General features: G+C 45.4%; 48 protein-coding genes, 5 tRNA genes and 1 pseudogene (1 of these 54 running past the window's edge). 21 read left to right on the top strand and 33 right to left on the bottom strand.

The window, feature by feature from the left end; translation table 11 throughout:
- A protein-coding gene (locus JC606_RS06025) for a class I SAM-dependent methyltransferase (RefSeq protein WP_032498331.1) crosses the window boundary here: on the bottom strand, positions 1–308 show its start. Its footprint begins 331 nt before the window's first position; the window shows 308 of its 639 coding nt (coding positions 1–308); the start codon lies at positions 306–308; the stop codon falls past the left edge of the window.
- A gap of 570 nt (positions 309–878) precedes the next feature.
- Positions 879–1,496 (bottom strand): c-type cytochrome, encoded by a 618-nt coding sequence (locus JC606_RS06020; RefSeq protein ID WP_102423523.1) that lies wholly within the window; start codon positions 1,494–1,496, stop codon positions 879–881.
- 148 nt (positions 1,497–1,644) lie between these two features.
- Between JC606_RS06020 and yihA the strand changes: the two genes are divergently transcribed.
- Positions 1,645–2,304, top strand: a complete 660-nt coding sequence (gene yihA, locus JC606_RS06015; RefSeq protein WP_032498332.1) for a ribosome biogenesis GTP-binding protein YihA/YsxC — start codon at positions 1,645–1,647, stop codon at positions 2,302–2,304.
- 224 nt (positions 2,305–2,528) lie between these two features.
- Positions 2,529–3,128, top strand: a complete 600-nt coding sequence (locus tag JC606_RS06010; RefSeq protein ID WP_137406372.1) for a GTP-binding protein — start codon at positions 2,529–2,531, stop codon at positions 3,126–3,128.
- 266 nt (positions 3,129–3,394) lie between these two features.
- On the opposite strand, the gene JC606_RS23645 is transcribed toward JC606_RS06010, so the two are convergent.
- The 4 genes from JC606_RS23645 to hemB all read right to left on the bottom strand — a co-directional run bounded on the left by JC606_RS23645 (position 3,395) and on the right by hemB (position 8,691).
- On the bottom strand, positions 3,395–3,442 hold the full coding sequence (locus JC606_RS23645; RefSeq protein ID WP_438356636.1) for a hypothetical protein: 48 nt from the start codon (positions 3,440–3,442) through the stop codon (positions 3,395–3,397).
- Positions 3,443–3,635: 193 nt separating this feature from the next.
- Entirely contained in the window at positions 3,636–6,434 is a 2,799-nt protein-coding gene (gene polA / locus JC606_RS06005; protein ID WP_105057726.1) for a DNA polymerase I, read from the bottom strand.
- 695 nt (positions 6,435–7,129) lie between these two features.
- Positions 7,130–7,570, bottom strand: coding sequence for a GNAT family N-acetyltransferase (locus tag JC606_RS06000; protein WP_198778220.1), 441 nt, complete (start codon positions 7,568–7,570; stop codon positions 7,130–7,132).
- 77 nt (positions 7,571–7,647) lie between these two features.
- Positions 7,648–8,691, bottom strand: a complete 1,044-nt coding sequence (hemB, locus tag JC606_RS05995; protein WP_198778219.1) for a porphobilinogen synthase — start codon at positions 8,689–8,691, stop codon at positions 7,648–7,650.
- A 208-nt stretch (positions 8,692–8,899) separates the two neighbouring features.
- Here hemB and JC606_RS05990 point away from each other — a divergent pair, with 208 nt between their 5' ends.
- Positions 8,900–9,661: a TatD family hydrolase gene (locus tag JC606_RS05990; RefSeq protein WP_008218500.1), complete on the top strand. Its 762-nt coding sequence runs from the start codon at positions 8,900–8,902 to the stop codon at positions 9,659–9,661.
- 288 nt (positions 9,662–9,949) lie between these two features.
- On the opposite strand, the gene tatC is transcribed toward JC606_RS05990, so the two are convergent.
- From tatC to rmuC, 7 genes are all read right to left on the bottom strand, one after another.
- Positions 9,950–10,702, bottom strand: a complete 753-nt coding sequence (gene tatC / locus JC606_RS05985; protein ID WP_102425553.1) for a twin-arginine translocase subunit TatC — start codon at positions 10,700–10,702, stop codon at positions 9,950–9,952.
- A 66-nt stretch (positions 10,703–10,768) separates the two neighbouring features.
- On the bottom strand, positions 10,769–11,176 hold the full coding sequence (gene tatB / locus JC606_RS05980; RefSeq protein WP_198778218.1) for a Sec-independent protein translocase protein TatB: 408 nt from the start codon (positions 11,174–11,176) through the stop codon (positions 10,769–10,771).
- Positions 11,177–11,179: 3 nt separating this feature from the next.
- Positions 11,180–11,422 (bottom strand): Sec-independent protein translocase subunit TatA, encoded by a 243-nt coding sequence (gene tatA / locus JC606_RS05975; RefSeq protein WP_008218506.1) that lies wholly within the window; start codon positions 11,420–11,422, stop codon positions 11,180–11,182.
- 53 nt (positions 11,423–11,475) lie between these two features.
- On the bottom strand, positions 11,476–13,110 hold the full coding sequence (gene ubiB, locus JC606_RS05970) for a ubiquinone biosynthesis regulatory protein kinase UbiB (protein WP_137406375.1): 1,635 nt from the start codon (positions 13,108–13,110) through the stop codon (positions 11,476–11,478).
- A complete protein-coding gene (locus JC606_RS05965; protein ID WP_004740977.1) occupies positions 13,107–13,712 on the bottom strand; it encodes a ubiquinone biosynthesis accessory factor UbiJ in 606 nt (201 codons plus the stop codon). The genes ubiB and JC606_RS05965 overlap by 4 nt, the downstream gene beginning before the upstream one ends.
- 102 nt (positions 13,713–13,814) lie before the next feature.
- Positions 13,815–14,594, bottom strand: a complete 780-nt coding sequence (gene ubiE, locus JC606_RS05960) for a bifunctional demethylmenaquinone methyltransferase/2-methoxy-6-polyprenyl-1,4-benzoquinol methylase UbiE (RefSeq protein WP_032554326.1) — start codon at positions 14,592–14,594, stop codon at positions 13,815–13,817.
- Positions 14,595–14,659: 65 nt separating this feature from the next.
- On the bottom strand, positions 14,660–16,192 hold the full coding sequence (gene rmuC / locus JC606_RS05955) for a DNA recombination protein RmuC (protein ID WP_137406377.1): 1,533 nt from the start codon (positions 16,190–16,192) through the stop codon (positions 14,660–14,662).
- A gap of 138 nt (positions 16,193–16,330) precedes the next feature.
- Between rmuC and JC606_RS05950 the strand changes: the two genes are divergently transcribed.
- From JC606_RS05950 to JC606_RS05930, 5 genes are all read left to right on the top strand, one after another.
- Entirely contained in the window at positions 16,331–17,212 is an 882-nt protein-coding gene (locus JC606_RS05950; protein ID WP_137406378.1) for a DMT family transporter, read from the top strand.
- Positions 17,213–17,470: 258 nt separating this feature from the next.
- Positions 17,471–18,268: a substrate-binding domain-containing protein gene (locus JC606_RS05945; protein ID WP_198778217.1), complete on the top strand. Its 798-nt coding sequence runs from the start codon at positions 17,471–17,473 to the stop codon at positions 18,266–18,268.
- A 14-nt stretch (positions 18,269–18,282) separates the two neighbouring features.
- The gene (locus JC606_RS05940; RefSeq protein ID WP_198778216.1) at positions 18,283–18,990 is read left to right on the top strand and encodes a hypothetical protein; all 708 of its coding nucleotides are present in this window, start codon (positions 18,283–18,285) and stop codon (positions 18,988–18,990) included.
- A 10-nt stretch (positions 18,991–19,000) separates the two neighbouring features.
- Positions 19,001–19,522 (top strand): RNA polymerase sigma factor, encoded by a 522-nt coding sequence (locus tag JC606_RS05935; RefSeq protein WP_198778215.1) that lies wholly within the window; start codon positions 19,001–19,003, stop codon positions 19,520–19,522.
- The gene (locus JC606_RS05930; RefSeq protein WP_198778214.1) at positions 19,507–20,268 is read left to right on the top strand and encodes a hypothetical protein; all 762 of its coding nucleotides are present in this window, start codon (positions 19,507–19,509) and stop codon (positions 20,266–20,268) included. The genes JC606_RS05935 and JC606_RS05930 overlap by 16 nt, the downstream gene beginning before the upstream one ends.
- A 90-nt stretch (positions 20,269–20,358) precedes the next feature.
- Here the strand turns inward: JC606_RS05930 and JC606_RS05925 are convergent, their stop codons facing one another.
- The 3 genes from JC606_RS05925 to ftnA all read right to left on the bottom strand — a co-directional run bounded on the left by JC606_RS05925 (position 20,359) and on the right by ftnA (position 22,700).
- Positions 20,359–21,552, bottom strand: coding sequence for an NAD(P)/FAD-dependent oxidoreductase (locus JC606_RS05925; RefSeq protein WP_198778213.1), 1,194 nt, complete (start codon positions 21,550–21,552; stop codon positions 20,359–20,361).
- 228 nt (positions 21,553–21,780) lie between these two features.
- Complete coding sequence (gene uspB / locus JC606_RS05920) at positions 21,781–22,104, bottom strand: universal stress protein UspB (RefSeq protein WP_198778212.1); 324 nt, start codon at positions 22,102–22,104, stop codon at positions 21,781–21,783.
- 68 nt (positions 22,105–22,172) lie between these two features.
- A complete protein-coding gene (gene ftnA / locus JC606_RS05915; RefSeq protein WP_004740959.1) occupies positions 22,173–22,700 on the bottom strand; it encodes a non-heme ferritin in 528 nt (175 codons plus the stop codon).
- A gap of 189 nt (positions 22,701–22,889) precedes the next feature.
- Here ftnA and uspA point away from each other — a divergent pair, with 189 nt between their 5' ends.
- Together uspA and JC606_RS05905 are read left to right on the top strand one after the other, a co-directional pair.
- On the top strand, positions 22,890–23,324 hold the full coding sequence (gene uspA / locus JC606_RS05910; protein WP_004740958.1) for a universal stress protein UspA: 435 nt from the start codon (positions 22,890–22,892) through the stop codon (positions 23,322–23,324).
- Between the two features lie 52 nt (positions 23,325–23,376).
- A complete protein-coding gene (locus JC606_RS05905) occupies positions 23,377–24,255 on the top strand; it encodes a carboxylate/amino acid/amine transporter (protein ID WP_102425213.1) in 879 nt (292 codons plus the stop codon).
- 117 nt (positions 24,256–24,372) lie between these two features.
- On the opposite strand, the gene JC606_RS05900 is transcribed toward JC606_RS05905, so the two are convergent.
- The 3 genes from JC606_RS05900 to JC606_RS05890 all read right to left on the bottom strand — a co-directional run bounded on the left by JC606_RS05900 (position 24,373) and on the right by JC606_RS05890 (position 29,102).
- On the bottom strand, positions 24,373–24,939 hold the full coding sequence (locus tag JC606_RS05900; RefSeq protein WP_198778211.1) for a hypothetical protein: 567 nt from the start codon (positions 24,937–24,939) through the stop codon (positions 24,373–24,375).
- A gap of 121 nt (positions 24,940–25,060) precedes the next feature.
- Positions 25,061–25,840: a class I SAM-dependent methyltransferase gene (locus JC606_RS05895; RefSeq protein ID WP_198778210.1), complete on the bottom strand. Its 780-nt coding sequence runs from the start codon at positions 25,838–25,840 to the stop codon at positions 25,061–25,063.
- Between the two features lie 139 nt (positions 25,841–25,979).
- Positions 25,980–29,102 (bottom strand): EAL domain-containing protein, encoded by a 3,123-nt coding sequence (locus JC606_RS05890; RefSeq protein ID WP_198778237.1) that lies wholly within the window; start codon positions 29,100–29,102, stop codon positions 25,980–25,982.
- A gap of 125 nt (positions 29,103–29,227) precedes the next feature.
- Between JC606_RS05890 and asnC the strand changes: the two genes are divergently transcribed.
- On the top strand, positions 29,228–29,692 hold the full coding sequence (gene asnC, locus JC606_RS05885; RefSeq protein ID WP_008218581.1) for a transcriptional regulator AsnC: 465 nt from the start codon (positions 29,228–29,230) through the stop codon (positions 29,690–29,692).
- Positions 29,693–29,760: 68 nt separating this feature from the next.
- On the opposite strand, the gene prlC is transcribed toward asnC, so the two are convergent.
- Positions 29,761–31,803 (bottom strand): oligopeptidase A, encoded by a 2,043-nt coding sequence (gene prlC / locus JC606_RS05880; protein ID WP_198778209.1) that lies wholly within the window; start codon positions 31,801–31,803, stop codon positions 29,761–29,763.
- A gap of 278 nt (positions 31,804–32,081) precedes the next feature.
- On the opposite strand from prlC, the gene JC606_RS05875 reads away from it, so the two are divergent.
- From JC606_RS05875 to JC606_RS05860, 4 genes and pseudogenes are all read left to right on the top strand, one after another.
- Entirely contained in the window at positions 32,082–32,921 is an 840-nt protein-coding gene (locus tag JC606_RS05875) for a 23S rRNA (adenine(2030)-N(6))-methyltransferase RlmJ (RefSeq protein WP_004740945.1), read from the top strand.
- A 187-nt stretch (positions 32,922–33,108) separates the two neighbouring features.
- A complete protein-coding gene (gene gorA / locus JC606_RS05870) occupies positions 33,109–34,464 on the top strand; it encodes a glutathione-disulfide reductase (protein WP_004740943.1) in 1,356 nt (451 codons plus the stop codon).
- Positions 34,465–34,664: 200 nt separating this feature from the next.
- Positions 34,665–36,389 carry a hypothetical protein gene (locus JC606_RS05865; RefSeq protein WP_198778208.1) on the top strand — a complete coding sequence of 575 codons (1,725 nt, stop codon included), beginning with the start codon at positions 34,665–34,667 and terminating at the stop codon, positions 36,387–36,389.
- Positions 36,390–36,504: 115 nt separating this feature from the next.
- Positions 36,505–36,783: pseudogene (locus JC606_RS05860) on the top strand (DUF6482 family protein); the annotation flags it as partial.
- Between the two features lie 65 nt (positions 36,784–36,848).
- Here the strand turns inward: JC606_RS05860 and JC606_RS05855 are convergent.
- The 11 genes from JC606_RS05855 to JC606_RS05805 all read right to left on the bottom strand — a co-directional run bounded on the left by JC606_RS05855 (position 36,849) and on the right by JC606_RS05805 (position 46,523).
- Positions 36,849–38,090: an NADH:ubiquinone reductase (Na(+)-transporting) subunit B gene (locus tag JC606_RS05855; RefSeq protein WP_105057717.1), complete on the bottom strand. Its 1,242-nt coding sequence runs from the start codon at positions 38,088–38,090 to the stop codon at positions 36,849–36,851.
- Between the two features lie 218 nt (positions 38,091–38,308).
- Positions 38,309–39,280, bottom strand: coding sequence for an SPOR domain-containing protein (locus tag JC606_RS05850; RefSeq protein WP_198778207.1), 972 nt, complete (start codon positions 39,278–39,280; stop codon positions 38,309–38,311).
- A gap of 187 nt (positions 39,281–39,467) precedes the next feature.
- Positions 39,468–40,406, bottom strand: coding sequence for an ABC transporter permease (locus JC606_RS05845; RefSeq protein WP_008218598.1), 939 nt, complete (start codon positions 40,404–40,406; stop codon positions 39,468–39,470).
- A 2-nt stretch (positions 40,407–40,408) separates the two neighbouring features.
- Positions 40,409–41,386, bottom strand: coding sequence for an ABC transporter permease (locus tag JC606_RS05840; protein WP_061033080.1), 978 nt, complete (start codon positions 41,384–41,386; stop codon positions 40,409–40,411).
- A gap of 178 nt (positions 41,387–41,564) precedes the next feature.
- Entirely contained in the window at positions 41,565–43,118 is a 1,554-nt protein-coding gene (locus JC606_RS05835; protein WP_198778206.1) for an ABC transporter substrate-binding protein, read from the bottom strand.
- A gap of 94 nt (positions 43,119–43,212) precedes the next feature.
- Positions 43,213–44,940: a dipeptide ABC transporter ATP-binding protein gene (locus JC606_RS05830; RefSeq protein WP_004740930.1), complete on the bottom strand. Its 1,728-nt coding sequence runs from the start codon at positions 44,938–44,940 to the stop codon at positions 43,213–43,215.
- Positions 44,941–45,958: 1,018 nt separating this feature from the next.
- Positions 45,959–46,035: transfer RNA gene (locus JC606_RS05825), tRNA-Pro, on the bottom strand.
- A gap of 10 nt (positions 46,036–46,045) precedes the next feature.
- Positions 46,046–46,121 (bottom strand) — tRNA-His (locus tag JC606_RS05820).
- Positions 46,122–46,167: 46 nt separating this feature from the next.
- Positions 46,168–46,244, bottom strand: a tRNA-Pro gene (locus JC606_RS05815).
- Positions 46,245–46,320: 76 nt separating this feature from the next.
- A tRNA-His gene (locus JC606_RS05810) sits at positions 46,321–46,396 on the bottom strand.
- A gap of 50 nt (positions 46,397–46,446) precedes the next feature.
- Positions 46,447–46,523: transfer RNA gene (locus JC606_RS05805), tRNA-Arg, on the bottom strand.
- A 299-nt stretch (positions 46,524–46,822) separates the two neighbouring features.
- Between JC606_RS05805 and JC606_RS05800 the strand changes: the two genes are divergently transcribed.
- The gene (locus JC606_RS05800) at positions 46,823–47,236 is read left to right on the top strand and encodes a c-type cytochrome (RefSeq protein WP_137408741.1); all 414 of its coding nucleotides are present in this window, start codon (positions 46,823–46,825) and stop codon (positions 47,234–47,236) included.
- Between the two features lie 97 nt (positions 47,237–47,333).
- Here the strand turns inward: JC606_RS05800 and rep are convergent, their stop codons facing one another.
- Positions 47,334–49,352: a DNA helicase Rep gene (gene rep, locus JC606_RS05795; protein WP_186171417.1), complete on the bottom strand. Its 2,019-nt coding sequence runs from the start codon at positions 49,350–49,352 to the stop codon at positions 47,334–47,336.
- A gap of 181 nt (positions 49,353–49,533) precedes the next feature.
- Between rep and JC606_RS05790 the strand changes: the two genes are divergently transcribed.
- The 4 genes from JC606_RS05790 (at position 49,534) to ubiK (ending at position 54,745) form a co-directional block, all read left to right on the top strand.
- Entirely contained in the window at positions 49,534–50,115 is a 582-nt protein-coding gene (locus JC606_RS05790) for a TetR/AcrR family transcriptional regulator (protein WP_004740926.1), read from the top strand.
- An 18-nt stretch (positions 50,116–50,133) separates the two neighbouring features.
- Positions 50,134–51,240, top strand: coding sequence for an efflux RND transporter periplasmic adaptor subunit (locus JC606_RS05785; RefSeq protein WP_137408739.1), 1,107 nt, complete (start codon positions 50,134–50,136; stop codon positions 51,238–51,240).
- A gap of 11 nt (positions 51,241–51,251) precedes the next feature.
- Complete coding sequence (locus JC606_RS05780) at positions 51,252–54,374, top strand: multidrug efflux RND transporter permease subunit (RefSeq protein ID WP_137408738.1); 3,123 nt, start codon at positions 51,252–51,254, stop codon at positions 54,372–54,374.
- 119 nt (positions 54,375–54,493) lie between these two features.
- Positions 54,494–54,745, top strand: coding sequence for a ubiquinone biosynthesis accessory factor UbiK (gene ubiK / locus JC606_RS05775; RefSeq protein WP_137408737.1), 252 nt, complete (start codon positions 54,494–54,496; stop codon positions 54,743–54,745).
- Positions 54,746–54,980: 235 nt separating this feature from the next.
- Here ubiK and ilvC read toward each other — a convergent pair whose 3' ends face one another.
- Positions 54,981–56,465, bottom strand: coding sequence for a ketol-acid reductoisomerase (gene ilvC / locus JC606_RS05770; RefSeq protein ID WP_008224071.1), 1,485 nt, complete (start codon positions 56,463–56,465; stop codon positions 54,981–54,983).
- Positions 56,466–56,610: 145 nt separating this feature from the next.
- Between ilvC and ilvY the strand changes: the two genes are divergently transcribed.
- Entirely contained in the window at positions 56,611–57,501 is an 891-nt protein-coding gene (gene ilvY, locus JC606_RS05765; protein WP_137408736.1) for an HTH-type transcriptional activator IlvY, read from the top strand.
- Positions 57,502–57,671: the final 170 nt, after the last annotated feature.

The raw sequence follows: 57,671 nt of genomic DNA, 5'->3' as shown, positions 1-57,671 counted from the left end.
GTGTGTCCGGCTTCTTCTAACATAATAGATAGCGTAGGGCCCGGGCCACAACCAAAATCCAACCCGTGTGAGTTAGATGAAATTTTGTCTGTTAATGGATCCGCGATGCGAGATAAAAAGCGGCGATAGCCGGCATCACTAGGATCATTCTCATGGAGATCATAGTGCGCTTTCTCTTCGTTTGCTTCTAACCTTTGATCTGGTTTTACAAATACCAGCTCACATTGCTGACACTGCAGATAGGCTCTGCGTTTGTCTTCAAAATAGTGATTCACGCCATGGTGATGACATAAGGGACAAGTATACATAGCACATCCTTAAACAGGGATGCGAAACATACCAGAAACTGCGTTTATAGTGGAGAGGTATTGGGTGTTTTTTCATCAAATCAATAAAAAAAGCGATAGGAAAACCTATCGCTCTCTAAATCTGCCTATATCGGCCAAAATTTGCATACTCAACTTGGTACACAAATCTCCATTTGTTATTGGTGCTTTCCATGCCAAATTTGTTTGTTGTTCATCGTCCTGATGAGTTTTGGCTATCCTTTTCTAACACCTTGTTGCTGGGCTGTCCTAGCCTGATCCGTTTCTGTCTATACCGTTAGACTAGATGATCATCCATATCTAAGTCAGCTCCTAGCTGATGGCGGTTACTTTACCGTGTTACAAAAAGACTACAATAGTGCGACTTCACACTTTCGCACACAAATTGATCACACATAGATAAATTAGACATAAAAATACAAAGCATCACCAATATCTATTAAATGGCACTTAAAAAAGAAAACGCCCCAATCATTTCTGATCAGGGCGTCTTCTTCAATCTCGCTCGAACGTACATTTCTTCACTCTGGCTAAGAGCGAGAAACCGACAAATTAGTGTAGACCACCAACGTACTTCGATAAGGTATCAATTTCTGCGTCTGTTAACTTTTTAGCTACATCACGCATCATCGCATTCATGTCGTTATTACGGCTACCATCGCGGAATTTTTCAAGTTGAGCCTTGATATATTCTGCGTGTTGGCCTGAAATTTTAGGGAAACCTGACAGCTCGGTGCCGTTACCACGAGGGCCGTGACAAGCGATACACGCTGTTAGGCCGCGCTCTGCGTTGCCCGCTGTGTATAGGATCTTACCTTCTTCAACTACGTTCTCAGGAGTAGAGTTATTAGAGATTGGCAGAGATGCGTAGTATGCCGCTAGGTCAGCCATGTCTTGTTCAGACAGAGGCATCGCCATTGCACCCATTACAGGTTCATTACGACCTTGCTTACCACCACTTGTCATACCTAGCTTAAGCTCTTTTAACTGCTTCTCTAGGTACTTCTCATGTTGACCAGCCAACTTAGGGTACTGAGTGATCAGACTGTTGCCGTCAGCACCGTGGCAGGCAACACATGTTTGTGATTTGGCTTTACCAGCTTCAATACTACCTTGAGCCCATACTGAGCAGCTGGCTAAAAGACTCAAAATTAGCGCTAATTTCTTCATGACATTCCATTATAATTATCAAGCTTCCAGTACCACTCTATGTTGCCACTCATGGTACAATAGGCGACCTTATGCCGAGCACGGTTATTTTACACAAATTCACAAAAAAGTAATCAATCGACTACACAAAGTCGAGATGGAGTTAACAGTGAGCGTAAAAATTCATTATCAAAACACGCATTTCATTACCAGTGCACCTGATATTCGTCACTTACCAGAAGACGAAGGGATCGAAATTGCGTTTGCAGGACGCTCCAATGCTGGTAAATCTAGCGCGCTAAATCGCGTTACCAACCAAAAAAGCTTAGCGAAAACCAGTAAAACACCTGGTCGAACTCAGCTTATTAACCTATTTAAGGTAACCGACGGTTGTCATATCGTCGATTTACCTGGATACGGTTTTGCTCAAGTACCGCTTGAGATGAAGAAAAAGTGGCAGAAGTCGCTAGGTGAATACCTACAAAAACGTGAATCGTTAAAAGGTTTGGTGGTATTGATGGACATTCGCCACCCGATGAAAGACCTAGACCAACAAATGATTTTCTGGGCCATTGATAGCCGTATTCCAGTACAAGTACTGCTAACTAAGGCCGACAAGCTGAAACAAGGCGCGCGTAAAGCACAGCTGCTGAAGATTCGCAAAGATGCAGAGTCTTTCGGTGGTGATGTCGCTGTTGACGTATTCTCTTCATTGAAAGGCATTGGTGTTGACCAACTGCGTAACAAGATGGATGAATGGTTTGCTCCAGCGCTTGCTGAACAACTCATCGACGAGCTAGAAAACGAAGAGCACAACGATTCAGAGTAACCTCTATATATAGAGGGAACACATAGCGAATCGATCGCGACTTCAACAGATCTCACCTTATCAATACCCTGCCTTATATAGGTGGGGTATTTTTTTGTCTATAAATTAGCGGTTTAAACTCAAAAACCAAGAATAAAAAGCAAGATAAACCCGCTACAAACAACAGAAGTGAACCATACTAAAAGACAAACTTTTATAAACAGTACAATGAGAAAAGAACACTCATGTGGAAAATACCCCTAGTCACAATGGCACTGATAATGGTTTCATTTTCAGGGTTCGCCTCTGAAGCAGACACAACAGAAACTCCGCTGATCAACGTTGATATGACCTTAGACTTAGATGGTATGGAGAAATACGCTCAAGATGCGAGTGAGTCTCTTGAGGTAATATCACAATCGCTGCAGGCCATCGTTAATAACCCTAACCTTAGCGACGAGCAACAACTGGCGCTTAATCAAACGGTTGAAAGCATTAACAAACTCGCCGACACCACCAAAACCTCGCTCAAGCAACTGCCACAAGCCTTAGACCAATCACGCGCCGCCTTTAAGCAAACAAGCCAAACGCTGATCGATGATATCCAAACCAAAATCATCATCGCGTTGGTTGCCGTTGTGGGTGTGATTATTATCGCCCTAACCGCGATTTATCTACTGATCTTGAAGCCTATGCAGCAAACCTTGGTAAAGGCGACCAACAATATCTCCTCAATGGCGCAGTCCATACAGATCACCGCCGAAGCCCTCAAGTACAGCACAGAAAAACAACAGCAAATCATGGACTACATTGAGCATTCACCCACTCAATGCACTGATAAATAGGGCGCGAGCGATCAATCCTTTATCGGCAACTTGTAAAATAAAAGTTATTTCAAATGATAAAACAATCATTTTATGTGTGGATTTAAATTACCAATTGCTGATTGAATTCCAAATTCACCACGAATGAAAGAGAGAAAGAATACACGTAAAAAGCGTAATAAAAGCACTAGAAATGAGGCGTTTTTCAGGGGGAGCTGTGGGGTGGAAATATTTTTCTTTCGCACAAGAAAAAACGCCCCAGTCAAATACTGACTGGGGCGGCTGAATCAGCCTAATCCAATAACGTGAAACAAAAGGTCTGAAAGATAGAACATCTTACCTCTGTACCCTACGAGATTTAATGTACAACAATTGCTCAGAAATGAAAACAATTTTTGTAGTTTTTTTTCATGAATGTTTTATTAAAACACCCAAACTCTTTTCCCAACCCAACTTTATTTGAGACAAAAAAAAGCCAGTGTTTGTGCACTGGCTCATACTAATTTGCTCAATAAGGTCAAAAACTGATTAGTGGGCTTGATCCCAGTTGTCACCGTGGCCAGCTTCCGCCACCAACGGTACTTCTAGCTCAGCAGCAGATTCCATCAATTCTTGTACTTTACTTTCAATTTCGGCTAAAGATGACTCTTCCACTTCAAATACCAATTCATCGTGTACTTGCATCAGTAGCTTAACTCGGCCATCACCTTCCGCTTGAATCCATTCATCAACCAGCAGCATCGCTTTCTTAATGATGTCTGCGGCTGTACCTTGCATTGGCGCGTTGATCGCTGCACGCTCAGCTGCCTTACGACGCATGCCATTACGAGATTGAATTTCAGGTAGGTGCAGACGACGACCGTAAATGGTTTCAACGAAGCCCTGCTCTGAAGCTGCGCTGCGTGTGTCTTCCATGTACTGCATCACACCAGGGTAACGCTCGAAGTAAGTATCCATGTAGTGCTGTGCTTCACCACGAGGAATACCTAGCTGCTTAGCCAAGCCAAAGGCACTCATGCCGTAGATAAGACCGAAGTTAACCGCTTTAGCACGACGACGTTGCTCTGAAGTCACATCCTCAATATTAACGCCAATGATCTCAGCTGCGGTTGCCGCGTGGATATCTTTGCCTTGTTGGAAAGCTTCCAGAAGCGCTTTATCGCCCGATAGGTGCGCCATGATACGCAATTCAATTTGAGAGTAATCGACCGCTAGAATCTTCCAACCATGCTGTGCAACGAATGCTTGGCGGATACGACGACCTTCTTCATTACGAATTGGGATGTTCTGCAGGTTTGGATCCGTCGAAGACAAACGACCTGTCGCCGTTACCGCTTGATGATACGAGGTGTGAACACGACCCGTTTCCGCGTTGATCATCTTCGGTAGTTTGTCAGTGTAAGTAGACTTCAGCTTCGCAAGACCACGATACTCAATGATCAACTTAGGTAGCGGGTAATCTAGCGCCAGTTCCTGTAATACTTCTTCATTGGTTGAAGGCGAGCCAGATGGCGTTTTCTTGATAACAGGCAGACCCATTTTCTCAAACAGAATCGCTTGCAGCTGTTTCGGCGAGTTCATGTTGAACTCTTGCTCGGCAATCTCGTAAGCTTTCTGCTCTAACTCATCAAGACGAACCGCAATCTCTTGTGACTGTGCACCTAGCAACATGTCATCGACGAATACACCGGTACGTTCAATGCGAGACATGACTGGAATCAGAGGTACTTCGATCTCTTCATAAATCGCTTTTAGCTTTTCATCTTGCTCGATATTTTCCATCAAGCGGTTATGCAGACGCAGTGTTACGTCAGCATCTTCAGCCGCATATGGAGACGCTTCACCCAACTCAATCTGGTTGAACGTCAGTTGTTTCTTACCTTTGCCCGCAATCTGCTCAAACGAGATGCAGCTGTGTTGTAAGAATCGTAGCGCTAAGCTGTCCATGTCATGTTTACCGCCAACGCTATTAAAAACGTAAGACGCTAGCATGGTGTCATGCTTAATGCCTTTCATCTCGATACCGTAGCGCGCTAAAACGCTCATATCGTACTTGAGGTTTTGACCCACTTTAGCCTGTGCATCATCTTCAAGAATCGGTTTCAGCTGTTCTAGTACCCAATCACGATCCAGTTGCTGTGGTGCGTCTAGGTAGTCATGAGCAACCGGTACGTAAGCGGCAACGCCTTCTTCGGTTGCGAATGATAAGCCAACCAGGTTAGCCACCATGTAATCTAGGCTGTCTGTCTCAGTATCAAAAGCAAACACCTCTGCCGCTTTCAACTTCTCTAGCCAAGCGTTGAAACTCTCTTCATCAAGAATGGTCTCGTACTTGCTACGATCAATCGTCACTGCTGAAGTGTTCATTTCAACGGTTGAGGTTGCCGATGCACCACTGCTACGTACAGCGCCAGATTTCTCATCGGCTTCAACTACGCCAGTACCGCCCTCAAGAAGCTCATTCAGCCAAGATTTGAAGACCAGTTGACCATATAGCTTAATTAGCTCATCGGTGTTTGGTTGGGTTTTTACGAGTGACTCTGGTGTCTCTTCAAGTTCAACATCCAGTTTAATCGTCGCCAGTTGGTAAGACATTTCAGCGTTGTCTTTATTATCGATAAGCTTCTTAGCCATCGTCTTAGAACCACGGAAACCAAGCGCTGCAATATCATCTAGGTTTTGGTACAACTTCTCGATGCTACCAATGCCTTGTAGTAAAGCAGTTGCTGTTTTGTCACCAACACCTGGAACGCCGGGAATGTTATCCACTTTATCGCCCATCAGTGCAAGGTAGTCGATAATCAGCTCAGGTGGGATGCCAAACTTCTCTATCACGCCTTCGCGATCCATCACCACGTTGGTCATGGTGTTGATCAAAGTAACGTTGTCATCAACCAGTTGGGCCATATCTTTATCGCCAGTACTGATCAAAACCGGCATGCCCGCTTTAGATGCTTGAGAAGCCAGCGTACCAATCACATCATCCGCTTCAACGCCTGGGATCGAGATAAGTGGTAGACCCATTGCGCGAATCACGTTGTGCAAAGGTTCGATCTGACAACGTAGATCATCCGGCATAGGTGGACGATTAGCCTTGTACTCTGGGTACATGTCATCACGGAACGTCTTTCCTTTTGCATCAAAAATAACCGCAATACGATCAGAAGCAAATTGACGCATCATGCTGCGCAGCATGTTAACTACACCGTAAACCGCGTTAGTCGGGATATCACCATTGCTCATGGTGCCAGGGTAAGCATGAAACGCGCGATATAAGTAAGAAGAGCCATCGATCAGAATCAATGGATTATCAGGAATACGAGCCATAATGTTTGTGTATCCAGTAAGTACAGAAATTATCTGTTAAGAATGCCACGTCTGTTGGTTGGATTCCACGTTGTCGATCCGTATCCGTTCACTCGGTTGTGTTCGATATAATCAATTTGTTGTTATTTTTTGTTCTTAGATATAGGCGTTCTGTGGATAACTCTGTTTATATTATTTACCCACCCTGTTGAGAACTAAGGCAAACAACGCAAAAAACACAAACAAACCATTGAAAATAAAGTAAAAATTTACAGATCGAACAGATGATCAACGATCTTTTTAAGATCTTGCGTTGTGGAAAAGAATGCTGATGGCGTTTTATTCATAAAAATACGTGCCACTAAATATGCATCTTGTTGAAATGGTAGGCATAAAAAAAGCGACACCCGAAGATGTCGCCTAGCAAAAACCGGTAAAGCCATTCAAATTGAATACCACAGCTGTACCTAAAAGCTATAAATTACACTGGAAGCAATGTGAGCAATGTCGTGTCAAAAAGAACTTAGTACAAGTTCGCGAGAATTCTGTTGGGTAACCAAGTTGATACTCGATTACTTAACATCCTTGTGAACATTTCCTCATTCCCTAAGACAGGTTTAATAATAATGATTCTCATTTAATAGTCAACCACTAAATGATAATAAATCTCATTTAATTTCATTTGACTGATTAATGCCACGAATTCGAGAAGTTACTTATGCCGATAGTTGCTTCACGAAATGAATACGATGCTCTCGAATATCCTCTTTTTCTTCCAGTTTTTCGATTTGGTAACCATTCCTCAGTAATAGGCGCAGCATAGCAGGAAACTGATTACGCGATTTCACTTTGAGTTGTTGGTAGCCTTGTTGTTTCACCCACTGCTCTTGCACATCTAATTGAGCCTGTGCGACTCCTTTGTTTCTCGCGAGCGGCGATACACCACCAAACCAACTGTAAAAAGTGTTCGGTTCCAATTCATAGCCGATCTTAAACCCCAGTAGCACACCCTCTTCTTCCGCGACCAAAATCAAACTCTTCTTGTCTGATAAGCGTTGTGAAAGAGAAGCCACACTCTCTTTTTGAGCAAACTCGTTAATCTGCTCAACAACCGCAACCACTTCTTCCAGCGAGCCTTCACGTACGATGACTGACATACTTTCCCCCCTCATAAACGAAAGGGTTGGCACGACGGCCAACCCTTTAAATACTCTTTTAGCTTAACCTAAAGTCGTTACTTTTCTCTTAGGTGCTCTGCGGCCTTTGCATTGTCTTCAGCTAGCCACTCAGCGACATCTTTAGCAAAGTAAGTTAGGATGCCATCCGCACCAGCACGCTTAAAGCACAGTAGTGATTCCATAACTGTATCGCGCTCTTTCAGCCAGCCGTTTTGAATCGCCGCTTTGTGCATCGCGTATTCGCCAGACACTTGGTATGCATACGTCGGAGCTTGCAGCTCATGCTTCACGCGGCGCACGATATCTAGGTAAGGCATGCCCGGTTTAACCATCACCATGTCCGCACCTTCGTTAAGGTCCATAGCGACTTCGTGAATGGCTTCATCACTGTTTGCAGGATCCATCTGGTAGTTCTTCTTGTTACCACCTTTCAGGTTAGATGCACTGCCGACAGCATCACGGAATGGGCCGTAGTAGCACGACGCGTATTTCGCAGAGTACGCCATGATTTGGGTGTGAATGTGACCCGCTTCTTCTAACGCTTCACGAATCTTACCGATACGGCCATCCATCATATCCGATGGGGCAACCACATCAGCACCCGCTTCAGCGTGAGACAGCGCCTGTTTGATCAGCACTTCTGTTGTCTCATCATTCATCACGTAGCCATCTTCATCGATGATGCCATCTTGGCCATGTGTGGTGAACGGGTCTAACGCGACATCTGTGATAACACCAATGTTCGGCACATGTTCTTTTAGTGAACGTACAGCACGCTGAACCAAACCTTCAGAGTTATGGGCTTCAGCCGCGCATAAGCTTTTAGCATCTTGGTTCACGACTGGGAATAGAGCAATCGCAGGAACACCCAATTTAGAAAGGTAATCCGCTTCCTCAAGCATAAGGTCGATCGACAGGCGTTCAACACCCGGCATAGACTCTACAGGCTCGCGGCGGTCTTTACCCATTAGGATAAACATTGGGTAGATTAGATCATCCACAGACAATTGATTTTCTGCCATTAGGCGACGGCTAAAGTCGTGCTTACGCATACGGCGCATACGGCGACCTGGGTATTGACCTTGAATTGAAACAGACACTAGATTCTCCTTGCCTAGTCTAAGTACCGAAATACTCAGATATGAAAAGTGCTAAATACAGGCAAAAGCATATCACTGATGGCTCAGGACGCTAGCAGTAAAATATAAAACCCACTCAAAAACAGGGAGAAATGGCAAAAAATGACCTTCTCCTCACACTGCCGTATACTCATGGCAACTCAGTAAAGACCGCATTCAGGACAAAACAATGATCGACACTCATGCTCATATTTACGCTAGCGAATTCGATGAAGACCGCGAACAGGTAGTGCAGCGCGCACTGGCTCAAGGTATTGATACGATTCTACTACCAAACATCGACCTAGAATCTATCGAGCCAATGCTAGCAACGGAAGCTCAATTTCCGGAAGTATGTCGTTCAATGATGGGCTTACACCCTTGTTATGTGGATGGAAATATTGAAGAAACGCTAAAGACCATTCGCGCTTGGTTCGATAAACGCGACTTTATCGCAGTGGGTGAAATCGGTATCGACCTCTACTGGGATAAAACCTTTAAAGCCGAACAAGAGATGGCTTTCGTTACCCAACTGCAGTGGGCAAAAGAGCTCGACCTGCCGGTGGTGATCCACACTCGCGATTCAATAGAAGAGACCCTGACTCTGCTAAAACAAGAACAAGACGGCAGCTTACGTGGTGTATTTCACTGCTTTGGCAGTAGCCTAGAAGAAGCTCAAGCGATCAATGCGCTCGGCTTCCACCTTGGTTTAGGGGGGGTGTCGACCTTTAAGAATTCAGGTATGGATAAGGTGATTCCACACCTTGATATGGACTTCGTTATCTTAGAAACAGACTGCCCTTACTTAGCGCCAGCGCCAAACCGTGGTAAACGCAATGAACCTGCGTACACAGAGTTAGTCGCAAAGCGCATTGCAGAGCTAAGAGGCATCACTCTAGAAGAGGTTGAAAAAATCACAACAGCCAACGCTAAATCATTGTTTAATTTATAAATAATATAGATAACCAATTTCTATTGTTTTCAATAAAATTCATTTGTTAAAACAGGGTGACATGTATATTATCAACCGCCAGCATATAGAGGTAGTTAATAATGTGTGACCACTCACAATACTTACAACGTCAGCATCGAACTCTATGGCATAAAGTCTTGGGCATTAAAGAGCTCTATGTATGTCAGAACTGTGGCTATCAGTTGAAAATTCGATAACGAAGAAGAATAAAAAAAGCGGCCTAGGGCCGCTTTTTTTATTCTTTGATTTTTGCTGCAGAGCTCTGACTTACGATTCCGCTTCTTCTTCATCAGCATCAGGCTTACGCACATAAAAGCGAGCGAAGAACAGACCGATCTCAAACAGGATACACATTGGAATCGCCAACAGTGTTTGAGAAATCATATCTGGTGGTGTCAGCATCATACCGATAATAAAAGCACCCACGACAATGTAAGGGCGCTTCTCGGCTAGCGCTTTAGGTGTCGTTGCACCCGTCCAACACAACAAGATAATCGCCACTGGTACTTCAAAGGCAATACCAAAAGCAAAGAACAGTGCGAGTACAAAATCAAGATAACTCGATATGTCCGTCGCAAACTCTACCTGCCCTAACGAGATAGCCGTAAAGAAGCTGAATACCAATGGGAATACCACGAAGTAAGCAAACGCCACACCACAGTAAAACAACAGAGAACTTGAAGCCAAAAGTGGCATGATCAAGCGCTTCTCATGCTTGTATAAACCCGGAGCCACAAAAGCCCACACCTGATACAAAATAAACGGCACCGCAACAAACACAGCAGCAATTAACGTTAGTTTTAAAGGTGTGAAAAATGGCGATGCAACATCGGTTGCGATCATCGTCGCCCCTTCAGGTAGACGATCTACCAAAGGTGCTGATACGAATTCATAAATATCATTAGCAAAATAAATTAGCCCGATAAACACCACTAAAACGGCAAGAATCGAACGTAGTAGTCGATTGCGGAGTTCTAGAAGGTGACTAATTAAAGGCTGTGTCTGCTCAGTCGAAGACATTTCAAACCTCTTAAACAGGAAGATCGAAAAGGAGCCGCATGTACCTGGCGCCCCCTCCTTGCGAGACTATTCGGCTTTCTTATCTGACGGTGCTGAAGCTTCACTGTTCACCTGAATGGTTTCAGATTCCCCAGTTTCCGTGACACTAGGTTTAGTCTCACTTGGCTTATCAGACTCAGGCTTAGCGTATGGACGTTGAACTTCAGCAGCGGCCTGCTTAAGTTCATCGACTGACGCTTTAAGGTCTGGAGATAAATCTTCCATACCCATTTGTTCCGCCTTGCGTAGGTTTTCTTGTAGCTCTTGCACCTTAAGCTCGTGAGAAAGTTCATCTTTCACACTGTTTGCCATACTTTTCGCCGCACCCACAAACTTGGATACACTGCGAATTGCCACAGGCAAACGCTCAGGCCCTAGAACCACTAACCCAACGACAGATATTAATACCAGTTCCCAAAAACCGATATCAAACACGATTTACGCCTGCTCTTTGTCTTTCTTTGTTTCAGCAGTCGCTTCTGTCTTCTGCTGTTCAATATTCTTTGGTTCGAAGTCTGCGTCTTTCTTATCTGCAGGCTTTTCATCATCGCTCATTGCTTTCTTGAAGCCTTTAACCGCTGAACCTAAGTCACCACCCATACCGCGCAGTTTCTTCGTTCCGAATAGCAAAATTACAATTACAGCAATGATTAGAAGTTGCCAAATACTGATACCACCCATTGTCATTGTCCTCGGGTCTGTCTACACAAAAAGATATAAAGAGAGTCTACTGTCTAACGACGGTAAGCTCGCCAACTAAGCAGCCAAAATGTGACACCTGCGATGCCACAGCCCATAGATAGCTGCTCATAAGGGCTTGAAACTAATATTGCGGAGCATACGACTAAAGTGGCTCCAACGCCAAACAAAAACTTTCCAGTTGCTTGCTGACGCTTACTCTCTCGGTAACCTTGATAAAGCTGATCCATTCTATGGTTCATCGCTTTACCTTGGCGCAAGCTGTCATAAAGTAACTCTGGCAGCTCTGGCAGTTTTTCTGCCCAGAATGGCGCGCGCTCTTTGACTGCGTTAATCACAGCTTGCGGCCCCACCTGATTCATCATCCAAGTTTCAAGGAAAGGCTTTGCGGTTTCCCACAAATCGAGTTGTGGATACAACTGACGACCTAACCCTTCAACATACAACAAGGTCTTTTCTAGCAGTACCAACTGAGGCTGAACCTCCATGTTGAAACGCCTTGCTGTATTAAATAAGTTTAGCAACACATGACCAAATGAGATCTCACCGAGTGGCTTGGCAAAAATCGGCTCACACACCATGCGGATCGCGAACTCGAAGTCATTAACGTTGGTATCATGAGGTACCCAGCCCGAATCAACGTGCAGCTCTGCAACTTTACGATAATCTCGGTTGAAGAAAGCCAGCAGGTTTTCCGCTAAATAACGTTTATCTTCGCTGCTTAACGTGCCGACAATGCCACAATCGAGACCAATCCATTGAGGATTATCTGGGTTATCTGGGTTAACGAATACGTTGCCCGGGTGCATGTCTGCATGGAAAAAACTGTCTCGGAATACCTGGGTGAAGAATACCGTCACACCACGTTCCGACAGCAATTTCATATTGGTGCCGTTGGCTTTCAAAGTCTCGACATCCGACACTTGAATACCATAAATACGCTCTGACACCATCAAGGTTTCGCTGCTTAAATCAGGAATCACCTCAGGAACGTATAACTCTTCACTGCCTTCAAAATTACGACGCAGTTGAATGGCATTTGCAGCCTCTCGGCGTAGGTCCAATTCATCAATTAAGGTTTTTTCGTACTCATGAACCACCTCAACCGGTCTTAAACGACGTGCTTCAGGAAGTGACTTAGCGACTATACTCGCCATTCGATGCATCAGTTTTAGATCTGCATCAATCACCGGGCGAATATCTGGTCGAATTACCTTCAGAACCACCTCTCGGCCGTTCTCTTTTAACTTCGCAGTATGCACCTGAGCGATGGACGCTGAAGCAAGTGGTTCAATATCAAAGTCGGTAAACCAGTTATCTAAACTGCCACCCAGAGCCTTCTCCATATCTTGCTTAGCCGATTCACCATCAAACGGCGCCACTTGGTCTTGTAAAAGTGCCAACTGATCAGCGATATGAGGGGGGAACAGATCACGACGTGTCGACATCATCTGTCCAAACTTAATCCACACTGGCCCTAGCTCTTGCAAAGCCAAGCGTAGACGATGCCCTAACTCTTTATCTTTGTGCTTGTTCTTAATCCAAAACAGTGACTTTCTCGCCAACAAAGGCGCTTTGGTCAATTGGTGCTCTGGCATCAGTTCATCAAGGCCATATTCCAACTGTACCTTGATAATATGATAAAGACGTTTCAGTTCTGTTGGGGTCATGCTTTCTCCAACAGAGCGTTCAACTTAGCTTCAAGGCGTGCAGCTGAGCTTTTTACGTCATCAACCTGATCGCAAAAATGTGCCACCTCTAATGGCGCAGGAGCAATTTTCCACTCTTCAGTCAGAACCTGAGCGAAGTGATTCTGATGTTTTGTTGCCTGCTTTGCCACAAGGCCACCAACGTTCTTAACGCCTTGCACCAAGGTATGAGCTACCACATCACCTGTCACGCGAGACAACCACTCTTCCAAGTCGGGTTTGCAGTCTGTCATCAGCTGAGAAAACTTCTGTGCCAACTGAATATCACCTTCCAAAATCAGCTTATCTTGCTTGATAAGCTTAGTAATATTCGATTGTTCACGGAGTTCTGGCAATACAGATAGATTCAAAGATAAGTAGCAATCAGGTTGCCCTTCGTATTCTGACAACACATCAATTTGTTGGCTAAAAACGAACGTAAGTGTTTTATTCAACTCTTTCAAATTGACTTGAATGATCTGCCCTTTTAAACGAGACAAACGACGAACCAGTGCTGGATCGTCGTTTACTAGCGTATTCAAAGAGGTTTCAATAACCGCGGTTACCAATGGATCAAATGGCATGACTGTCCTTACCTTTGAAAACGGATAAGCCTTAACCTATCCGTTCTATCTTTATTCTTATTTTCTATCTAACACGCTCAAAGCGCTTGCTACCAAGTTCAACTAGAACTTGTAACCTCGGTGCAGCGCTACAATGCCGCCCGTTAGGTTGTAGTATTTCGTATTCTCAAAGCCCGCTTCTTGCATCATGCCTTCCAACGTTTCTTGGTCTGGGTGCATGCGGATAGATTCAGCAAGGTAACGGTAGCTGTCTGCATCGTTAGCAATCAACTCACCCATTTTTGGCAATAGGTGGAATGAGTACGCATCATATACTTTTGAAAGTGGCTCAAGTACTGGCTTAGAAAATTCTAGAACCAATAGGCGACCACCCGGCTTAAGCACACGGTACATAGAGCGCAGTGCTTTGTCTTTATCGGTTACGTTACGCAGACAGAAACTGATAGTAATGCAATCGAAGTAGTTGTCTGGGAAAGGCAACTCTTCAGCATTCGCTTGTACGTAATGTACGTTGCCAACAATACCGCTATCACGCAGTTTATCGCGGCCAACATTCAGCATTGAATTGTTGATATCAGCAAGAACTACGTGGCCTTTTTCACCAACGATGCGCGAGAATTTCGCCGTCAGGTCACCAGTACCACCACCAAGGTCTAGAATACGCTGACCAGGGCGAACGCCACTGCAATCAATCGTGAATCGTTTCCACAAACGGTGAACACCACCCGACATTAAGTCATTCATGATGTCGTATTTAGCGGCTACAGAGTGAAATACCTCTGCTACTTTCGCGACTTTTTCGTCTTTCGCGACTGTTTCGAAACCAAAGTGTGTGGTTTCTGACTCTACTGCTGAATTTGTCTGCACGCTTGTGTCCATAATGCTGTTATCTACCATGGTAAGTTCTCATCGACAGCACACTCTGTGTTTAGAGGCGCTGCGGCCGATTAGTTTACTTTATCCTCAGCGGGTTGTCTTTCTACTAAGGAGGCATTTTCTGAAAAAGCCTCATTTTGCGCCATTTCTGCCAAGCCAATAGAGATAGGTTTCTTCACCTCAACGCCCAATTGCTTGAAACTTTCAGCCTGACGAATCACGTTACCGCGACCTGTTGCTAGCTTGTTCATGGCGCCTTGATAGCTTTGATTGGCTCTATCTAGCGAGCTACCAAGACCTTCCATGTCATCGACAAACAGGCGCAGTTTGTCGTAAAGCTTGCTTGCGCGCTCGGCAATCACCTGCGCGTTCTGGTTCTGTCTTTCATTGCGCCACAAGTTATCAATGGTGCGCAGTGCCACCAGCAAAGTAGTAGGGCTGACTAAGATGATGTTTTGCTCCATCGCGTCTTTCACCAAGCTAGGGTCAGCTTGAATCGCCACTTGGAATGCAGGTTCAACTGGGATAAACATCAATACGTAATCCAAACTTTGGATGCCTTTAAGCTGGTGATAATCCTTCTGGCTCAGACCTTTGATGTGCGCTCTCAGTGAGACCAAGTGATCACGCAATGCGACATCACGCTGCTGATCAGTTTCAGCATTGAAGTAGCGCTCAAACGCGACCAATGCCATTTTAGAATCCACCACCACTTGCTTATCTTGTGGCAAATGGACTATCACATCGGGCTGATAGCGCTTACCTGCATCATTCTGTAGGTTCACTTGCGTTTGGTACTCGTGCCCTTCTCGCAGGCCTGACTCCGCAAGCACACGAGCCAGCACCACTTCCCCCCAGTTACCTTGCTGTTTGTTGTCACCCTTGAGCGCCTGAGTCAGGTTAACCGCTTCGCGAGTCATACTTTCATTAAGGCGCTGCAGGTTTTTCAATTCATGTACTAAGGTATGACGCTCTTTGGCTTCTTGGCTAAAGCTATCGTTAACCTGCTTCTTAAAGCCTTCTAGTTGCTCTCTCAGCGGTGAGAGTAACCCTTCTAAACTCTGCTTGTTTTGTTGATCGACCTTAGCAGTTTTGGTTTCAAACAGCTGATTGGCAAGATGCTCGAACTGCTGCTTTAGGCGTGATTCAGCCTGCTCTAAGAGCTGCAGCTTTTCACTGTTAGCAAGGTTCTCTTGATCGTGCCTTGCTTCTTGCTCACGGAGTTCAGCCTCCAACTCCGACTTATGGTCTTTCAGTACGTTAATCTCATCGGCATACTGCTGTCGTTCTTGTTTGACCGCTTCGAAGTAGCGAAGCTTTTCCATCGCCGCCATCACCTTACCGTGTGCTTGTTTAAGCTCAAATGCGGCTTTGTCTCGCTCGTCATCCATTTCATCGAGCTCTTGCTGTGCCTCTGCCAAGGAGGATTTGAGCTGTGACTGCTGAGATTCATGCAACAAACGATCAGACTCAAGTTGCTGCTCGAGCAATCGCTGCTGAAAAGAGAGTTTCTGTTTAACCCACCAACCCACGACGCCGCCACTGACGAGTGCGCCAGAAATTGCAGCAATAAGCGTTGCCTGATGTTCGATAATCCATTGCATGATAATGATTTAGCCTAATTGGAAATAACTCATTAAATGGTATTTTGATACTGGATAAATGTCCAGTTTGCCGTATTAAAATTCGACAGATAGACTAAGCGCTCCGTGTTCAGTCCCACCCAATTAGAATGAGTTACCATGAATGAACGTCGTGCCTTGGGCTTTGGCCTTTCCGCAGTGCTGCTGTGGTCAACGGTCGCTACTGCTTTTAAGCTGACCCTTGCTGAGTTTTCACCTATTCAAATGCTGACCATTGCCAGCATTGTGTCGTCGACTGCGCTAATCGCGGTCTGCGCCTTTCAAGGTAAGCTTTCTCAGCTAAGCACAACATTCCTATCAAACCCTTGGTACTACCTACTGCTTGGTTTGGTTAACCCGCTGGCCTACTACCTGATTCTCTTCAAAGCATACGACCTGCTGCCAGCTTCTCAAGCTCAGGCCATCAACTACAGCTGGGCTATCACGCTAACGCTGATGGCAGCGGTTTTTCTGGGACAAAGGGTTCGCAAGCAAGATTGGGTGGCTTGTACCTTCAGTTATGCGGGTGTGGTTGTAATTGCTACCAAAGGCGATGTACTAGGTATGCAGTTCGATAGCCCACTTGGTGTTGCGCTAGCACTGCTTTCAACCCTACTGTGGGCGGGCTACTGGATCCTTAACACCAAAAACAAGGCTGATCCTGTGGTTGGTGTACTACTTGGATTCTTAGTGGCGTTACCCTTCGCGATTGGTTTAACCATTTTCGAGGGCGAAAGCTTTAGCCAAATCACGGCGAAAGGTTGGATGGCGGTGACTTACGTTGGCTTGTTTGAGATGGGAATTACCTTTGTGTTGTGGCTATCGGCATTGAAGTTAACCAACAACACGGCACGCATCAGCAACCTGATTTTCGCCTCACCTTTTATCTCTTTGATGCTACTTTCCACCATTATCGGCGAAGAAATTCACCCATCAACCCTGTTTGGTTTAGTGCTGATTATTGCTGGTTTGGTGATTCAACAAATCAAAGTAAGTAAATAGATCAGGCTCATTATAAAACATCGCTTGCTAACCTCTTCTCTTGGTAAACATTGTTAGGTGCCTACCCTCTCAAGGCTGGCACCTAAAATCGCAAACTATCCACTTCTTTGCCCCTCAACTACACCCTCTATCTCATTGAGAAAAAATAAAATCACGACCTAAATAACAAGGCTGAACAAAAAAATTTACCTTTACTGCATCCAATCGGTGAGCTCTTGCGTCTCTTGTAAGCATTTTGAGTTTAGATTAGGAGAAAAGATGCAACTTAAACTAACTACTGTAGGCCTAAGCATACTGCTTGCGAACACTTCAGCACTCGCTTCACCCCAACTTGATTCAGACATCACCCATCAACCTCAAGATGGAGAAATCAATATCTATGGCCCAGGAGGCCCCGACACCGCGCTTCGTCATGCCGCAGAAGCTTTCAGTAAAAAAAGTAAGGTGACGGTAAACGTGATCGCTGGGCCTGAATCAAAGTGGACGAAAGACGCACAGCAAAATGCTGACCTAATCTTTGGATCCTCGGAACAATCCATGAGTGCTTTTGTTGAAACCTACCCCTTTATTACCGATCAAGATGTAGAGCCAGTGTACTTGCGCCGTGCAGTGATTGCGGTCCCAAAGGGGAACCCAAAAAATATCAATGGGATTAAAGATCTACTCGAAAAACCAGCACGAATAGTCGTGACTGAAGGTCTAGGGGTTTACAACACTTCCGGTACAGGCGTTTGGGAAGACGTAGCAGGACGCATAGGCTCACTGGCTGACGTACAGAACTTTCGCAAAAAAATCATTGCTTACGCTAAAGGCAGCGGAGCAAGTTTCAAAGCTTTTCAACAACAAAAGGCTGATGCGTGGATCACTTGGATTCACTGGCCGCTCAACCATGCCGATAAAGTCGACTATGTAGAAATTGAGCCAGAAAGACGCATCTACCGAGATCTCACCCTAGCAAAGGCAAAAGGTGCAGATCCACAAACTCAAGCTTTCATTGATTTCGTTAACAGCAGTGAGGGAGAAACCTTTTTCACTCGCGAAGGTTGGACTCGTTAATAAGGAAAACGACTGTGAAAAAACTATTATTTTCGGCATTACTGATCACCCCAACTAGTTTTGCTGCGCCAACAACAACTACGTCAGTTGGAGAGGTGTACACTGATGCCTCAGGCAAGTCACTTTATACCTTTAGCAAAGATCCAGTTGGGAAATCTGTATGTACTGACCAATGTGAAAAGTTATGGCCGCCCGTTCTCGAAACCGCACAATCCAGCGAGCACTTCGACATGCTGGCAGACTTCAGCCAAATCACAAGAGAAGACGGCAACAAACAATGGGCTTTGAACGGAAAACCACTTTATCGCTGGCATCAGGACTCCCAGAAAGGAGATATCACAGGTGCAGGCATCAAAGGCGTTTGGCCGCTAGCCCGTGCGGATGATGTCACCATCAGACTATTCAATGATGGTAAGCAACGTTATCTAGTCGATAGCCACAATCAGACCCTTTATACCTTTGATAAAGATAAGCCAAACCAATCCGTTTGCTACGATGATTGCGCTTCTAAGTGGCCACCTGCTCTTGTGAATACAGAGATAACTCAAAAGGGGATAGAAAATCTAAAGCTGACGGGAGGATTTGGTGTGACTCAGCGCAACGACGACTCATATCAATGGACATACCACAACAAACCGCTTTATCGTTGGATTAAAGACCAAAAGCCCGGCGACACTAGCGGGAATGGCGTAAAACAAGTCTGGCACATTGTAGAACAATAATGAGGAAAGCGTGAACACCGATAAACATAAGATAGGTTTACTGCTTTCCCAAGTAGCGCTTCGAGACCAAGCTGCGTTCGAAGCGCTATACCAGTTGACCAGCACCCGGCTTTTTAACGTTATCCTCGGCGTCGTAAAAGACGAACACGTTGCAGCGGATATACTTCAAGAGGGATTCGTAAAGCTCTGGCACAACAACCAGCAATATCCAGTAAATCACCCTTGGGCTTGGTTATGCCAAAGTATGAGAAACCTCGCTATAGATGAAATTAGAAAGCGGAACAATCGAGGGGAAGAACAACTGGTAAAGCCCCCCGAAGAGATCGCTCTCGAAGTAACATCTGACTCAGGAGCCAACTTATCATACTGCCTAAACTCGCTCGCTGAAGAAAAAAGGAATGCGATTATCTTGGCCTATCAGCACGGGATGAGCCATCAAGAGATCGTCCACCATGTGAGCACTCCACTTGGCACAGTGAAATCGTGGATTCGCCGAGGTTTACAGGAGCTAAAACGATGCCTAACCCATTAAAAAACGCACGTTATCAAAATCAAGAGCTAAGAGATAAACTTGCCGGCGAATACGTTCTGGGAACATTAACGCCACTCGTACGAAAAAGATTGGAAACCCTCATGCGATCAGACCCCATTTGGTGGGAACACATCGACCTTTGGCATCAGCATTTGTCTAGCTTAACCCCAGCAATCGACATGGCACATTCTGAAGGCAACTTGAAACCTCCGTCACGCCAAGTATGGAAAAACATCGCATCCCAAACAATCAAACCACCGAAGCAGACTCAAACTATTCGTTGGTGGTGGATCCCTATTAGCATGGCTTTTTCTCTGCTCATAGGGTTGTCGCTACAACCTTTTGTATCACCAACCTCGCAACCAACAGAAATCGCGCAGGTGCGCCCTATTAGTTACTTGGCCATGATGTCTTCTGAGAGCCAAAAAGACCATTTTGCTTTGGTCGCCTACCAAGGAGAAAAGCCCGGGCAATCAAGTATCCGCATGCAGAGAAACCGTGCGATGGCGAAAGTACCTATGGATAGAGCAATGGTATGGATGAGGGACGGAAATACTGGTGAGCTCAAACTCATTGATAGCCTGGAAAATGTAAATAACATCCGTTATATGTCGCCAACTGAGTGGCAAACACTTAAAAACAGTTCTGAACTGCTAGTGACCGCTAATCGCGATCCAAACAGTGAGATTTTATATCGAGGGCGTTGTGTAGAACTAAGCAACCCACCAACAAGCAAAGCATCATAAGCCCTTAGCTTTCGGCAACGTCTAGTACGGTATTGAACAGCAGCGATGGTCGTCATTATGAGTCCATCGCTATTGCGTATAAATTGTTAGCTACACCCACTGTCCAGCAGTAAAGCCTGAGCTCCAACACCATTGGAAGTTGTAACCACCAAGCCAGCCCGTTACGTCCATCACCTCACCAACGAAGAACAAGCCTTTGATGTTCTTACATTCCATGGTTTTTGAAGACAGGTGATCGGTATCCACGCCGCCAAGAGTAACCTCCGCCGTACGGTAACCTTCAGTGCCATTTGGTGCGATTTTCCAGTTTTCTAGATGCTCAACAATGCCATTAAGCTGCTTTTCGGTGAACTGCTTAAGCGGTTTGTCTTCAAGCTCTTTACGGTCAATCAACACTTCAACAAAACGCTTTGGTAGTGCTTTTGCTAGTGTGTTCTTTAAGCTCTGGTTTGGATGCTTCTCGCGAGAGTTAGCCAATAACTCAGCCACATCGACTTCAGGTACTAGGTTAATTGAAACCGATTGACCCGCTTCCCAGAACGAAGAGATTTGCAGTACAGAAGGGCCAGATAGACCGCGGTGCGTAAACAGCAGCGCTTCTTTAAATAAGGTCCCATCTTGCGCTGTAATCTCAGCAGGAATCGCAATACCAGAAAGCTCGGCGAAGTCTTCTTTGTCTTCTTTATGCAGCGTAAACGGCACTAAGCCTGCTGTGGTCGGCATGACGGACAAACCAAATTGCTCCGCAATCTTGTAGCCAAATGGCGTTGAGCCCAGCTTAGGCATCGATAAACCACCAGTCGCTACCACCAGTGAATCACATTCAACTTGGTCGGTATTTAGGTGCATCTTGAAGCCAGAGTCGGTCTTTTCGATAGAGTGAACGTCGCAGCGGTAGCGTTGCTCAACTTTCGCTTGCTGACACTCTTCAAGCAGCATGCTAACAATATCTTTTGCTGTATGGTCATTCACACAAAATAGCTGACCATGATCGCGCTCTTCGAATTCAATGCCGTACTTGCTCACCATAGAGATGAAATCCCAGTTAGTGTATTGAGACAAAGCTGACTTTACGAAGTGAGGGTTTTTACACAGGAAGTTATTCGCAGACACATCGTAGTTGGTGAAATTACAACGACCACCACCTGAGATTAAAATTTTTCTGCCTGGCTTTTTAGCATGATCAACCACCAGCACTCGTCGGCCACGTTTACCAGCTTCCGCGGCACACATTAAGCCTGCGGCGCCCGCACCAATCACGATTACATCAAATTTTTCACTCATTGCGGTTCTGCTTTCTTCATTTTGCATCTTGAGGACGCCCTGTTCTCAAAATGCCATCAATAAAAAAGGATGTGCATTAACAGCACATCCTTACTAATTGCCCGCTATTCTAGCGGCAATTTTAAACTTTGCAATTGGTGTTCGACCGTACAAACTTCATACACTAACTAGCGTATATCAAAGTCCAACGTGAAAATAACCGACGCTCTAATCACACACGTTGGTTGCCTAGACGATGAAGGCGGCCACTAACGTCACACCAAGCAGAGCCGAAGAAAGTATGAATAGCTCCCTCACTCGATCACATTTAGAGGTAAATACCTCGTCGTGGTGATGGTGGTACTCTTTGCTTTTGATGTAACTAAACAAGCGAACTTGTTTGGTCATATTGCCATGAGTTGTGAAGAACCCACCTCCATCTACTTGTTGATAAAGTAGAGGATGTGCTTCTCGCATAATATAAATAAGCGTTCGTAGCGCCGTAAAGTAGCGCGCCCAGTTCACACAAGTCACAACCATTAGTGCAAATAGAATAGTGTCGCCGCTGATCATCCTTTCCTCCCTACATCTTCAAAGGAAAACTCAAAAGAAAAAGATAATCAGAGTCTTTTTCTTACAGCCTAGGCTGCAGGAGCATCCATGATTGAAGATGAACCATCTTTTGCCAATTGCGCTAGGTCTTTATCAATAAAGAACAGTGCTTTACCGTCTTCACCAACAAGTTCTAGCTTATCCAATACACCTTTAAACAACTTCTCTTCTTCGTGTTGCTCTGCAACGTACCATTGCAGGAAGTTAAAGGTTGAGTAGTCTTGTGTGCTGAAAGCAACGTGAGCCAGCTTATTGATCTTTTCAGTAATCATCTGCTCGTGTTCGTAGGTTTCACGGAATACTGCGCCAAGGCTTTCAAATTCATGTTTTGGTGCTTCAATCGCACCCAGAATTGGCATTGCACCTGTTTCACTTACGTAAGTAAAAAGACGCTGCATGTGTTCCATTTCTTCTACCGCATGAGCACGCAGAAACTCTGCTGCACCTTCAAATCCTTTGTCTTCACACCAAGCACTCATTTGTAAGTATAGATTGGATGAGAAAAATTCTAGATTAATTTGCTCGTTCAGTTGCTCAACCATAGTTTGTGACAGCATTTAAGACTCCTAAGTACATCCTCAATTTTCTCTACTATATCACTATTTTATTAATTTCTCGCTGACCATTAGTTAGCCGATATTTCGAACCTTCATTACGCAAGACGATGGATATGAGATCACTTCAGCAAAAAAAGGCATCGTATAGTGCTAATCTTTAATCAGACAATGAATAAAGGAGGTAGCGATATGAGTTACAAACATATTTTGGTCGCGGTCGATTTATCAGATGACAGCAAATTAATTGTGGATAAAGCGGTAGCATTGGCAAAGCCATTAGAAGCCAAAGTCTCTTTTATCCATATCGATATTAACTATGCCGAGCTCTATACCGGGCTGATTGACATCAACATGGCAGAAACCCAACACAACGCGATGGAAGCGTCTCGTATTCAGCTACAAAACTTTGCTGAACATGCTCAATACCCGATCACTCACACGCTTGTGGGTAGCGGCGATTTGAGCCATGAGTTGTGCGATACCATCACCGAATACAACGTTGATTTAGTGGTGTGTGGTCACCATCAGGACTTTTGGAGCAAACTGCTCTCTTCTACACGACAACTGATCAACGCCACTCCGGTTGATATGCTGGTCGTGCCTCTAAGAGATTCAGAAGACTAATGATTTAAGGTTAGGTAACATACAGCTCATCTCTTAATAACGAAGTTTTACTATGAGCTATTTAGCTGGTGTTACCCTCCTATGGGCCTTCTCTTTTAGCCTGATTGGCGTCTACCTTGCTGGTCAGGTTGATTCTTGGTTCTCTGTTTTGATGCGTGTTGCGCTAGCAGGTATCGTCTTTCTTCCTTTCCTGAAGTTCCGTGGCATCCCTGGTAAGTTGATCGCTAAATTGATGGCGATTGGTGGTATTCAGCTTGGCCTGATGTACTGCTTCTACTATCAATCTTTTTTGCTGTTATCCGTACCGGAAGTGCTGCTATTTACCGTCTTTACTCCAATCTATGTCACTCTGATTTATGACTTCCTCAAAGGACAATTTTCACCTTGGTACTTAGTCACGGCTGCGATTGCGGTATTGGGCGCAGTATTCATTAAGTTCGCTGGAATTAACGACAACTTTTTGGTTGGCTTCCTTGTCGTGCAAGGTGCAAACCTCTGCTTTGCGATTGGTCAGGTGGGCTACAAAGTGGTGATGGAGAAGGAGTCGACAGAGCTTCCTCAACATACGGTATTTGGTTATTTCTACCTAGGCGCTCTGTGCGTGGCTTCGGTTGCGTTCATGCTTCTAGGCAACCCTGAAAAACTACCAACCACTTCACTGCAATGGGGAATCCTAATCTACCTTGGCTTAATTGCTTCTGGGTTGGGTTACTTTATGTGGAACAAAGGCGCATGCATGGTAAACGCAGGTGCACTTGCCGTAATGAATAACGTGTTGGTGCCTGCTGGTTTGGTGGTGAACATCCTGATCTGGAACCGAGACGTTGATTTGGTACGACTATCGATTGGCGGCGGGGTTATCTTGCTTTCTCTCATCGTGAATGAGACGTGGGTGAAAAAGCGTGTGGCGAGATCCGCGGCGAACGCCTAACAAATTTTTATGCGCCAGCGCGGCCAAGTTCTCTTCGGAGACAAAAAGCAAAAGAGCGACCTAAGGTCGCTCTTTTTAGATCTGGCTAACGTGTTGAATAATGTTCAACAGTTGGTGTTAGTGAATATGATTCACAACCACAGCCTGGTTTTCAGTGAAAGCTACATCATCAAGTCGTAAGTTGATGCGTTCCAATTCACTTTCCAGTTTCTGGCTTTTCTTAAACAGCTTTTGCTGCTTCTTAATCATCTTCGCCAGCTTCTTATTGTATTTCTCTTGTTTCTTAGCCGCTTTCTTCGCTCGCTTCAGTTCTGATTTCTCATCACCACTCGCGTTAGCGATGCGTTTTTTCAGTTTGGCTTTTTTCGGTGACGCTTGTTTGTCTGCGTCTCCAAGAGCAACGGCTGGGTCAAACATCTGTAATGATGAGTCAGGCATCTCTGCCAAGGTGACTTCAGGCTTTGGTAGCGTTTCGGCTAACAGACCACAAGCCGCCTTCTCTTCAGCTGGCTTATTCTGACAACCGAGCGGTGGAATTGCTGTTGGTTTACATAGGTTCGCTTCGTCCGCCGATGAACGTGCACAAGAGCGGCACACAAACTTAGGTTCAGTAACCAAGCTGTGGATCTCGCCTAGGTGTTCGGTAATGTCTCGACGGTTTAACTTACAAAAGCGTTTAGCCATGCTACAACTCCAGCTAAGAATAATAATGATTCTTAGTTAGATATACATCCGTAACTCGACTATCGCAAGTGTTAAATGGCAATTTATCGTATTTATGACGGGAAATTTTCTTAGCGCATCGCTAAGTCATTGATGCTTTCACATACACGTCAAAACGGTTCTTTTTGGTTTCGATCGCCATACTCGGTTTTTGCTCATCTAACCAAGCCGCATAATCGGGTCTTTTGACCACAACTCGCTTTGATGCGAGCTTCATTGCAGGCGCCAATAGAGCATCGGCATCTAAGTCTGCACCGACCAAAGATTGGAATACGCGCATCTCTTTTTTAACCAGAGCCGATTTCTTTTTGTTCTCTGGGTGTGGGTACATTGGATCTAGATACACCACATCCGGTTGCTCAAAGTGAGGGGCGTCGCTAAGCTTATCCAGCGCATCATGACTTGAAGCATGAATCAACTTCATACGCTCGCTAACCCAGCCACCGATATCAGGGTCTTGCTGTGCACGCTGTAATCCATCATCAAGCAGCGCTGCAACAACAGGGTGACGCTCGACCATCTGGACCTTGCAACCTAGGGAAGCCAGTACAAATGCATCGCGCCCTAGGCCAGCCGTACCATCAAGAATGGTTGGCGTAGCGCCTTTATTTAAACCTGCCGCCTTGGCGATAGCTTGGCCTTTGCCACCACCAAACTTACGTCGATGACCAACCGCGCCGCCAACTAGATCAACGAAGATAGCGCCTAGTTTGGGCTCGTCTACTTTGCGCAGCTCAAGTCGCTCGCTAGTCAGCACCAAAGCAAATTCGCTGTTTTCATCGTGAGATAAATTCCAACGGGTCGCTAAGTCATTCAGATGATCGATTTGGGTAGCATCTTCGCAAATCAGTTGTAGTTGCAAGGTCGTCTCCAACAGACAGTAGTATTCAAAACAAAAGAGGCAACCAGTTTACCTGATTGCCTCAACAATACATATTAGCGGTGCAAACTATTAGCACCGAAAGTCACGAGATTAAAACAAGGCTGTACACAAGGCCTAGTTAGTTTGCGTTTTCTAACGCTCGTTCTTGCTGAAGTTCATCAACCAGCTCAGCAAGTGGCTTAGGTCGACCAATGATATAACCCTGTGCGTAGTTCACACCGAGTTCAATCAACTTGTCGATGATCTGGGTGTTTTCAACGAACTCGGCCACTGTGTGCTTACCCATCTGCTTGGCTAGATCATTGATAGAGCGAACCATCACATGGTCCATCTCATTGACATCAATATCACGCACGAACAGGCCATCGATCTTAACGATGTCGACTGGCAGCTTCTTCAAGTAACCAAACGACGATAAACCAGAACCGAAGTCATCGAGCGCAATCATACAACCAAGGTCTTTGATTCGAGTGAAGAACTTGATCGCCTGTTTCATGTTGCTCATCGCTGCTGTTTCGGTGATCTCTAAGCAGATTTTATGACACGGAATCGACGAGTTACTCAAGCTTTCAATCAAGAACTCAACAAACTCTCGATTGCCCATCGAGTGACCAGAAAGGTTGATAGAACACATCCCTAAGTCATCAATCAGATGTGGGCGTTGCTCTAACCAACTCAATGTCTGACCGATCACTTGGCGGTCAATTAAATGCGCGATGTTGTAGCGCTCAGAGGCAGGCATGAAGATACCCGGAGAGATGTATTCCCCATCCACATTCTTAATGCGCACCAAGATCTCGAAGTGCATTTTATCGCTGTCTTCATCTAAGCCAAGAATACGCTGCGCAAACAGCTCCAGGCGATCATTGGCTAGGGCTTCATGCACTAGGTTAACGCATTCCATCTCTAGATGACGTCGACGTAAGTCTTCATCATCTTGATGGTAAAGGTGATAGCGGTTACGTCCTTCCTCTTTAGCAGCATGACACGCCGCGTCTGCCTGAGCATGCACCATTTGTGGCGTTGCGGCAGTATGGTCGATCAATCGAATACCGATAGAGCAGGTTAAGTTAAGTCGGATGTCATCCCACAAGAATGGATTATCGCCCATCATCGAGATGATACTGCGACACACATTCACCGCGTCTCTCTCAGTACAGTCTTTGATGAGTACCGCAAACTCGTCTCCACCCATACGCGCCAATACCGCATTGTATGGCAGTACCTCTTCCAATAACTGCGCGCTAAACAAGATCGCAGCATCGCCCGCTTCATGCCCTGCGGTATCGTTCAGTACTTTCAGCTGGTCTAGGTCTAAGAACAGCATTGCGTGGGTGCGCATGTGGCTCTCAACCTCTTTGAGTGCCTTCTGTAACTCTTGCTCAAAGTGGTTGCGGTTAAAGGTATCAGTCAGCAGATCATAGCGTGCCTGATACTCCAACTTTTCTGAAAGCTCATGTGTCTCGGTGATGTCCTCACCCACAATCAACAACTGATCAGACTCCACCAGCGGACGGATATTTTCTCGAATCCAGATCGTGCTGCCATCAGCATGACGATATTCAATATCACGACGCCATACACCACGAATCTTGTGCTGTGGCTGCAACAAGATATGACGTGGAATCATCGCGTTTTCATCGACATAGAACTCTCTAGGACGGTGACCTAACAGTTCATCCAGTGGGTAGCCAAGCAGCTCTTCGGCAAACTGGTTCACTTGTTGGATGCGGTTATTGCCATCCAAGGTAATCATCATCACCGGTTGTTTGTCGTAATAGAGCTTTAGGTTCGCTTCACGCTGGAACAGCTTGTTCTCAGCCAACTTACGTGAAGTCACATCGCGCGCTTCAAACAAGAACTGAATATCGCCTTCTTCGCTGCCCGGCATCGGCTTCAGTGAGATATCCAATACCATGGCACCGCGATCTCGGCACCAAACCTCCGCTTCAAAGCGTAAAGATGGGTGATCATCTCGCTCAACAAAATACTCTTTCAACACCTCACTGGCAGAGTCTTCCCAGTGCTGATGTTCTTGCAAAGGTGTTCCTAGCTTATAGCCCTGATTGTAGAGCAGCTCATGCAGCTTGCTATTACTCGACAGCAACACACCGCCTTTATCGATAATGCCCATAAACTGAAGGCTCTGGTCGAATATCGACTCCAACAGTCGTTGGCTTTGACGGCTTGCTCGTTCGCTCTTCTTGAGACGATTGAGGTAATACACCAAGGTGGCGATCACGCATGACATACCAAGGAACATTAAACCTATGGTGCGAATTTGATCGCGATAGCGCATCAGAAAAGGCTTAGGCTTGTTAAGGAACGTTACTGCAGCTTCGTTCTCTGCACCCAAATCCCAACGCGATATTTGTTGATAGTCGAGTTTAATCTCCGGAGCACCAGCGACCACAGGAGGCAACGGTTCATTAGGGTTCGCCAACACCTGCAACAAAACACGACCAGTGTTACGCCCTTGAGTTTCACCGCTTTGAATCACACCGCCAATGGCCCCAAAACCTAGGCCTAAGTCGTGCACCATATACAGTGGCATTTGCGTTTTAATGTTCAGCTGACGCCAGTCTTCATCACTACTCACATCACCTTTAGCGTCTCGGTAATACGCCCAAAACAGCAAGCTTTTCCCTAAGTCTGCACGCTGCGAAAAAGTCGTCAGTTCTTGGTATGAGTCTGGAACATAGTGTTCAATTAAATCTGCAAAGTTAGGATTTTTTTCAATGAATAGATCTATTTGCGCGCGAATGGCCTCACCAGTCACCGAGTGATCGGTCACCATGTAGACCTTTTTCACGGTCGCCTGGAGACGCTTAATCAGTTCGATGTTGCCAACCAGATCGATGTCTTCAGTGATGCCCGTGGCGTTCAAACCTTCGATCATTTTTGGAGAGAAGTGGTTGATGCCACCAAAGATAACCGGGGTTCCATCGAGATCCGACGCTAGGCGCTTCATCAGATTAAGAGCGTTGTTATCACTCACCACAACCGCTGCAAACTCTTCGTGCATTAATTTGGTGTGATAAAGCTGGTAAACGCGCTCGAGGTATTCAGGGTTTTGAGTGCGTTTGCTGTCGAGATAAACGACGCGGTAAGACAACCCGTCGCGATCGAGTTCTTCGGACAACCCTTTATGGAAATCATCAGTCCAAAAGAAGCCTTGATGGTAGGAGTGGATCACCAATACATCTTTTGTCTGCGCCGAAGCCAATACGCTCCAACACATCGCAATAAATAACACCCAAAATCGCACTGAATTCACCCTAACATCATTGTTGCTGCTAATATTATCACCCTTGGCTATGATATGTACTCTAGCCGATATATTTTCATTAAATCTAAGGGTTAAGCATGTCCACAACTACCGCTCGTCTCGATGACCTAGACCGTGCCATTCTGAAAACCTTAATGGAAGATGCTCGTACGCCTTACGCCGAGATGGCCAAGCAGTTTGACGTAAGCCCTGCGACTATTCACGTCCGTATCGAGAAAATGAGATCGGCCGACATTATTGAGCGCACCGAAGTGGTGGTAAACACGAAAAAGCTAGGTTACGACGTATGTTGCTTTATTGGCATCAACCTGAATGCAGCCAAAGATTACCACTCGGCAATCGCTAAACTGAATGCCCTAGATGAGGTGGTTGAAGCCTACTACACCACTGGTGCCTACAATATTTTCGTTAAGTTGATGTGTAAATCGATTGAAGAGCTGCAGTTCGTTTTGATCGATAAGTTGCAGGCAATTGATGAGGTGCAATCGACCGAGACGCTAATCTCACTGCAAAACCCAATCAATCGTAATGTGAACCCATAATCGATTGATAAGCCGATACAAAAAGAGCCTCACAAGGAGGCTCTTTTTACATTCTGACCAGCACAATATTACGCGCTGATACCTGCATGGCGCAGCATCGCGTCGATTTGAGGCTCACGACCACGGAAGCGTTTGAACAGCTCCATTGGCTCTTCACTGCCACCCATTTCTAGGATGTTATTCAGGAAGCGATTACCCGTTTCAGTGTTGAAGATACCCTCTTCTTCAAATGCTGAGAACGCATCTGCCGATAGCACTTCAGCCCATAGGTAGCTGTAGTAACCCGCGCTGTAACCACCAGCGAAGATGTGGCTGAAGCTGTGTGAGAAACGGTTCCAATCAAGGCTTGGTAGTACCGCCACTTTAGACTTCACGTCAGCCAGTGTTTCAAGTACGCGCGCGCCCACTTCTGGATCGTAAGTAGTGTGTAGCGTAAAGTCGAACAGACCGAACTCTAGCTGGCGTAAAATGAACATCGCTGATTGGAAGTTCTTCGCCGCTAGCATCTTCTCTAGCATCTCTTTTGGTAAAGCTTCACCTGTTTCGAAGTGACCAGAAATGAATGCTAGTGCCTCTTCTTCCCAACACCAGTTTTCTAGGAACTGACTTGGCAACTCAACTGCATCCCAAGGCACACCATTGATACCTGCAACCGCGCCTGCTTCTACTTGAGTCAGCATATGGTGGATACCATGGCCAAACTCGTGGAACAGAGTCACAACTTCATCGTGGGTAAACAACGCCGGCTTGTCGCCAACCGGTTTATTGAAGTTACACGTCAGGTAAGCGACTGGCGTTTGTAGTTCACCAGCAGCGGTAATACGACGACCACGGCAGTCGTCCATCCATGCTCCGCCACGCTTGTGTTCACGAGCGTACAAATCTAGGTAGAAGCTACCACGCAATGTGTTATTAGAATCAAAGATATCAAAGAAGCGTACCGACTCATGCCATGTGTCGACGCCTTCACGCTCTTTCACTGTCATACCAAATACACGATTCAGTACTTCAAACAGACCCGATACCGCTTTCGATTCAGGGAAGTAAGGGCGCAGCTCTTCATCTGAGATTTGGAATAGGTGCTGTTTCTGTTTTTCGCTGTAGTAAGGAATATCCCAAAGCTCTAGCTCAGACACACCAAACTCTTTTTCAGCGAACTGGCGCAGCTCTTCCACTTCACGCTCACCTTGAGGCTTCGCTTTCACCGCTAAATCATTCAAGAAGCCCAGAACCTGATCTGGCGTCTCTGCCATTTTGGTTGCCAGAGATTTCTCGCTGTAAGTGCCAAAGCCAAGCATACGTGCGATCTCATGACGCAATTTAAGCTGCTCGGTGATGATCTCTGTGTTGTCCCACTTACCAGCGTTTGGACCACGGTCTGAAGCGCGAGTAACGTAAGCTTCGTACAGCTCTCTACGCAGCTCTTGGTTATCACAGTAAGTCATTACTGGTAGGTACGATGGGATATCTAAAGTCAGTAGGTAACCTTCTTGCTCTTTAGCCTCTGCCGCCGCTTTTGCCGCCGCCAGTGCTGATTCAGGCATGCCTACCAACTCAGCAACATCAGTGACCTGCTTGCTCCAACCCATGGTTGCATCAAGTACATTATTTGAGAATTGAGAACCCAGCTCAGACTGACGCTTGCTGATCTCACCATAGCGGTGCTGCTCGTCAGCGGGTAAACCAATGCCTGATAGTTCGAAATCACGCAGTGCATCGGTAATGGTTTTTTGTTGAGCTCGATTTAATCCAGAGAATGCTTCGCTCGCCTTGATCGCTTTGTACGCTTCAAACAGACCTTTGTGTTGACCAACCCAAGTGCCGTACTCAGACAGCAGAGGTAAACAGCTTTCATACGCTTCACGCAGCTCGTCGCTGTTCACTACCGAGTTCATGTGGCTTACTGGTGACCAAACACGGCCTAAACGATCATCCACTTCTTCAATTGGAGCAACTAGGTTGTCCCAGCTTGGTGAAGTATTACCTTCAAGTACTTGTTCTATCTTGTTGCGACACGCTTCAATCACTTGCTCAACCGCTGGCTTAACGTGCTCAGGTTTGATTTGTGAAAACGGAGGTAGGTCCGTGAAGGTTAATAGCGGATTAGACATATAAACATTCCTTTGGCGTTAGAGACTTTCGTCTTTTTTGTAATGAGGTCGTCTTACAGTCATCAGGCTAAGCAGCGCCCTAAAAAATCACCTGCGAATAGTTATTAAATAGTGCCCATAAAGGTAAATTTCAATAGTAGAACCAATAACTAACTGCAGATAGCTGACGACTGTCCCTGAATTGTTCGAGAATTTATGGTCCATTGAGGGTTATAATAATCAGATTAACCCACCTACACTAACCACACTCTAAAGCGAGAGTGTTACGAGAGTTTAATTTGTTAAGTTATCGCCACAGCTTCCACGCAGGCAACCATGCCGACGTAGTAAAGCATATCGTACAGAGCCTTATTCTTAATTCTTTGAAACAGAAGGATAAGCCTTTTGTTTACCATGACACTCACTCTGGTGTAGGTCGTTACGACTTAACGCATGAATGGTCTGAAAAAACCGGTGAATACAAACAAGGTATCGCTCGCGTCTGGGAACAGCAAAACCTTCCTGAAGACATTCAAAGCTACCTTGAGTCTATCTCAACACTAAACAACGGCGACAAGCTGCGCTACTACCCAGGTTCACCACGTGTTGCACGTGCTCACCTGCGTGACCAGGACCGTATGGTACTGACCGAGCTTCACCCAGCTGACCACCCGCTGCTTGAGCAAGAGTTCCACCGCGATCGTCAGGTATCGATCTACAAAGAAGATGGCTTTAAGCGTCTAAAAGCAAGCCTGCCGCCAAAAGAGCGCCGTGGCTTAGTACTGATCGACCCACCGTACGAACTTGCAAAAGAGTACCGTGATGTAGTGACCGCCATTGCTCAAAGCCATAAACGCTGGGCAACGGGTATCTACGCAATTTGGTACCCAGTAGTGAACCGTTGTGACATCGAAGACATGATCGAAGGCTTAGAAAGCTTGGGCATCAACAAGATTCTACAGATCGAACTTGGTGTATCACCAGACACCAACGAACGTGGCATGACAGCATCAGGCATGATTGTTATCAACCCACCTTGGAAGCTAGAAAGCCAAATGAACGAGATTCTTCCATTCTTGAAGGAAGCAATTGCACCAGCAACCGGTCACTACAAAGTAGAGTGGATCGTACCTGAGTAATCTCGACACCACATCGAAGCTCAAGAAGCAGTCAAAAGACTGTGATGTGGACGAATAAATTTCAAGCAGGGAGATTGAGTTCAACCGATCTGCCCTCAATATAATAATTAGACAATTTTAGAATCTATAGGACGTAGGTACCCAGTGTGCTCACTGTGACTACAACCCTCAATAAATGGAGAAAGTAATGGCGACTCATTTTGATTACATCTGTATCGGTGGCGGCAGCGGCGGCATCGCATCAGCAAACCGCGCGGCAATGCACGGTGCAAAAGTTGCACTTATCGAAGCTCAGGACCTTGGTGGTACTTGTGTAAACGTTGGTTGTGTTCCTAAAAAGGTAATGTGGCACGGCGCTCAAGTCGCTGAAGCGATCAACCTATACTCTGAAGACTACGGCTTTGATGTTGAAGTGAAGAAGTTCAACTGGAGCAAACTGATTGAGAACCGCCAAGCGTACATTGGTCGTATCCACCAATCTTACGATCGCGTACTTGGTAACAACAAGGTAAACGTAATCAAAGGTTTTGCTAAGTTCGTTGACGAAAAGACAGTTGAAGTAAACGGTGAACACTACACAGCTGATCACATCCTGATCGCGGTAGGTGGTCGTCCAACGATTCCAAACATCCCAGGTGCAGAATACGGCATCGATTCAAATGGCTTCTTCGAACTAATGGAGCAGCCAAAACGCGTTGCGGTTATCGGTGCAGGCTACATCGCAGTTGAGATCGCAGGCGTACTAAGCGCACTTGGTACAGAAACACACTTGTTCTGCCGTAAAGAGTCTCCGCTACGTAGCTTCGACCCAATGATCGTTGAGACATTGGTTGAGGTAATGGAAGCAGAAGGTCCAACACTTCACACGCACTCAGTGCCTAAAGAAGTTGTGAAAGAAGCGGACGGCACACTGACGCTACACCTAGAGAATGGCAACACTCAAAACGTTGACCACCTAATCTGGGCTATCGGCCGTCACCCAGCGACTGACGCTATCAACCTAGCATCAACTGGCGTTGAGACAAACGACCGTGGCTACATCAAGGTAGACGAGTTCCAAGCGACTAACGTTCCTGGCATCTACTGTGTTGGTGACATCATGGAAGGTGGTATTGAGCTAACTCCTGTGGCAGTAAAAGCAGGTCGTCAGCTTTCTGAGCGTCTATTCAACGGTCAAACTAACGCGAAGATGGACTACAACCTAGTTCCTACTGTTGTATTCAGCCACCCACCTATCGGCACAATCGGTCTAACGACTCAAGAAGCTGAAGAGAAGTATGGCAAAGACAACATCAAGGTTTACACATCTGGCTTCACTGCGATGTACACAGCAGTAACCAAGCACCGCCAACCTTGTAAGATGAAACTAGTATGTGCTGGCGAAGAAGAGACAGTCGTTGGCCTACACGGCATCGGCTTCACGGTTGATGAGATGATTCAAGGCTTCGGCGTTGCAATGAAGATGGGCGCAACCAAAGCAGACTTCGACTCTGTTGTGGCAATTCACCCAACGGGCAGCGAAGAGTTCGTAACTATGCGCTAAATATCTGTAAGTCAAAGAAATATTATAAAAAGCCGACATCTGTCGGCTTTTTGCGTTTTTTGCCGTATGGTTCGAATATTTATTAACCGAATCCAACTTCATTCACTTAACTTATAATTAAGGTAGATATATAGTCGCACGATATAAACTACACACATAACAACAAAAAATAACTCAACTACATAAGGGATGTACGAGTAATGAAAAAAGTGAGTATTCTCGCAGCGGCGATTGCAGTGGCTTTAACTGGTTGTGGTAGCGACAGTTCTAATTCAGGTACTACAACGCCTGCAGAACCGTCAACAACCAACAAATTTATCGACGCGGCTGTTGAAGGTATCTACTACAACACTAGTTCTGGCTTGAACGGTGTTACGAACAGTGAGGGCGAATTTACCGCTAAGACTAGCGATACGGTTACCTTCTTTATTGGCGGCGAAAACGGCTTAAAAGTAGGTGCAGCATCAAACCGTGATGTACTGACTCCATTTGAAGCGGCGGGTAAATACGCTCGTGCACTTAACCTAGCAATTTTACTTCAGTCTCTGGACAACCAGTTTGGTAACACTTCAGATGAAATTCTGACAATTCCAGATATGATGCGCGAACCTGATGCTGCTACGTTAGCGAAGATGAAAGATCTAAGTCTAGATGACACTACAAGCGTAACGGACTTCCTAAAAGCGGTTGGTGTAGAAGTTGCAAATATCGCTTCAGAAAGCGACGCTCTAACGCACATGCAGTCTGCGTTTGGCTCAATGGAACGCGGCGATGACTCGGCAAATCCATTTATCACTGCTGGCAAATTCGTTCGTTACATTGATGTCACCCAGAACTCTAACGAATTCATTTACGTCCACGCTGACAAGCTAATGGAAGAAGACATGTTCAAGCGTACTCGCGGCATGACCGAGATGACGTTCAAAGTGAATTCTGCAGAATCAGTCACTATGTTTGCAGGATCTAACGACTATTCATTATCAGAAAGCTTTGCTGAACAGTACCTAACATGTGTTTCTGATGCGACAAACCAATGGATCGAAGAAGAAGATCCAGAAAGGAAGGGTTGTGATATTGATGGTGATAACCAAATAGACCATGAGAATGGCGATCTTACACCTGATACTGCATATGTTCTCAATAGTACTTTCGCATACAAACTACGAGACTTAACACAGTCAGCAACCGCTGATGAAGAGTTCACAGCCGAAGACATCGAAGGATGGAAGCCATTTGATGTACAAAAAGCTTCTGACTTGAATCACTACACAGCAAACAATGTCTGGGATGACAAAGATGAAGAAAGCGACCCATCAAAGTGGATTCGTGATACTACTTCTGGCTCTTTCGATCCAGTAACTGGCATTTATTCTGAGATTGTTAAGAAAGAAAGGCTGGGTAGCGACGTAAACAACCCCCAACCTCGCGTAACAGAGCGTGTTGCATACTACTACGAGATCCCAACAAAAGATTCTGAACGTTACGTGGATTTCACAGGAACATGGGAAACAAAAGAGTACTGTGACAATGGCGAAGTTGCAGTAAGTACTATGGTGTTCGGTGCAACAAAAGTAACGACATCAGGTTTTGAGTGTAAGAGCGACAACGGCGGCCAATCTTCACCAGAAGATATGGGGCAGTTTGATGCAACCTATACCGAATTAGGCGCTATAGATTACTGGTGGTTTGGTCAAACAGACCGAGCTTCAAAAGCGACACTGACAGAACTGAACACTGTGGTTCGCTTCTGCGACCAAGACAATTACGTTGCAGGCTCGTCTTGTAACTCAAATGATGAATACTTCGTTAAGTGGGAATACCAACCTGCTGGCACCAACTGGGATGAAGGCCTACTTATCCGTCGTAAGATGGATAACACAGGCAACACCAATGGTCGTGTTAGCATCATGCAGAAAATCAACTAGTCACTGAGTTATTTTGATGGCCTAATCAGAAACCAGGAGCTGTGCTTCTGGTTTTTTCATTTTGGAGCCACATGAACCTTCAAACAACTATTAACGTAGATACCAATACAAAGACCTATCTAGAACAACAATGGAGTTTGTGATGAATCTACTAATTGAATCATTTGAAGGCGGGATTTATTTAGCTTACCAAGTCGTTGGCGAGCAAAAGCAGTTAATTAAAGACGACCACCACCATCCGATGAAGTTTTTGAGTGTCAATCAAGCGCGTGACCACTTTAGCGATCAAGGCGTATCGTCAGCAACACTGATACATAACAGCGCTTACGATGAGATGTGCGGTGAGCACTGTGGTAGTACACAACCATTCGAGATTGATTTGAAGTGGAGTTGAATAGCTTTTATGTTTCTTTATCAATAGAAAGGCTTGCACATCGGCAAGCCTTTTTCTTTAGTGACTTAACGCACCATGCGCTTTTGCCTACGCTTAATATTCTGTTCTTTCACCATGAAATCAAATAACGGAGCAAACAGATTCGCAAACAAGATTGCGAGCATTATGCCTTCTGGATACGCGGGATTGAGTACTCGAATACCGACCGTCATCACACCTATCAGAATCCCGTAAGCCCATTTACTATTATTAGTGAATGCGGCAGATACCGGATCGGTCGCCATGAAGAAGGTACCAAACGCGACGCCACCTAATACAAAGTGCCAGTAGAACGGCATCGAAAACATTGAGTTAGTATCTGAACCAATCAAGTTTAGTAAGCTCGAGGTCGCCACAAGCCCAACAATCACACCAGCCACAATGCGCCACGATGCTATCTTCATGACAATCAGAATCACACCGGTCAACATAATGAGTAGTGAAGACACTTCACCCATCGAGCCCGGAATATTACCGATAAAGGCATCCATCCAAGTGATGGCCTCACCTGTCATGTTGTTGATCAGCGACGAGCCACCGCCTTCATACCATTGGCTGAGCGGTGTCGCTCCTGAATAGCCGTCAGCGGCAACCCATACCAAGCCTCCGGACATATTGGCAGGATAAGCAAAGTAAAGAAACGCTCGCCCCGCCAGTGCAGGGTTGAGGAAGTTTCGCCCTGTACCACCGAACAACTCCTTGGCAACAACAATACCAAAGGTGATACCCAAAGCGGCTTGCCACAGCGGGATAGTTGGCGGAAGAATAAGTGCAAACAGTACCGAGCTTACAAAAAAGCCTTCATTCACCTCGTGTTTTCGCACAACGGCAAATAAAACTTCCCAGAAGCCCCCCACCACAAATACGGTGGCATAAACAGGCAAGAAGTAGAGCGCCCCCAAGAACATCTGACTTCCCCAGCCACTTGCTACTAAGGACGGTGCATCACCAAACGCCCACGATAAGCGCCAACTACTGTCGATGATAGAAGCAAGCTCGGCACCCGAATAGGTAGCGGTTAACCCCATCACGGCTTGATGGCCTACGTTGTACATACCCCAAAACATCGCGGGGAAAGTGGCTAGCCACACCAGAATCATAATCCGTTTTAGGTCAATGCTGTCCCGGACATGGGTTATACCTCGGTTCACATTCCCTGGCGTGTAAAATATGGTCGCAAATGCCTCATACACTGGGTAGAGCTTTTCGTACTTCCCCCCAGCTTCGAAGCTAGGAGCCACATCTTCTAATCGTTTTTTCAAACTCATAATCTCAATCACCTTGTTGTTGAGTTATGGTTTTCTACGCACCAACCGCACTATTTGAGCAATTTTTAGTGATTTTTGATCAAATTCATTTGAAGGCGTCTGCCATCAGCTATCGATACACTGCTTAACCAAGTACCCCTAGCCTTTGAATTACGAGACCTAAAAACAACAAAGCCCCAGCAATCGCTGAGGCTTAAGTAAGGTTTCAATCCGACTTGTTACTTCACACACATCACGTTAAGTAGTGAAGAGCCTTTGAGTTGGTTTACGTTACCATTAGTGAACAGGCCTTTCTTATCCGCTCCCCAATAAGGTAGGTGCATTGGCCAGTTCTGGTTTTCCATCACTTTTGAGCCGAGGATGCTCTGCCATTGCTTTTCAGTCATCAGCTTCATGTTGATCTTATTACATACCAGCTCTGCACTACCATAATCCAAACGACTCCAAGGCTTACCTTGCTCCATGTAGAACTGCTGCTCATGGTCTAGCAAGTAAGGGATCGCATATTGGCTACCGGCAACATTTGCCGTCACGCGAACTTCAATTTCTAGATCGTTATCTGAATTCTTGCCACCACTTGGCAGTGCCTGAATGGCAGCCGCACTGGTGACTGTTGCCGCTGGCTTGGCTGCTACGGGTTTCGCCGCAGGCTTAGTTGCAGGTTTTACAGGCGCCTTAACCGGTGTCGGTTTTGCTGCTTTAGGCTCGGCTGCTTTTGCCACGATAGGTTGTGATGAGGTCTGCGACTTATCAACCATACGAATAAAGGCTTCGCCATAACCTGGCACCTTACGAACCTGAGCTAGATCTTTTCTCGCATCTGAAAATGTAGAGTAAGGACCAATCAAACAACGATAATCACCACCCTCAGGTTTCATCCATACGTTGGTCGAAATTTTGCCGTAAAGAGGTTTTGCTTGGCTCAGTGACAAAGGCTTGTTCAGCAGGCCACATTGAACCCAAAACAGCTCATTATCTGAATGACGCTTAGGCGCTTTATTACCCCAAACACCCTTACCGATCGGACATGATTGCTCTAGCTGTGGTAATTGATTAGTACTTGCCTGAGTAGCATCACATAAAACCGATTCTGCATTGACTTGGCTCGATACCAAGAGGGATGCAGCAATAAGCCCCATACGATAATTTCTAATCACAGCGCGACATACATCATTCATTGTCAATTTCATAACCACCACTTAAACCCTCACGGGTTAATTGTTACCGAATTAATGTCGATAAAACACGAATTCCATTTTAAGTATTATTGACACTATCAATGATACTTAGTTCAAGATCCATTAAGCAAAAAAAGAGCCGTAATTGCTTACGGCTCTTAGTTTAGTGATTTTTTTTACTAAAAATCAAACCAAGCTATCACCCTTTATAAATTTTAGGGTTAAACACGTCACGTAACCAGTCACCCAGTAGGTTGATCACCAGTACTAGCGTCACCAATACGACACCAGGGAAGGCTGTAATCCACCACGCACCAGAGAAAATGTAGTTAAAACCAGTACTGATTAGTGCACCTAGTGACGGTTGGTCTACCGGTAGGCCCAAACCTAGGAAAGAAAGTGCCGCTTCTGACATGATGGCATTTGCCACCTGTACCGTAGAGATAACCAAAATTGGCGATAAACAGTTTGGTAGAATATGACGGAACATGATGCGCGGAGCTCTGAAGCCCATCACGCGTGCTGCTTCTACATACTCTTTCTTCTTCTCAGCCAATACCGATGCACGAATCGTACGAGCATACTGCGGCCATTCAGCAATACCGATGATCACCACCAGCATCACTACCGCATATTGCGCGTAGAAGTCACTACCGAAGCTCGCCTTAAAGATAGCCGAGACAATGATCGCAACCATCATGGTTGAGAACGAAAGCTGAACATCAGCAAAACGCATCAAGAAGCTATCGATACGACCACCGAAGTAACCCGCAGATAGACCAATAATGATACCTAGAGTGAGCTGTAGACCAACGGCTAGGAAACCAATCGTCAATGATAAGCGAGAGCCGTAAAGCATGGTCGATAGAATGTCACGGCCCTGCTCATCGGTACCCAGTAGGAAACGCTCTTCGCCATCTTCCATCCAAGACGGTGGTAGCTCAGAGTCCATGATGTCGATAGACGTCACGTCATACGGGTCTGTTGGCGCCAGAATAGGTGCCGCCAATGCCATCACCAAGAATGCAGTGAAAACAGCAAAGCTGAACATTGCCACTTTGTCACGCAAGAAGTAGTACAGAATGTCTGACTGCTTGAATCGCTCCCAACGAGATGGAGCTGTTGTTGTTTGTTCCATGATTATGCTCCTTTCCCTGTGATGTTCACTGTTGGGTTAATGATCCCGTATAGCAGGTCAACAATGGTGTTCGTTACTACGAAGATAAGACCAACGAAGATAACGTATGCGGTAATCAGTGGTGTATCCACTCGGTTAATCGCTTCAAGGAATAGGAAGCCGGTGCCCGGCCACTGGAATACGGTTTCAGTAAGAATTGTGTAAGCCACCATAGTACCAATCTGAACACCACCTACCGTTAGTACAGGTAGCATTGTGTTTTTCAGAGCATGCTGGTAGTAAATCTTGTTCAGTTCCAGACCTTTCGCTTTACCAAACTTGATGTACTCAGAGCTTAGCACTTCTAGCATCTCTGAACGAACTAGACGAATGAAAAGCGGTAGCATGATAGATGCAAGTGCGATACTTGGCAGAACTAAGTGTGCAAGGCCATCTAGCGTTAAGAAGCCAGACTCCCAGCCAAACCAGTTTGCCGTTTCACCACGGCCAAACGACGGTAGCCAGCCAAGTTCAATAGAGAAGACATACATCAGCATGATTGCCGTTAAGAAAACAGGCACAGAGATACCGATACTACTGCCCGCCATCACCAGCTTAGTGAAGAAACTTTTTGGGTGTATTGCTGAATAAACGCCTAGTGGAATCGACAGACAAACGATGATCAGAGAAGCGCCAAACACAAGTTCAAGCGTCGCCACCAGCTTATCTAAGATTACGTCCACTGCAGGGCGTTTAAAGAAATATGAAGTACCAAGATCACCTTGTAGAGCTGCGCCTACAAAGCGAGTGTATTTTGTAATGAAGGGATCATTTAAGCCGAGTTCATCACGCAGCGCTTGACGCTCCGATTCTGACACAGATTGACCGACTAACTCACGCAACGGGTCGCCCAGGTTATCCTGAATGGCAAACGCCACCAAACTGATCACAAACATCACTATCAGTGCCTGAAACAGGCGCTTGACCAGAAACGTAACCATTCCTTGCCCCTTATCTATCCATGATTATCTAATCAAAATCCGCGACCAGATAACAAAAATTCAGTCTTAAAAAAGGTATTTAGCCAGACTGAAGGAAGACCAAATACCTAAACTTAAATCTATTTCTTAATAGTTTGAGAGCCTGAAAGCTTCAGGCTCTCGATTCTCGCAAGCTAGGTTATTTTACAACTAGATCACCGAAGTAAGGGAAGTTCATGCCGTTGATAATTGGACCAATCTCAACGTTACTCTTAGCTGCCCATGAAGGGTCTTGCCAATGAAGTGGTACGAACGCAGCTTCATCGTATAGGACGGCTTCAACTTGCTTCAGCATCGCACTTCGTTTAACAAGATCCGTTTCTGAATTCGTTTCTAAAACTACTTTATCGATTTCAGAATTTGAGTAGTGGCCACAGTTATACTGACCTTTACCTGTAGCTTCATCACGAGTCATCGTGAGGAATTCAGAGAAGTTCGCAGAGTCTTCTGTATCAGGGTGCCAACCAATCATCATCATATCAGCAGCACACTTATCAAACTCAGGCCAATACTGCGCTTTAGGCATAGTTTTAAGATCAACTTTAATACCAATCTTAGATAGCATTGCCGCCGCTGCTTGCGCAATCTTAGCATCGTTCACATAACGATTATTTGGTGCCATCATAGTTAGCGTAAAGCCATCTTCATAGCCCGCTTCTTTCATCAGCTCTTTTGCTTTTTTAACATCATAGCGAGGTTTTAGTTCTTCGTTATAGCCAGCGTATCCCACAGGGCTCTGTTGCGCAGCTGCAGTAGCCGCACCTTTCATGATTTTTTTAACGATACCTTCGTTGTTAATCGCATAAACAATCGCTTGACGAACGCGCACATCTTTCAGTGCCTCATTACTGTTTTGGTTCATTTGAAAGGTAATAATACGCGTTCCAGGCATTGTATATAAATCAACACCATCAGCATTTTTAACTCGCTTGTAATCATTTGGTGCAACAGGCGCGATCATATCAACATCACCGGAAAGAATAGCAGCGACTCGCGTTGCATCTTCCTTAATTGGCACAAGCGTAAGCTTGTCGACATTACCTTTTGAAGCGCTATCCCAGTAATCAGCGAAACGTTCAAACTCAACCTTAACACCCTGTTCACGAGACTTGATGATAAAAGGCCCCGTTCCAGACTCATTGGTTGATGCAAAGGAGTTACCATGCTTAACCAACTCAGATTTGTCTTTTCCGTCTGCAGTTTTTCCAGAGTAGAACTTGCTGTCCATTGGGAAAATATAGGTCGCCACATTTTCGATCAATGGATACGTACCATCAGTCTTAACTTCAACGGTATAGTCATCTACCTTAGTCAAAGATACCAAAGGACCAAAGATGCCTTTGAAATCTGCCGAAGACTTCAAACGTTCGAAAGTCCAAACTACATCATCAGCTGTAAATGCATTTCCTGAGTGGAATTTGACTCCCTTACGAAGATTGAAGCGCATAGTCTCGTTATCAATTCGCTCCCAGCTTGTCGCTAGACGGCCTTCGAAGTCCATCTCTTGAGTGAAACGTACTAGAGGGTCAAATACCATGTGAGACATTTGCAGTGTACCACCAGACAGCTGCTCGTGCGGGTCAAGTGATACAGGGTCAGCTGCATAGCCAACGGTAATATCTGCTGCTGCTGCACTAAAGCTTAGGCCAGCTGCCATCAAAGCTACTGCTAATTTGCTTTTCATGGTTTTCATTGCATAACTCCTTCATGCGGGAATCCAGATCCCTAGTTGTTGTATTTGCGTCTGTTTATTGTTGTTAGCAAGCTAAACTCCAGCCTGCTGACTTTTATACCGCGGCTTGTGCCACTGCTTTTTCTTCTCTCAAACCTGTAAATTCAGGCATTAAAGAAATCAGTTGTTTGCTGTATTCATGCTGAGGTGATTGGAATAGCTGCTCTGTAGGCGCAACTTCCAATAGTGTCCCCATCTGCATCACGCCAACACGGTCACACATTTGGCGAATAACCGGTAAATCGTGACTAATGAACAGCATGGTTAGGTTTAACTCGTCTTGTAAGTCTTTTAGTAGGTTGAGGATTTGAGCCTGTACCGACACATCCAGTGCCGATGTTGGTTCATCACAAATCAAAAGACGTGGGCGAGTCGCCAAAGCGCGAGCGATAGAAATACGCTGACGTTGACCACCTGAGAATTCGTGTGGGTACTTCACCCCAGCCATTTTACCTAAACCAACGTGCTCTAGCAGGTCATTAACGATCTGACGAGTTTCGCTTTCGTTGCGAGTAAGCTTATGGAATCGAATAGGTTCAGCAATGATGTCGAATATCTTCATTCGAGGGTTCATTGATGTATAAGGGTTTTGGAAAACCATCTGCATTTGGCGACGCATAGGGCGACGCTCTTTTTCAGATTTCAGGCCAGTCAGGTCAACGCCTTCAAACGTTACCTTGCCCGAGTTTGGCGCGTACAAACCAGCAATTACACGAGCAATCGTTGATTTACCTGAGCCTGATTCACCCACCAAACCAAACGTCTCACCTTCATGCACCTCAAAGCTAACGTTGTTCGACGCTTGTACGTACTCACGGCGGCTCTCGAAGAACGAATCTTTAGTGGTGAAACGCAGGTTTACGTTTTCAACATTTAATAATGGGCCTGTGTAATCACGGTGATCTTGGCTTTGACCCAACCAGTGATTTTTCACATCAAGTGGTTCCATCTCGTGTGCTTCTTCGATGTAGCTCACTAGTGGGAAACGATCGAGTTTACGGTCTGAACGCGGAACCGCAGAGATCAAGCTGTGTGTGTATGGGTGTTCTGGCGTACCAAGCACTTTGGCAGTTGGGCCAAACTCAACTAAGTCACCACGATACATTACGGCTACACGATCGGTTACGTTAGATACCACACCCATGTCGTGCGTTACCAACATACAACCTACGTTTTTCTTAATACATAGATCGCGAATCAAACCTAAGATTTGGTCTTGGATAGACACATCCAGTGCGGTGGTTGGTTCATCTGCGATGATAAGGTCAGGCTCACCTGCCAATGCAATCGCTATAACCACACGCTGACGCATACCGCCAGAGAATTGGTGAGGATACTGTTTTAAGCGGTTTTCTGGCTGTGGGATACCAACTTGATTCATCAAGTCGAGGGAGCGTTCATAGGCTTCTTGATCAGAAACCTTCATGTTGGCGTGAATCGTTTCTTTTAACTGCTGTTCTACGGTGAATAGAGGGTTAAGAGACGTCATTGGATCTTGGAAGATAAAACCAATCTTTGAGCCGCGAACAGAACGCATCTGTTCAGGAGATAAGCCAGAGACTTTTTCGCCATCCAGAAATACCTCGCCGCTAGCAATGCGACCAGGAGGGCTCAACAGATCGATAACCGCGTTACCTACCGTTGACTTACCAGCACCAGATTCGCCTACAACACCAACAATCTCACCACGTTCAATATTGAACGAAAGCGATTTAACTGCGGCGTGAACTCCATGACGAGATGGGTATTCGATACGAAGATTTTTTACTTCTAAAAGTGACATTACCAGACCTCTACTGCTTTGGCAGCTTTCTGCCCTGTCTGCAAAATTGAATCCATTCTTACCAGAATATTGTTCTGATATTTTATACGATTGACAATTTGGCAAATAATTCACAGAAAATCAACAAAAATAGGATAAAAAGTCGACATTAAACGCTTAACAAGCAAAACCAACACATAACTATTCACCACAAAGGCATATAGTAAGAAAAAACAGCATTATACTAGTGGTAATAAACACTCACAAAACCCTTGCCACAACTTACTTGTAAAGCTAAAGCCATGGTTGAGAGCAGATCTCACTACCAATCATCAAAAACAAATAATTATTCCAAAAAACAATTAACACTATAGAAACATAATCTAATTTATCTATTTATATCAAACAGAACAACTAAATAGGGTTGTGTGAGCCATATTTACAACCATTAATATAGGTTAGGCAAATATGAGATAACAAAACAAGCAGATGGATAAATTAGTTGGAATTTTCGGCGATTTGAGAGGGGGAAAAATGCTAAATACGGACATTAATCGACAGTATTGGGGTTAGGTTTCATTTTTCGTAAAAGTCCTTAGATCAAACCTATCAATCTGTCGAATTTATTAGCCATTAAATTATATAAAATTAGATATAGATCGACCGGTTTAATGAATTGTGGTTTTGTGTGGAGAAGAGCAGTCACATTGAACGCGTGACACTTCGAAGAGGTTATTTTTCTTGTACCGCATTTATGGCACGGACGGCTAGTTAAGGCTATTTATAGTAGGTTCGATCGGGTTAGCTCTCAAGCCAACAGCCTTCTGGGCACAAATACTCTAAACACCAAACGAAAAAAGCCCCGTCATTTCTGACGCGGACGGCTAGTTGAGGCTTTCTTATAGTGGTCGGTGAAGAGGGAGGCGATGCGACTGGGCTTTCACCGGGCTGGCGATCCAGCCCCCGACACTCAGGTCTAAAGCCATCTATATTTCAGATGTAAAAAAGCCCCGTCATTTCTGACGAGGCTTTCTTATAGTGGTCGGTGAAGAGGGATTCGAACCCCCGACCCTCTGGTCCCAAACCAGATGCGCTACCAAGCTGCGCTATTCACCGACAAAATTAATGGGGTGGCTAACGAGATTCGAACTCGCGACCACCGGAATCACAATCCAGGGCTCTACCAACTGAGCTATAGCCACCACTAATCTTTTTGTATAACCGCTTAACAAGCGATTATTGAAATAGTGGTCGGTGAAGAGGGATTCGAACCCCCGACCCTCTGGTCCCAAACCAGATGCGCTACCAAGCTGCGCTATTCACCGACTAGTTTTGTATCGATTCTTGGGATAGTGAATCAACACTGGAAGCCTAAGCTACCGATAATTTGTAAAGAAAGAATGGGGTGGCTAACGAGATTCGAACTCGCGACCACCGGAATCACAATCCAGGGCTCTACCAACTGAGCTATAGCCACCATAATTTCTTTTTCTGCCAATTTCTCGCTTACCGAAGTAAGTGACCGGATGGCGCGCCTGAAAGGATTCGAACCTTCGGCCTTTGGCTCCGGAGGCCAACGCTCTATCCAGCTGAGCTACAGGCGCATGCCCTGTCGGCGGAGTGGAATAATACGTATATCACCCAATGCCGTCTAGTACTTTTTTAACTTTTTTTTCTGTTTGGTCTCTTTTTCGACAGTTAATATGTGATAAACCCCTTATTTGAGTACTACAACCCGCCACAGCTTATAAGTTGTTGTTTATTGCAACAACTTATCGGGATATAATCACCCATTATTTACATTGGTTTAACAGTTGCTCTTTACTGGTTAAAGCCAAAACACCCCCTCCAACACTATAATTTGGTAAGCATGTACTTACCTTGGGAATGTAAAGTGAGTTTAATGGATATGTCTCGTCGAATTTTAAGCGTTGTCATCGCAGTTTTAACCTTCTCAACTGGTGCAATGGCTTCAGGCCTAAGTAAAGCAGAGCAAGATGCAATTGCTGAGCGCATCAAACCAGTTGGTCAAGTATACCTAGTCGGCAGTGAGCCAGTAGCCGCTGAACCAACAGGCCCTCGTGATGGCGCAACAGTTTATGGTACCTTTTGTATAGCTTGTCACGCATCTGGCGTAAGTGGCGCACCTAAAACAGGTGATGCTGGTGACTGGGGTCCTCGTATTGCTCAAGGTCGCGATGTTCTGGCTGACCACGCAATCAACGGCTTCAACGCGATGCCAGCAAAAGGTTCATGTATGGACTGTTCAGACGACGAAATCAAAGATGCTATCGAGCACATGATTGCTGGTCTGTAATTTGCCGATCTATAGTTAAAAATGCCAAATTCAAAAAAGGTGACCATCAGGTCACCTTTTTTATTGTCTTCTATATAGTGCTATATAAAGCAGAACATTACTTCTTATTGAACATCGCTCGAATATTGGCAATGTGCGCCTGCCCTTTCTCCATTCGCTCTTCAGCAGACTGTGGCTTCTTCACGCTTTCCCATTCCACATCATCATGCGGCAATTCATCAAGAAAACGACTCTGTGTTGGCTTAATTAACTCACCAAACTGACGACGTTCACGACACTTAGTAAAAGTCAGCTCTTTCTGCGCTCGAGTAATACCCACATACATCAGGCGACGCTCTTCCTCAACGTTACCTTCATCAACACTGGTTTGGTGCGGCAAGATGCCCTCTTCTGTTCCCATCAAATACACATATGGGAACTCCAAGCCTTTCGATGCGTGTAGTGTCATTAACTGTACTTGGTCAGCATCGTCATCGTCTTCACCTCGTTCCATCATGTCGCGCAGGGTTAAGCGTTGCACGACCTCACGCAGCGTCTTCTCTTCTTTATCGTAATTATCACCTTCTAAATCGGCGACAATCCAGCTATAGAGATCAGAGACGTTCTTCATACGCATCTCTGCCGCTTTCGGGCTTGCTGAGGTTTCGTATAACCAATCTTCGTAGTTAATATCGCGAACCAAAGCACGAACCGCATCTACGGTATTGCCACGCTCTGCGTTATCTGAGATACGAACAATCCAATCCGTGAATCGACGCAGGTTCTCTAAGCCTCGGCCTGTTAGGGTTTGCTCTAAACCCATCTCAAAGCTGGCCTCAAACAAGCTCTTGCCACGCATGTTGGCGTAGCTACCTAACTTCTCTAGCGTAACCGGGCCTATCTCACGGCGTGGCGTGTTTACAATACGTAGGAAGGCGTTGTCATCATCAGGGTTCACCAACACACGCAAGTAAGCCATGATGTCTTTAATTTCCGCTCTAGCGAAGAACGAGGTACCGCCAGAGATCTTGTAAGGCACACGGTTCTGCATCAACGCTTTTTCAATTAAGCGCGATTGGTGGTTACCACGGTAAAGCACCGCGTAATCTTTATACTCAGTACGGTTCAAAAACTTGTGTGCGATGATCTCACCAGTAATACGCTCAGCCTCATGCTCCTCGTTCTTGGCATTCAATACCTTAAGCTTTTCGCCGTCTGGGATCTCAGAGAATAGAGACTTCTCATATACGTGCGGATTGTTGGCGATCAGGATGTTCGCTGCACGCAAGATTCGACTGGTTGAGCGGTAGTTTTGCTCCAGCTTAATTAAGCGAAGGTTTGGATAGTCCTCACCCAGCAACACTAAGTTTTGCGGTTTCGCACCACGCCATGAGTAAATAGATTGGTCATCGTCACCTACTACCGTCAAACGCCCACGCTCTCCAACCAGTAAGCGAACCAATTCGTACTGGCTAGTGTTGGTATCTTGGTATTCGTCCACAAGTAGATAACGAATACGCGACTGCCAACGTTCACGCACTTCTTGATTGGTTTTGAGTAATTGTACTGGCAGTGCAATCAAGTCATCAAAGTCGAGGGCGTTGTAGGCCTTCATCTGTTTTTGATACATCTCGAAGCAGAACGCAAATAGCTGCTCTTGCTCTCCTTGAGCGCGCGCTTTCGCCTGGTCTGGCGTCAGCATGTCATTCTTCCAATTCGAAATTGCACTCATCAATGCACGCAGTAAATCCTTGTCGCCATCGATTTGTCTTTCAGTTAGCTCTTTTAATAGGGCTAACTGGTCTTGGTCATCAAATAGAGAGAAGCCCGCTTTTAGGCCCAGCGCTTTGTACTCGCGACGAATAATGGTTAGGCCCATAGTATGGAACGTCGAAACGATAAGTCCTTTCGCTTCACCTTTACCTAAGGTTTGCCCAACACGCTCCTTCATCTCACGCGCAGCTTTATTGGTAAAGGTCACAGCCGCGATGTTACGCGCCTTGTAGCCACACTCCTGAACCAAATAAGCAATCTTATTGGTGATAACACGTGTTTTGCCTGATCCAGCGCCTGCTAATACTAAACAGGGTCCTGAAACATACTTCACGGCTTCATCTTGTCTGGGGTTCAGTTTCATTTGGTTCTCTATCTGTTTTTACAAGGTCAAATTAGTCGCGTGCCTATAGTAATGCTGCAACATCACGAATGCTACGTTCTCCTATTGAAGAATTTACATCATTCATACAAAAGGGGGTTACACATAAGTCTAGTTATTAGGCTATAATGAATGAACGTTCATTCGCTGGGGTGATAAGTATATGACAATTCATACACATAGGGACAAACGCCAGCAAATACTTTCTGCTGCAGAAAAACTGATTGCTGACGTCGGTTTTCAAGGTCTGTCGATGCAAAAGCTTGCAAAGGAAGCTGGAGTCGCTGCGGGGACGATATATCGCTACTTCGACGATAAAGAACACTTGATTGCTGATGTTTGTGTACTCGTAACTCAACGAGTAGCTGATGCTGTTCAAGAAGGCGTGAACGATTCAGATCCAATCAAGCAACGCTATAGAACCATGTGGCTTAACATCTGGAACTTAGCAGGAACGAACTTGGCTGCGATTAAAAATCGGGTCCAGTATGAGGCTCTACCCATCACAAATAGCCTAAACTTCAGGGAACTTGAACGGAAAATGTTTGACCAAGTTGAGCAGCTATTTAATGAGGGGAAAGAGCAAGGGTTGTTTAAACCGCTTCATAACGAAGTATTAAGCGGGTTGAGCTTAGCGGCTAGTGTTTCTCTAGCGCGAAAGCATTCTTTAGGATTTTACCAAATGGATGAGGCAGCATTAGAAGCAGCAATAGAAGCCAGTTGGGACGCAATAATTACACACTAGATCGGAGTTTTGACCATAATGAAAAAGTGGACTTTCTTCATGTTACTCATCGCTGTATTACTTTTCGGCAGCGTTATTGGGTTTAACATGTTCAAGCAACAAAAAATAGCGGAATACTTGGCAAATCGCCCTGAACCAGAGTTTCCTGTCACCGTTACTGAAGTTCAGCCGATCGACTGGGTTCCGGTGATTGAAGCTATCGGCTTCATCGAACCAAACCAAGGTGTCACTCTAGCGAATGAAACCAGTGGTGTAATCGACCAAATTTCTTTCGAATCAGGCACTGAAGTTAAAAGCGGTCAGCAACTTGTTCGTTTAGATTCTGATGTTGAGAAAGCGAATTTGAAAAGTTCTGAAGCGCGCTTACCTGCTGCAAAAGCGAAGTACAAGCGTTACCAAGGCCTATTCAAAAAAGGGTCTATCTCTAAGGAAGCTTATGACGAAGCAGAAGCAAACTACTTCTCTCTTTCGGCTGATATTGAGAGCTTAAAAGCGTCTATCGATCGTCGTGAAATTCGCGCACCATTCGATGGCACCGTTGGTATCCGTAACGTTTACCTAGGCCAGTACCTACAATCAGGTACAGATATCGTTCGTCTAGAAGACACCAGTGTAATGCGCCTACGCTTCACAGTATCTCAAACTGACATCTCTCGCATCAGTGTGGGTCAAGCGGTTGATATCTTCGTTGACGCTTACCCTGAAATCCCATTTGAAGGATCAATCAGTGCTATTGAGCCAGCAGTAAGCGTACAAAGCGGTCTTATTCAAGTTCAAGCAGACATTCCAAACAATGATGGCAAGCTTCGTAGCGGTATGTTTGCTCGCGCTAACATCATTCTGCCTAAACTAGAGAACCAAGTAACCCTGCCTCAAACAGCGATTACTTTCACTCTATACGGTGACAATGTTTACATCCTGAATGAAGAAGACGGTGTTCAACGCGTTACTCAACATGTTGTAAAAGTTGGTGAACGTACCGCTGATATCGCACACATCCTTGAAGGTGTGAAAGTTGGCGATACCGTTGTGACTTCTGGCCAAGTACGTCTAAGTAACGGTGCCAAAGTTAAGGTTGTGGAAAGTGATGCAATCACACCACCAACTGAAACACCTAAGCTGTAACTGGAGGCATAATGCGCTTTACTGATGTTTTTATTAAACGTCCAGTTCTAGCGGTATCCATCAGCTTTTTGATTGCTCTGCTTGGCTTACAAGCAATCTTCAAAATGCAGGTGCGTGAATACCCTGAAATGACGAATACCGTCGTAACCGTGACCACGAGTTACTACGGGGCAAGTGCCGATCTTATTCAAGGCTTTATCACCCAGCCCCTCGAACAGGCTGTGGCACAAGCGGATAACATCGATTATATGACTTCATCTTCTGTACTCGGTAGCTCTACGATTACCGTTAACATGAAGTTGAACACCGACCCGAATGCAGCGCTATCTGACATACTGGCCAAGACAAACTCGGTTCGTTCTCAGCTTCCAAAAGAAGCGGAAGATCCAACCGTAACCATGTCGACCGGTTCAACAACGGCGGTACTCTACATTGGTTTTACTGGTGATGAGTTGGTTTCGAGCCAAATTACCGATTATCTAGAGCGTGTAATCAACCCGCAGCTATTTACGGTAAACGGTGTATCGAAAGTCGACTTAATCGGTGGTATGAAATACGCACTACGCGTGTGGCTAGACCCGTCAAAAATGGCTGCCGTTGATCTAACGGCTAGCGATGTGATGTCGGTACTGAATGCCAACAACTACCAATCGGCAACCGGTCAAGCAACGGGTGAGTTCGTTCTCTACAACGGCAGTTCTGATACCCAAGTATCTAACGTTGAAGAGCTAGAGAATCTTGTAGTACGAAGCGGTGAAGGCGAAATCATCCGTCTATCTGACATTGCTAAGGTTTCTCTAGAGAAAAGCCACGATGTGTACCGTGCAAGTGCGAACGGTCAGGAAGCGGTTGTTGCAGCGATTAACGCGGCACCAAGTGCTAACCCGATCAACATTGCAGCCGATGTTCTTGAGCTTCTTCCTCAGCTAGAGAAGAACCTACCAAGCAACATCTCAATGAACGTAATGTATGACTCAACGATTGCGATTAACGAATCGATTCAAGAGGTTATCAAGACCATCCTTGAAGCAGCATTAATCGTACTGGTTGTAATTACCTTGTTCCTAGGTTCGTTCCGTGCGGTACTGATCCCTATCGTTACTATCCCACTGTCTTTGATTGGTGTAGCAATGGTAATGCAGGCAATGGGCTTCTCTTGGAACCTGATGACGCTACTGGCAATGGTACTCGCCATCGGCCTGGTAGTAGATGATGCGATCGTCGTGCTAGAGAACGTCGACCGACATATCAAGCTCGGGGAATCCCCTTTCCGTGCTGCAATCATCGGTACTCGTGAAATTGCGGTACCCGTTATTGCAATGACATTAACGCTAGGCGCGGTATACGCTCCGATCGCGATGATGGGTGGTATCACAGGCTCACTATTTAAAGAGTTTGCTTTAACCCTAGCGGGTTCAGTATTTGTATCCGGTATCGTGGCATTAACGCTGTCGCCAATGATGTGTTCAAAAATGCTGAAAGCTCATGCAGAGCCAAGCAAGTTTGAAAAAAAGGTACATAGCGTACTGGATGGTATAACTAACCGTTACGAGCGTATGCTTGGTGCGGTAATGAACCATCGCCCGGTATTCATTGGTTTTGCGGTTATCGTATTTGCCAGCTTACCGATGCTGTTTAAGTTTATCCCAAGTGAGTTAGCACCTTCTGAAGATAAAGGTGTGGTCGTGCTAATGGGTACAGCACCATCAAACGCAAACTTAGACTTCATGCAAAATACCATGAGCGACGTAAACACGATTCTGTCTGATCAGCCAGAAGTGGCGTATGCACAGGTGTTTACTGGTATGCCAAATGCAAACCAAGCGTTTGGTATCGCATCTATGGTTCCATGGGGTGAGCGTAAGGAAAGCCAGTCAGCAGTGACTAATCGCGTAGGTGAGCTAGTAAAAGACGTACCAGGAATGTCAGTAACGGCGTTCCAAATGCCTGAACTTCCAGGTGCCGGTTCAGGCCTTCCAATTCAGTTTGTTATTACAACACCAAACAGTTTTGAGAGCTTGTTCCAAATCACTACTGACATCTTGGCTGATGTAGCATCGAACCCACTGTTCGTTTACTCAGATCTTGATCTGAACTACGATTCAGCAACGATGAAAGTACACATCGATAAAGACAAAGCAGGCGCATACGGTGTGACCATGCAAGATATTGGTATCACACTTGGTACAATGATGTCTGATGGCTACGTAAACCGTATCGACTTAAACGGTCGTTCTTATGAGGTTATCCCTCAGGTAGAGCGTAAGTTCCGTTTGAACCCTGAATCGATGAATAACTACTACGTTCGTGCTGCAGATGGCAGAGCGGTGCCACTGGGCAGTTTAATTACGATTGATGTTGTGGCAGAGCCTCGCTCTCTTCCTCACTTCAACCAATTGAACTCAGCAACGATTGGTGCAGTACCAGCCCCGGGCGCAGCCATGGGTGATGCGATTGCGTGGTTTGAAGATACGGCAACGAACAAGCTACCAAGTGGCTACAACCACGATTACATGGGTGAAGCACGTCAATACGTAACAGAAGGTAGCGCACTTTACGCAACCTTTGGTTTGGCGCTAGCAATCATCTTCTTAGTACTGGCGATTCAGTTCGAATCTCTAAAAGATCCATTGGTTATCATGGTATCTGTACCACTGGCGATTTGTGGTGCCTTAATTGCTCTAGCTTGGGGCGCGGCAACGATGAACATCTACTCACAAGTAGGTTTGATCACGCTGGTCGGTCTGATTACCAAGCACGGTATCTTGATCTGTGAGGTTGCAAAAGAAGAACAGCTGCATCACCACAAAACTCGTATTGAAGCGGTAATGGAAGCGGCGAAAGTTCGTCTTCGTCCAATCCTGATGACAACGGCAGCTATGATCGCGGGCCTAATCCCACTAATGTACGCAAGTGGTGCGGGTGCAGCTCAGCGTTTTAGTATCGGTATTGTAATCGTTGCAGGTCTAGCGATTGGTACTATCTTTACGCTGTTTGTACTGCCAGTGATTTACAGCTACCTAGCTGAAAAACACAAACCTCTTCCTGTATTTGTTGAAGACAAAGATCTAGAAAAACTAGCTCGCGTCGATGAAGCAAAAGCAGCACACAGAGAATTAGCAGACAACAAGTAATCGCTGAGTCGTAAAATAATTAAAAAGGCTACTTCGGTGGCCTTTTTTTATACGCGATAGGCGACATCTTAGATGTGATTAAATAGAATAGTGATAAATAGTCAGGAGTTTTAATCGATATGTTTGATCCAAAAAAACTAGAGCAAATTGCTAAGCAGATCCACGACTCTATGCCTCAGCCAGTGAAAGAACTAGGTTCAGACGTAGACCAGAAAGTTCGCCAAGTTATCCAAGGCCAGCTAAACAAACTAGATGTTGTAAGCCGTGAAGAGTTTGATGTTCAAACTCAAGTACTACTGCGCACTCGTCAAAAGCTGACTGAAATGGAACAAAAGCTTGCAAAGCTAGAAGCTAAGCTTGCAGACAAGTAAGCACTCAAGCGAGCAAAGATAAGAGGGCTGACGTGAAAACGTCAGCCCTTTTTTATGCACTCGAGTTTTTCGATCTAGACTCCTAACAACACTCCGAGTCGCGATACATCTTTCCCAATAAACAAAAAGGCTTGGTCAACGGCGACCAAGCCTTTTAATTAGATGTTGTGTTTTTTATTTATGACTCCAGTTTTTGGAGCTCTTTAAATTTGTTCGATGTTATCGAGTTAAGAGATTAGCCACCTACTGCGATGCGCTTCATGTCGCTCATGTAGCTACGTAGCTCTTCACCGATGTACTCAACTGGGTGGTTACGGATAGCTTCGTTAACTTCGATTAGTTTAGCGTTATCTACTTGGTTAGATACTTCACCTAGACCACGACCGATTACGTCTGTTGCTACTGAAGGCATGAACTTCTCACGTAGTAGTGGTGTTGCAACGTTAGCGAACAGGTAGTTACCGTATTCAGCAGTATCAGAGATTACAACGTTCATTTCGTATAGGCGCTTACGAGCAACCGTGTTCGCGATTAGTGGAAGCTCATGTAGAGACTCGTAGTATGCAGACTCATCGATGATGCCAGATGCTGTCATTGCTTCGAACGCTAGCTCAACACCTGCACGAACCATAGCAACAAGTAGGATGCCGTTATCGAAGTACTCTTGCTCAGAGATTTCTACATCAGAAGCTGGGTAATTTTCGAATGCTGTTTCGCCTGTCTCTTCGCGCCAGCCTAGTAGGTTCGCATCGTCGTTCGCCCAGTCAGCCATCATAGTGCTAGAGAATTCGCCTTGGATGATGTCGTCCATGTGCTTGTTGTAAAGCGGACGCATTAGGTCTTTTAGCTCTTCAGAAAGCTCAAATGCTTTGATTTTAGCTGGGTTAGATAGACGGTCCATCATGTGAGTTACGCCACCAAACTTAAGCGCTTCAGTGATCGTTTCCCAACCGTATTGTAGAAGCTTACCTGCATAGCTTGGGTCGATACCATCAGCAACCATCTTCTCGTAAGATACGATAGAACCAGCTTGTAGCATGCCACAAAGGATTGTTTGCTCACCCATAAGGTCAGATTTAACTTCAGCAACGAAAGAAGACTCTAGACAACCTGCGCGGTGACCACCTGTACCAGCAGCCCAAGCTTTAGCGATATCCCAACCTTCACCCTTAGGGTCATTCTCTGGGTGAACAGCGATTAGTGTTGGAACACCAAAACCACGCTTGTACTCTTCACGTACTTCAGTACCTGGACACTTAGGTGCAACCATTACAACGGTTAGGTCTTTACGGATTTGCATGCCCTCTTCAACTACGTTGAAGCCGTGTGAGTAACCTAATGCAGCGCCTTCTTTCATTAGAGGCATTACTGTTTCAACTACGTTAGTGTGTTGTTTGTCTGGAGTTAGGTTGATTACTAGATCCGCTTCAGGAATCAGCTTCTCGTAGCTATCTACTTCAAATCCGTTCTCTTTTGCGTTTTTGTAAGACTGACGTTGCTCGTCAATCGCCGCCTGACGTAGAGCGTAAGCCACGTTTAGGCCTGAATCACGCATGTTTAGACCTTGGTTAAGGCCTTGAGCACCACAACCAACAATTACGATTTTCTTGCCTTCAAGGTATTCAGCTTCTGTCGCAAATTCTTCACGATCCATGAAGCGGCAACGACCTAGTTGGTCTAGTTGTTCACGAAGGTTTAATGTATTGAAATAGTTAGCCATTTGAGGCACTCCTTTAAAAATAAGTCCGTAAGGTCGATATCTCTCTATCGAATGACTTCATACTAAAACAGACATTCCGTTGCTGAAAGTGATATATTCACAATTAGTTATTGCAATAAATGCAACATGGAAACGATCACAGAACATGAACATAAAATCTCTACAATTATTTATACATTTATGTGATAGCAAGAGTTTCAGCAAAACCGCTGCAGCCATGCATGTCAGCCCTTCTGCACTGAGCCGTCAGATACAAAAGCTTGAGGAAGAAACAGGACAGGAACTGCTTATCAGGGACAACCGCAGCGTTGATCTCACTCCGGCAGGAAAACACCTATTGCCAGTAGCGTTGAGTATTGTTGGAGAGTGGCAGCAATATAACCTTCACCTAAAAGGCGGTGAACAAGAGTTAAAGGGGGAGATCAGGATATTTTGCTCCGTGACTGCAAGCTATAGCCATCTTCCTGAGCTAATTACCGAATTCAGAGCCATTCACCCATATATCGAGTTCAAGCTTTCTACAGGCGACCCTGCTCAGTCTATCGATAAGATATTAAATGACGAAGCAGACATCGCGATTTCAGCGAAACCAGACATCCTCCCTTCAAGGTTAGAGTTCGAAACCATTAGTGATATACCACTATCTGTCATCATCCCATCTGGTGTCAGTAGCTTTACTCAACAACTGCAATCCGACAAGCCAAACTGGAATGAAGTGCCTTTTATCATCCCTGAAGCGGGTACAGCGCGTGAACGAGCCAATGCATGGTTTAAAAAGATGAAGATAAAACCCAACATATACGCGCAAGTTTCTGGCCATGAGGCGATTGTAAGTATGGTGGCACTAGGGTGTGGACTTGGCATCGCACCTGATGTGGTCATAAACAACAGTCCAGTAAGAGATAAGGTTAGCCGCTTAAAGATAGAGCCCATCAAGCCATTTGAGTTAGGCGTATGTTGTAAGCGAGCACAGCTAGATAACCCTCTAATTCGAGCGTTCTGGAAAGTCGCAGAAGGTAAGTATTTGGCTGACTAGTTGTCACGGCTTTCAATACTAAGAAGGGAAGAGCACGTTAGTGCTCTTCCCTTTTTTATTTATATATCGCAGATAAGAGAAAAGCCCGCTGATTTCTCAGCGGGCTTTTCTAATGGTGGTGGAGGGATAGGGATTTGAACCCTAGAACCGCTATTAACGGTTGCCGGTTT

It is taken from the genome of Vibrio sp. IB15 (assembly GCF_016406055.1).
Classification (GTDB): Bacteria; Pseudomonadota; Gammaproteobacteria; order Enterobacterales; family Vibrionaceae; genus Vibrio; species Vibrio chagasii.
The sequence above is the reverse complement of the archived record's forward strand: the minus strand, read 5'-3'. Positions and strand labels throughout refer to the sequence as shown.

What these genes read in the sequence shown, in the direction of transcription:
- JC606_RS05930 (WP_198778214.1), top strand. Translation starts at nt 19,507, where the DNA reads ATGCCTAACCCATTAAAAAACGCACGTTATCAAAATCAAGAGCTAAGA.
- JC606_RS05840 (WP_061033080.1), bottom strand. Translation starts at nt 41,386, where the DNA reads ATGGTTACGTTTCTGGTCAAGCGCCTGTTTCAGGCACTGATAGTGATG.
- JC606_RS05965 (WP_004740977.1), bottom strand. Translation starts at nt 13,712, where the DNA reads ATGCCATTTGATCCATTGGTAACCGCGGTTATTGAAACCTCTTTGAAT.
- JC606_RS05890 (WP_198778237.1), bottom strand. Translation starts at nt 29,102, where the DNA reads ATGTGTTGGAGCGTATTGGCTTCGGCGCAGACAAAAGATGTATTGGTG.
- JC606_RS05900 (WP_198778211.1), bottom strand. Translation starts at nt 24,939, where the DNA reads ATGGCTAAACGCTTTTGTAAGTTAAACCGTCGAGACATTACCGAACAC.
- asnC (WP_008218581.1), top strand. Translation starts at nt 29,228, where the DNA reads ATGTCCACAACTACCGCTCGTCTCGATGACCTAGACCGTGCCATTCTG.
- polA (WP_105057726.1), bottom strand. Translation starts at nt 6,434, where the DNA reads ATGGCTCGTATTCCTGATAATCCATTGATTCTGATCGATGGCTCTTCT.
- uspB (WP_198778212.1), bottom strand. Translation starts at nt 22,104, where the DNA reads ATGATCAGCGGCGACACTATTCTATTTGCACTAATGGTTGTGACTTGT.
- JC606_RS05865 (WP_198778208.1), top strand. Translation starts at nt 34,665, where the DNA reads ATGAAAAAAGTGAGTATTCTCGCAGCGGCGATTGCAGTGGCTTTAACT.
- JC606_RS05845 (WP_008218598.1), bottom strand. Translation starts at nt 40,406, where the DNA reads ATGGAACAAACAACAACAGCTCCATCTCGTTGGGAGCGATTCAAGCAG.
- ftnA (WP_004740959.1), bottom strand. Translation starts at nt 22,700, where the DNA reads ATGCTGTCACAAACTATGGTTGAGCAACTGAACGAGCAAATTAATCTA.
- ilvC (WP_008224071.1), bottom strand. Translation starts at nt 56,465, where the DNA reads ATGGCTAACTATTTCAATACATTAAACCTTCGTGAACAACTAGACCAA.
- JC606_RS05945 (WP_198778217.1), top strand. Translation starts at nt 17,471, where the DNA reads ATGCAACTTAAACTAACTACTGTAGGCCTAAGCATACTGCTTGCGAAC.
- JC606_RS05790 (WP_004740926.1), top strand. Translation starts at nt 49,534, where the DNA reads ATGACAATTCATACACATAGGGACAAACGCCAGCAAATACTTTCTGCT.
- ilvY (WP_137408736.1), top strand. Translation starts at nt 56,611, where the DNA reads ATGAACATAAAATCTCTACAATTATTTATACATTTATGTGATAGCAAG.
- tatC (WP_102425553.1), bottom strand. Translation starts at nt 10,702, where the DNA reads ATGTCTTCGACTGAGCAGACACAGCCTTTAATTAGTCACCTTCTAGAA.
- JC606_RS05850 (WP_198778207.1), bottom strand. Translation starts at nt 39,280, where the DNA reads ATGAAATTGACAATGAATGATGTATGTCGCGCTGTGATTAGAAATTAT.
- JC606_RS06010 (WP_137406372.1), top strand. Translation starts at nt 2,529, where the DNA reads ATGTGGAAAATACCCCTAGTCACAATGGCACTGATAATGGTTTCATTT.
- rmuC (WP_137406377.1), bottom strand. Translation starts at nt 16,192, where the DNA reads ATGCAATGGATTATCGAACATCAGGCAACGCTTATTGCTGCAATTTCT.
- JC606_RS05780 (WP_137408738.1), top strand. Translation starts at nt 51,252, where the DNA reads ATGCGCTTTACTGATGTTTTTATTAAACGTCCAGTTCTAGCGGTATCC.
- ubiK (WP_137408737.1), top strand. Translation starts at nt 54,494, where the DNA reads ATGTTTGATCCAAAAAAACTAGAGCAAATTGCTAAGCAGATCCACGAC.
- JC606_RS06000 (WP_198778220.1), bottom strand. Translation starts at nt 7,570, where the DNA reads ATGTCAGTCATCGTACGTGAAGGCTCGCTGGAAGAAGTGGTTGCGGTT.
- JC606_RS05990 (WP_008218500.1), top strand. Translation starts at nt 8,900, where the DNA reads ATGATCGACACTCATGCTCATATTTACGCTAGCGAATTCGATGAAGAC.
- JC606_RS05800 (WP_137408741.1), top strand. Translation starts at nt 46,823, where the DNA reads ATGGATATGTCTCGTCGAATTTTAAGCGTTGTCATCGCAGTTTTAACC.
- uspA (WP_004740958.1), top strand. Translation starts at nt 22,890, where the DNA reads ATGAGTTACAAACATATTTTGGTCGCGGTCGATTTATCAGATGACAGC.
- rep (WP_186171417.1), bottom strand. Translation starts at nt 49,352, where the DNA reads ATGAAACTGAACCCCAGACAAGATGAAGCCGTGAAGTATGTTTCAGGA.
- JC606_RS05835 (WP_198778206.1), bottom strand. Translation starts at nt 43,118, where the DNA reads ATGAAAACCATGAAAAGCAAATTAGCAGTAGCTTTGATGGCAGCTGGC.
- tatA (WP_008218506.1), bottom strand. Translation starts at nt 11,422, where the DNA reads ATGGGTGGTATCAGTATTTGGCAACTTCTAATCATTGCTGTAATTGTA.
- gorA (WP_004740943.1), top strand. Translation starts at nt 33,109, where the DNA reads ATGGCGACTCATTTTGATTACATCTGTATCGGTGGCGGCAGCGGCGGC.
- prlC (WP_198778209.1), bottom strand. Translation starts at nt 31,803, where the DNA reads ATGTCTAATCCGCTATTAACCTTCACGGACCTACCTCCGTTTTCACAA.
- JC606_RS05950 (WP_137406378.1), top strand. Translation starts at nt 16,331, where the DNA reads ATGAATGAACGTCGTGCCTTGGGCTTTGGCCTTTCCGCAGTGCTGCTG.
- JC606_RS05855 (WP_105057717.1), bottom strand. Translation starts at nt 38,090, where the DNA reads ATGAGTTTGAAAAAACGATTAGAAGATGTGGCTCCTAGCTTCGAAGCT.
- JC606_RS05785 (WP_137408739.1), top strand. Translation starts at nt 50,134, where the DNA reads ATGAAAAAGTGGACTTTCTTCATGTTACTCATCGCTGTATTACTTTTC.
- JC606_RS05830 (WP_004740930.1), bottom strand. Translation starts at nt 44,940, where the DNA reads ATGTCACTTTTAGAAGTAAAAAATCTTCGTATCGAATACCCATCTCGT.
- JC606_RS05905 (WP_102425213.1), top strand. Translation starts at nt 23,377, where the DNA reads ATGAGCTATTTAGCTGGTGTTACCCTCCTATGGGCCTTCTCTTTTAGC.
- JC606_RS06020 (WP_102423523.1), bottom strand. Translation starts at nt 1,496, where the DNA reads ATGAAGAAATTAGCGCTAATTTTGAGTCTTTTAGCCAGCTGCTCAGTA.
- ubiB (WP_137406375.1), bottom strand. Translation starts at nt 13,110, where the DNA reads ATGACCCCAACAGAACTGAAACGTCTTTATCATATTATCAAGGTACAG.
- JC606_RS05925 (WP_198778213.1), bottom strand. Translation starts at nt 21,552, where the DNA reads ATGAGTGAAAAATTTGATGTAATCGTGATTGGTGCGGGCGCCGCAGGC.